This is a genomic window from Desulfovibrio aminophilus DSM 12254 (assembly GCF_000422565.1).
Classification (GTDB): Bacteria; Desulfobacterota; Desulfovibrionia; order Desulfovibrionales; family Desulfovibrionaceae; genus Aminidesulfovibrio; species Aminidesulfovibrio aminophilus.
Window position 1 is genome coordinate 1 of the sequence record NZ_AUMA01000011.1, and the last position, 57,339, is coordinate 57,339.

Consider the following 57,339-nt stretch of genomic DNA (forward strand, 5'->3'; position numbering starts at 1 on the left):
CAGCTTACCGGTACTAATAGATCGTGAGGCTTACCCAAATCCTCTCTCCCCTATGAAACTAATATAGTTTCGGGCTTTGATGAACCGGATCGGCGCGCTGAACCGCACCACCCCGGGAGAAGCCCAACCATATTTGTCTTGGTGGCCTTGGAGGAGGGGACACACCCGATCCCTTTCCGAACTCGGCAGTTAAGCCCTCCATCGCCAATGATACTGCGATTTTAATCGTGGGAAAGTAGGTCGCCGCCAGGACAATTTCTTCAAAAAAGGCCCCTCAAAATGAGGGGCCTTTTCACGTTTGCAGCGAACGCGTCCGATCCACCGTCTGCCGGATCAAAGTCTGCGTCGAGCCTTCCCGGTTTGCATCCTTGCGGTGTTGTCCTATAACCGAGTCATGACACGGTTCCGTCTTCCGCTCTCGGCTCTGCTGCTCTGGGTGCTTCTGCTGCGCCCGGGCATTCTCTTCGCCTTTCATTTCGACTCCCTGCCCATCGATTGCACGGGCAACGAGCTCTGCATCATTCAGAACTATTTCGACCGCGACCCCGGTTCCTTCGCCCGTGACCATGCGTGCGGCTTTCTCACCTATGACGGCCACGAGGGCACGGACTTCCGGGTCTCGCGGGCGGACATGGAACGGGGCGTACCGGTGCTCGCTGTGGCAGACGGCATGGTGCGCGCCGTGCGCGGCGGCCAGTCGGACGGTGAGATGTCGCGGCGCGGCAAGGGAGCCCTGCGCGGCCGCGAGGCGGGCAACGCCGTGGCCGTGACCCACGGCGACGGCTTCGAGACTCAATACAGCCATTTGCGGCAGGGCAGTGTCCGGGTGAAGACCGGCGAACGCGTGCGCGCGGGGCAAGTTCTCGGGTTGGTGGGGCAGTCGGGCATGGCCGACTTTCCGCATGTCGAGTTGCTGGTTCGTCGCGGCCGGACGGCGTTTTGTCCCTTCGTGGGCCCCGAGGTCGGACCGGGGTGCGCGGTCAAGGGAACTCCGCTCTGGAGCGAGGAGCGGCTGGCTGTCGCTCCGCTGGCTTACCGTCCCACGGGATTGCTGCGCGCGGGCTTTGTGGTCAAGCCCCCCGGTTCTGTCAACCATTTTCTGGACAACTCGCTGCTCCCGGCGCGAGGGGGCGATCCGGACGCCCTGCTCTTCTGCGTGGCCGTGTTCGGCACCCGCACGGGCGACAAGATATCGCTCCGGCTGCTGGGCCCGGACGGCGTGGTCTTGGCGCGCGACGCCCTGGATTTCGAACGCACCCAGGCCCAGAGCATGTTCTATGTGGGCCGCAAACGAAACAACCGCTGGCCCGCAGGAACCTATCGTGGAGAATTCCTGCTCCAGCGTCCCGGCGATCTCGGCGAGGGCGGCACTCTGCGTTTGTCCCGCGACATCGTCCTGCCGTGAAGCGGCGATGATCCTCTGGTCGACTTTCTTTCCCCCGAGCTGACCCCGGCCGCGCGCCTGGACATGCCGACGACTTTCTGGCTGTAAACGGGATCAGGCCGGTGGCGGCGCCATCTTCCTGCGGATGAATACCTTGATGCCCTCCATGGAGAGGAAGACCACGGCGCTGAAGACCAGGATCATATCCAGGTCCGCCAGGGTCGGCAGCGTAATGCCGAAGGCCTCGCGCACTGCTGGAATTTGGATGAGCGCCACGACAATGGCGATCTCCCAGCCGATGGCCAGGAACAGCCACTTGTGCGGCGGGGCCGCGAAGAAGCTGTGGCGCATGGAGCGGAAATTCAGGGCGATGACCAGTTCCACGATGGCGAAGAGGAAGAACATCTCCGTGCGGGCGTGGGTGATGTCCCGCAGGTCATGGAAGAAGAGGAAGAGGAAGAAGGGGATTTCGATGCACAGGGCCAGGACCACGAAGGCCTTCACGTCCCAGGAGAAGACGCTTTCCTGGGGATCGCGCGGCGGCCGCGACATGAGGTCCGGGTCCGGCGGAGCCACACCCAGGGCCAGGGCGGGCAGCCCATCCGTTGCCAGGTTGATGTAGAGGATGGCCGCCGGGAGCAGCGGCAGATGGTCCGGCCCCAGAACCAGGACCGCGCCGCCGATGACCGCCACTTCGGTGATGTTGCAGCGCAGAAGGTAGGTCAGGTATTTTTTGATGTTGTCGTAGATCCAGCGGCCCAGTTCGATGGCCGTGACGATGGAGGCGAAATTGTCGTCGACGAGCACCATGTCGGCGGCCTCCTTGGCCACTTCGGTGCCAGAGACGCCCATGGCCACGCCGATGTCCGCGTGCTTCAGGGCCGGGGCGTCGTTGACCCCGTCGCCGGTCATGGCCACCACTTGGCCCTTGGCCTTCCAAGCCTTGACGATCTTGAGCTTGTCCAAGGGCGCGACGCGGGCGTAGACCGAAATGTCTTCGACCACGGCGGCCAGCTCCTCAGCGTTCATGCGCTCCAGCTCGTCGCCGTCCAGGACGCGGTCGCCCTCGTTGAAGATGCCCACCTCGCGGGCCACGGCCACGGCGGTGAGCCTGTGGTCGCCGGTGATCATCACCGGCCGTATCCCGACCCGGCGGCAGACGGCCACGGCATCAATCGCTTCGGGGCGCGGCGGGTCCATCATGCCCGCCAGTCCCAGAAACACCATGTCTTGCTCGATGTCGTCCACGGAGCAGGCTTTATTGTCCGAGGTTTCCCGATAGGCCAGGCCCAGCACACGCAGGGCCGAGAGGGCCATGTCTTCTCCGGCCTTGATGTACGAGGCCCGCAACTCCTCGGTCAGGAGTTCGTTCCGGCCGCCGCGCAGCACGTGGGTGCAGCGCGCGAGCACCACCTCGGGAGCGCCCTTCATGAAGGCCGCGCGGCCGCCGTCGGGCAGGTCGTGCAGCGTGGTCATGCGCTTGCGTTCGGAACTGAACGGGAGTTCCTCCACGCGGGGATGGTCCATGCGGGTCCGGGCCTTGGGCAGACCGGCCTTGACCGCCGCCACCACCAGGGCGGCCTCGGTGGGGTCGCCCGTGATGCCCCATTGACCTTCGCACTCCTCCAGGTCCGCGTCGTTGCAGAGCAGGCCGCCGAGCAGAAGCAGGCGCAGCGCCTCGGAGCCCTCGGCTCCCCGGATTTCGCCTTCGGGGGCATAGCCCGCTCCGGTCAACTCCACCGGGCCGTCGGGAGTGTGCAGGCGGCGCACGGTCATCTCGCCCCGGGTCAGGGTGCCGGTCTTGTCCGAGCAGATGACCGTCGTGCAGCCCAGGGTCTCCACGGCGGGCATCCTGCGCACCAGGGCGTTCCGCCTGGCCATCTGGCGCATGCCGATGGCCAGGGCCCCGGTGACGATGGCGGGCAGGGCCTCGGGAACGGCGGCCACGGCCAGGGAAATGGCGAACATGGCCACGGTGATGATGAACTTGAGATCCAGCGAGCCGTGCAGCGCCTCGCGGACGATGCTCACCCCGGCCACCAGGGCGCAGATGGTCAGGGCGATGACGCCGAGCCACGTGCCGATCTCCTGGGTGCGTTTTTCCAGGGGCGTTTTTTCGGTGGGCGCGGCCGAGACTTCCCGAGCGATGGCGCCGAAGGCCGTGCCCATGCCCGTCTCCACCACCAGGGCGCGGGCCCGTCCATAGGTCACGCTGGTCCCGGCCAGGACCATGTTCCGGCGGTCGGCGGTGCGGGTGGCCTCGGGTAGGGGGGCGGGATTCTTGCCCACGGGCGCGGACTCGCCGGTGAGCGCGGCCTCGTCGCAGCGCAGGGCGTGAGCCTCCAGCACGCGGGAGTCTGCGGGAACGCGGTCCCCGGCTTCCAGGAGCAGGATGTCGCCGGGCACGAGATCGCGGGTGGCGACCTCCTGCTCGCGGTCGTCGCGCAGCACGGTGACGCTTGGCGAGAGCATTTCCCCGAGCGTCTCCAGAGCTTTTTCCGCCCGGTATTCCTGGATGAATCCGAGCAGGGCGCAGAAGACCACGATGATGCCGATGACGGCCGAGTCGGCCACCTCGCCCACCAGGGCCGAGAGGATGATGGCCACGATGAGGATGATGCTGAGGGTGTTCGTGAACTGGCCGAGGAACAGGGCCAGGGGGGAGGCGCGTTTCGCGCGTGTCAGTTCGTTGGGGCCGGAAGCGGCCAGGCGTTCGGCCGCCTCCCGGGCCGAAAGCCCGCGCGTCGCGTCCACGGAGAGCATGCCGAGGGCGGCCTCCGCGTCGAGGGAGTGCCAGGGGGGCCGGGACATGAAACCAGCCTACCCGGGAGAGGGGAAGGCGTCCAGGGGAGTTCCGCCGCCGTCTCGGCTTGTCGGGGCGGACGCGTGTCGCCCTGGGCGACGGGAGATCAGGGCAGGGATGGCTCCGGCTGTCCGCCCGCGGCCAGGATTTCGGCCCGCTGTTTGAGGGCCTGGTTCATGGCCCGGTAGGCGCCCATGACCTCGGACTGGAGCATGCGGATGAAGACAGGCACGAGCATGCCGCCGAAGGTCTCGCCGTGCACGAAGCGGGTCTTGTTGGGGCTCAGCGGTTCGACGATGAAGAAGTGTTCGATGTCCATGAGCAGCGGCACGAGCAGGCTGCCGATCCAGCGCAATTCATAGTCCGGCTCCACCTGCACCAGGGTGGCCGTGGCCTTCATGCCGATGCCCGCGGGCGTGGTGAAGGAGAGCCGGAGCTTGCCGCCGACGCGGAGATCGCCATGGGCCTCGCGGATGAAGGGGTTCCATTCCGGGAACATGGGGAAGTCCGTGAGCACCCGCCAGACCAGGCTCGGCGCGGCGTGGATTTCGTTTTCGGTGATGAGCGCGCGGGGCATGCCCCCCTCCTTGTTCCGTTTCAGGCCACCAGGGTCAGGCTCTGGTTCGCGAGTCCGCGCAGAACCCCGGCCGAGACGCTGCCCAGAAGGAAACGCCGCAGGCCGCCCTGGCCCCTGCGGCCCATGATGATCTTGCCGACCCCTTCCCGCTGCGCCAGATTGAGAATGTCCCGGGCGACCCCGTTGGACCTCCGGGCCAGGAGCAAGGGCACGTCCTCGTCCAGCCCCGCCAATCCCTTGGCCTCGCTCCACCGTTTCGCGGCATCGCCGGAGCCGTTCTCCAGGATGTGCGCGAAGGTCAGACGATAATCCGGATTGCCGTAGTAGGCGTGGACCACGTAGCGAAGGACGAGCAGCGAGGTGGGGGAAAAATCGAAGGGCACCAGGATGCGATCCTGGGCCGGGTGCGGGCCGATGAGTCCGCTGATGCCGTCATGGGCCAGGAGCACCCGTTCGGTCCAGGCGGCTCCGGGGCCATGGCAGAGAAGGACCACTCCGAAGCCTCCGGCCTCGGCCTCGTCCAGGATGAGGTTTTCCGGTCCGCCGCGCAGGGTGCGGTCCTCGAAGCGCAACCGTCCGGGATCGAATCCGAGGCGACGCCAGGTTTCGCGGGCCCACCCTCGGAAGGAGTCCCGGGCCAGGGCGAAGGCCACGTCGCCGCCCGCCGGGTGGAGGAAGAGCAGCGTGGCCGTGAGGTCGTCCCTGGCGGGAATGCGTTCGCGCCAGTATGTCCGCAGCAGGTCCAGATCCTCTGCGGAGGTCACGGCCACCAGGGTCTTGAAGGCGTTGCGGTTGAGGAAGGAATACTCCAGGTCCACGCGCTTCTGTTGCTGCTCGGGGCGGCGCACGCAGTTGAGCCCCTTGTCCAGGACGATGCGCTTGAGACATTCGAAGCAGTCGATGCAGGCGTTCACGCGCCCGCCCTCGCGGGCCTTGCGCGGCCAGTCTCCGTCGGCCAGCAGGGGACGGCCCAGGCCGATGAGGTCGGCCTCGCCCGCGGCCAGGATGCGTTCGGCGAGGGATGGGGTGAGGATTTTTCCGGCCGCGATCACGGGGGGCTTGACCCGGACCTTGAGCGCCGCGGCGTCCTCGCGAAGGTAGCCGGGCCGCGCCGTGCGCCGCCGCACCTCGGGATGGAAGATGGAGTTGTAAGTTCCGGCTGAAACCGAGAAGTAGGACGCGCCCTCCTTCTCCAACATGGCGGCGAATTCCAGGGCTTCCGGCAGGTCCACCCCGTCCGGGGTCCATTCGCGGGTGAGCAGGCGGAAGCCCACGGGGAAATCCGGGGGCACGGCGGCCCGCACCGCCCGGAAGACTTCCAGGGGAAAGGCCGCCCGCCGGGCCAGGGGCAGGACGCCGCCGTGGGCCGGGCGGTTGGTGTAGGCCGAGAGGAACTGGGTCAGGAGATAGCCGGTCGCCCCGTGCAGCTCGACCATCTCGAATCCGGCGGCCACGGCCCGGGCGGCGGCCCCGGCGAAGGCCCGGACCACGGCGGCGCGCTGCTCCCGCGTCATGCCCGACTGCCAGGAGGCGGCTTTGCGCATGACCATCCAGGTCAGGCCGAAACGCTCCTCCAGGGGGAAACTCTCCATGAATGCCTTCAGCGAGGCCACGTCGAAGGCCAGGTGTGAGGCGTCCATGGGCGCGGGCATGAGCGGCAGTTCGATGCGGGCGAAGCGCCCGGCGTGGTTCAACTGGGCGCAGGCCACGGCTCCGGCGTCGCGGATGATCTTGGCCAGGCGGGTCATGCCGGGCAGAAACTCATCACGGTCCAGGCGCAGGTTGTTGGGCGCGGTGACGCCGTCTCGGGCCACGGCCACGTTGCCCACCACCACCAGCCCGACGCCGCTTCCGGCCAGACGCCAATAGTGCTCCAGGAGCAGGGGGCTGACATGGCCGTCGGGATAGGCGTATCCCGTGAACAGGGGCAGCGCCACGAGGCGGTTCTTGAGCCGCAGCCCGGCGAGCGTGAAGGGCTGGAAGAGGAGCGCCGCGCCGCCGGAAGAGGTGTCCGAAACCGTTTCGGTCATCCGCCTCACCCTTGCAAGGGTTTTGAATCCGTGAGGAACCCTAGCAGGCGGCGGCCGAGTGGTCCAGGCCCCGGGCGCCCCGACGATTGCCTCCGGAGCGGCATCGATGTTAGGAAGCGCGGGAGGATAATCATTGCCCGGCCGTCCCGGTTCGGCCAGAATCGCGGAGAGCGCACGGGAGCCCTATGAGAACCGAGAGACTGCCCACCCATTTCGCCCCGGCGGAGCGCGCCGATCGGGAGACGATCCGCAAGCAGGCGCGCGCCTTCATGGACACGCATTGCGACGCGCTCATGCACGCCGTGCCGATCATGCTCCTGGTGATCAACGGCCAGAGGCAGGCCATCTTCGCCAACGCCACCTGCCTGAATCTGTTCCGCCTCCAACTGGAGGACGCCTTGGGGCTGCGCCCCGGCGACTTGTTCGGCTGCGTCCATTCCCGGGAGACCGAAGGCGGATGCGGCACCACGGAATACTGCACCAACTGCGGCGCGGTGCGGGCCATGCTTTCCGGTCTGGCCGGGACGCGGGCCCACCAGCAATGCCGTATGCTGCGTCAGAGCGAGGGCCGCACCGAGGCCCTGGAACTGGACGTCACCGTGGACCCCTACGAGCTGTGCGGAGAGCAGTTCGCGGTGCTTTCCATAAAGGATGTGAGCGACGAGGCCCGGCGGCGGGTGTTGGAACGTCTGTTCTTCCACGACGTGCTCAACGTGGTGGGCGGGGTGCGCGGTCTGGCCGAGGTTCTGCGCGGCGAGGCCCCGGAGAATCTGAGTCGGATTTCCGGCATCCTTTTCGATTCCCTGGACTATCTGGCCGACGAGATCTTGAGCCAGAAGGATCTCATTGCCGCCGAGAACAACGAGTTGCGGTCCCGTCCGGCGGATTTGCGCGCCCTGGAGTTTCTCCTGGAGACGGGTGACGCCTTCGCCAAGGGGCCCGCCGCCAGGGGCGTGACCGTGGCCGTGGCTCCGGAGGCCAGGAATTTCGCTCTGCGTGCTGATCCCGTGCTTCTGCGGCGGGTCATCGGCAACATGATCAAGAACGCCATGGAGGCGTCCCGGCCGGGACAGACCGTGCTCCTGGGGTGTCGGGCCGAGGGCGGCGAGGGCGCCTTCTGGGTGCATAACGAGGCCGTCATGCCCCGCGAGGTGCGCCTGCAGATCTTCAACCGCTCCTTCTCCACCAAGGGTCGGGGGCGGGGCCTGGGCACCTACAGCATCCTGCTCATCACGGAACGCTATCTTCGCGGTCGGGTGGAGTTCTCCTCCCGGGAAGGCGAGGGGACCGTGTTCCGCGTCGTCTTGCCGCTGGCCTGACCCTGTCCGGCCGCACACACCAACACGGAGGACACATGTTCGATCCCAAGGAATGCATTCTCTACAGCGGCGGCGCCGGCGGCGCCGAGGCCGAGTTCGGGGCCCAGGCCGAGCGCTACGGCCTGCAGGAGGTCCATTTCAGCTTCGAGGGCCACCAGCCCGCCCGGGCGCGCGGCCTGCGCGTGCTCACCAGCGAGGAGCTGGCGCTCAAGGACGTGAGTCTGGGCTACGTCTCCAAGCTCATGAACCGCACCTTCAGCAGCGCGCCCAAGTTCCGCGCCGTGCTGCAGAGCATCTGCTGGCAGGTGAGCAGCGGCCACGAGGTCTTCGTGGTCGGCTCCATCCTGCCCGACGGGACGGTCAAGGGCGGCACGGGCTGGGGCGCGGAGTACTCCAAAATCTGCAACAAGCCCCTGTACGTCTTCGACCAGGAGCGCAAGAACTGGTTCCAGTGGGTCGAAACGGAGTGGCGGGCCGCGGTGGACCCGATCATCGGCCACCACCACTTCACCGGCACGGGCACGCGCTTCTTGACGGGCGAGGGCCGCGAGGCCATCGTCGGGCTGTTCGCCCGCAGCTTCAGCCGCTAGCGGATCGTCGAATCCGCGACGGCGACCGAAAAGCCGCGAAAAGGCCCTGGAGATCGACACCTCCAGGGCCTTGTCGCATCGGAAATCAGTCTTCGAGCCCGCGCAGCCGCAGACCGTGGAGCAGGCCGAAGCAGCCCGCCAACATCATGTCCCCGCCGGGGGCCGGGAAGCTGACGCCGTAGGGAGTGAGCAGGTCGCGCCGGGGGCCCAGGACGAAGGTGGGCGTGAAGTCTCCGGCCGAGCGCGGCGGGTCCAGCCGCAGGCAGCCGTGGCCGCCGGAGCCGAAGACCTCGGCCGAATCCAGGACTCCCGCGCGGAAGCGTTCCAGGTGGTCCCAGAGGACCGGGGCCTCGATCATGCCGGTGTGGTGCTCGTAGACGCCGAGAATGCGGTCTTGATGGATCAGGAAGGCCACGGTGTGGCCGTTGCCCACGTTGACCACCAGCACGCCGCGCTCCTCGGACAGGGCCCGGAGGCCGTCGTCGAACAGGGCTCCGAGCACGGCGGCCGCGCCGGTGTCGGCCACCGGCCCGCCGCCCATGCTCGTCTGGAGGTCGGCCAGGCGGGTCATCTCCGGCGGCGGGACATCGAAGATCAGGGCCTCGGGCCGTCCCTCGGATTCGAGCAGGATGCGCTCCCAGAGCCGGAAGCGCCCCCGGCGGTTGCTTCCCGGGCCGCCGGGATGGAAGCCGTGGTCCTGGGCCGCGGCCGTGATCCGTTCCGGCCAGGGCAGCCCGGCGGCGTCCAGCAGCCGATGCCAGAAGTCCGGGTCGAAGTCCGTGAGGAGCAGGGGCTCGTGGTCCGGGGGGCATTCCTCGCTGAGGACCACGCCCATGCCCTCGATGCGGGTCAGGTCGTCGCCCAGGGAATGGGCCGCGTTGCGCGTGGCGGCCGCCTTCAGGCCGCGCTTGAGGTGCTCGCGCAGGGCGCCGCCGAAGCCGCCGCCCATGTTCCGGCCGTGGAGCCAGACGTGGCGGCCCGCCTCGGACAGGGCCCGCAGGCGCGCGGCCACGGCCCGGGCCGGAGTCGGAAGCACGAACTTGGGGCAGTTCTCCAGCCGCAGTCCGGGCTGGTGATAGAAGACGTCCTGGGTGCCGCTGCCGATGTCGAGAATGAGCGTGCCGGGCAAGATGGCCTCCGCGTGGTCAGTCCTGGGCGATTTCCTTCCAGAGCATCTCCATGATGTCCTTCTTGATGGCCGTGAAGCGCGGCGAAACCGTGACCGTGTGGTCGCGGGGACGCTCGATGTCCACCGGAAGCTCGGCCAGGATGCGCCCCGGGCGGCGGGACATGATGAAGATGCGGTCGGCCAGGAGAATGGCCTCGTCGATGTCGTGGGTGATGAACAGGATCGTGGTCTTGTGCTTCTGCCAGACCTTGAGCAGCAGATCCTGGAGCAGGAGCCGGGTCTGGGCGTCCAGGGCCCCGAAGGGTTCGTCCATGAGCAGCATTTCCGGCCGGTTGGCCAGCACTCGGGCGATGGCCACGCGTTGCTTCATGCCGCCGGAGAGCTGTCCGGGCAGGGCGTTTTCGAATTCCGCCAGGCCCACCAGGTCGAGATAACGGCGCGCGCGCTCCAGGCGTTCGGCCGGGGGCATGCCCTTCATGCGCAGGCCGAACTCCACGTTCTTGCGCACCGAGAGCCAGGGAAACAGGGTGTAGGACTGGAAGACCATGCCCCGGTCCGCGCCCGGGCCGGTGATCTCCCGGCCGTTGAGCACGGCGCGTCCCGTTCCGGCGCGTTCCAGCCCGGCCACGATGTTCAGCAGGGTGGACTTGCCGCAGCCGCTGGGTCCGACCACCACCGCCAGTTCGCCCGGGGCCACGCTCAGGCTCACGTTCTCCAGGGCGACCACCTCCTCGCCGCCCAGGCGGAAGCGTTTGCCGATGCCGAAGAGTTCCAGGGTCATCGGCCGCCCGCCTTTTCGCTCCAGGGCACCGCCAGCCGGGTGAGCCGCTTGAAGGCGAAGTCCGTGGCCAGGCCCAGCAGGCCGATGGCCATGAGCCCGGCGAAGATCCGGTCGATGGCCAGGAAGCGCTGGGATTTGAGGATCATGTAGCCCAGGCCGGAGTTGGCGGCCACCAGTTCGGCCACCACGAGGTAGGTCCAGGCCCAGCCCACGGTGATGCGCAGGTCGTCCATGATTCCGGGCAGGGCTCCGGGCAGGAGCACCAGGGCGTAGGTCTGGGTCCGGCTCGCGCCCAAGGTGGCGGCGGCGCGGCAGAGATCCCGGGGCACGGCGGCCACGGAGTCGGCCACCATGAGCACGAGTTGGAAGAAGGTGCCCAGGAAGATGACCGCGAACTTCTGGCCGTCGCCGATGCCGAAGTAGAGCAGCGTCAGCGGCACCAGGGCCACCACCGGGAGGTAGCGGGCGAACTCCATGAGCGGGCCCAGGACCAGCCCGGCCCTGCGCGAGGTGGCCACCAGGACGCCCAGGGGAATGGACACGGCGGCGGCCAGGGCCCAGCCGACCATGACCCGGTAGGTGCTGTCCCAGGCGTACTGCCAGAGGATGCCTTCGCGCTGCATTTCCACGAAGGCCCAGAGCACCGCGTGGGGTTTGGGCAGGAAGAGATCCTTGACCGCCCCGGAGTAGGCTGCGGCGCACCAGATTCCCAGCAGGACCCCGAAGGTTCCCGCCACGATGCCGGTGCGGCCGGCCAGCCGCCCCAGGGCCGGGGCGCTTCGGCTCATGCTACCTGGCGGCCTCGGTCACGGCCTTGTCCGAGATGAGCCCGTCCACGTCCAGGGTCTTGGAGATGATGCCCTTGGCCTGCCAGAAGGCTCCGGCGCGGGCCGCCACCTCGAAGATGTTTCCCGGCTTCTTGCGGTCGAAGAAGTCCACGTTTTCGGTCTTGCCGAAGAAGCGCACACCTTTGGCCATGTCGGCCATCTCCTCGGTCTTGAGGCCCATGGCCTTGGCCATGAGGGCGTTGCCCGCGTCCGGGTTGGCCTTGTACCAGGCCACGGCCTCGTACCAGGACTTGGCCAGGGCCACATCGGCGCCGGGGTTCTTTTCGACCGCCTCCTTGCGCAGCGCGAGCACGTCCACGATGGTCCGGGGGAAGTCCTTGCTGGTCACCAGCACGTGGCCGCCCTTGCGCTCCGAGGATTTGGAAAGCCAGGGCTCCCAGGTCACGGCCGCGTCCAACTGCTCGGCCACGAAGGCCGCGCCCGCGTCGCTGGCGGCCATCTCCTGGATGGTCAGGGCGTTCTCGGCCACCCCCGCCTTTTTCAGTGCGGTGAGGAAGAAGAAATAGGAGGTGGTGGATTTGTCCAGGCCAACGGTCTTGCCCTTGAGGTCTGCCAGGGTCTTGATCGCGCCGGAAGACACGATGCCGTCGCCGCCCGCGGATTCGTCCATGGCGCAGACCACCATTTCGGGTGTGCCCTTGGCGAAGTGGATGACCTCGCGGTCGAGCACGTTCCCCACGCCGTCGATGGAGCCCGAGGCCATGGCCGCGGCGTACTGCGACTCGTCCTCGATGACGGTCAGCTCCACGTCCAGTCCGTTTTTCTGGAAGAATCCCTGCTCCTTGGCGATGTACAGGGGGCCGTATCCCACCCAGGTGGCGTGGGCGATCTTCAGGGTCGCGCCCGCCAGGGCGGGAGCGACCGCCAGACAGACAAGGGCCAGGACGATCAGGGCTTGCGCCGCGCGTTTCATGAGAACCTCCCGGATTGACGAGAAATGGTTTGCCGGATGGATGTAGCGGGAAAGGGCGTTCCAGGCAAGGGCCGCGCTCAATGCAGGCGGCTGCCCGGGGGCGCGTCGCGCTCCGGCTCCACGAGGACCACCCGGCCCTGGGCGTCCTTCACGCCGAGAACGAGCACCTCGCTCATGAAGTCCGCCACCTGGCGGGGCGGGAAGTTGACCACGGCCAGCACGAGCCTGCCCGCCAGATCCTCGGATCGGTAGATATCCGTGATCTGGGCGCTGGACTTCTTCACGCCCAATTCCGGGCCGAAGTCGATCCACAGCCGGTAGGCGGGCCGACGGGCCCCGGGGAACTCCTCGGCGCGCAGAATCAAACCCACGCGCACATCCACCTTGAGAAAGTCGCCGAACGCGATCTGCTCCATGACCTGTCCCTGTTCACGGATTTCTATAACGGCAGAGGGCCCGGCGCAACCCGGACCTTGGCCTTGACCGGGGCGGGGCCTTGCAGCACAACACGAAACATGCGCCTGCTGCTCGTTCCGCTCGCTCTCGTGCTCCTCGTGGTGGGACTGAGCTATACCCTGTTCCTGCTGGCGAACCTGCGCTCCGGCCATCTGGCGAGGATGCGCCGGAAGCCGGGCGGCGCGGCCCTGCCCATCGCGCGCGGCCTGCTCGCCGCCCTGGCCGAGCAGGTTCTGCTCATCGGCACCTATCCCCTGGGATGGCTGCCCCAGCGGGAGCGACGCGCGGGGGGGCCGTTGGTGCTCCTGGTCCACGGCCTGTACCACAACCGCGCGGCCTGGCTTCTTTTTCGCCGCCGCCTGACCCGGGCCGGGTACGCCGACGTCCGGTTCTTTTCCTACAATTCCTTCACCCGGGATTTCGAGGGGCTGCGCCGTGAGCTGAGCGAGCGCATCCTGGACCTCGCCGCCGAGGGCGACGCGCCCGTGGCCCTGATCGGCCACAGCCTGGGCGGTCTGCTCCTGCGGGCGGCGGTCTGCGACGAGCGCCTGCGCGGCCGGGCGGCCTGTCTGTTGACCCTGGGAGCGCCGCACCGGGGCAGCGCCCTGGCCCGACTGGCGATGAGCGGCCTGGGGCGGAGCCTGCGGCCCGATACACCGCTCATGCGTGGACTGGCCGTGCTCCGCGAACCTTCCGATCTGCCTCGCCTGGCCCTGGTGTCGCCGGTGGACAATATGGTCCTGCCCGCCGAAAATCTGCTCCCGCCTGTGGGCTGGGACGTGCGGGAAGTGGCTCCCATGAGCCACGTGGCCATGCTCTACCATCCCGAACCGGCCCGTCTGGCCGTCGAATTCCTGGAACAAAATCTGCCGCGCTAGGCGGCCGCTAGAGTTCGACCATGGAGCCCAGCTCCACGGTGCGCGAGGGTGGGATGCCGAAGAAGGTGGTCGGACGCCCGGCGTTGCGGGAGATGAAGGCGAACAGGCGTTTGCGCCATTCGCGCATGTGGGCCGGGCCCGAGGGCAGGATGGTCTCCCGGCCGAGGAAGAAGGTGGTGGCGGCCGGGTCGGCCGAGACGCCCCGTTCCCTGGCCAGCCGCAGGATGTCCGGCACATGCGGGGTTTCCATGAATCCGTATCGGGCGATGATTCGATAGAACCCGTGGTCCAGGGATGTTATTTCGACGCGTTCGGACTCCGGCACCGTGGGATCGTTGGCCGAGCGCACGGTCAGCAGGAGCACGGTCTCGTGCAGAACCTTGTTGTGCTTGAAGTGGTGCAGCAGGGTCACGGGCGTGCCCTGGTCGCTGAGGGTCATGAACACGGCCGTTCCCGGCACGCGGTGAGGCTTGAAGGTGCCCACGTCGCCGATGAAGATGTCGATGGGCAGGCGGCTGGTCCTGGACTTGGCCGCCAGTTCCGCGCGGCCGCGCTTCCAGGTGCTCATGAGCAGGCTGATGCAGAGGGCGATGGTCAGGGTGATCCAGCCGCCGTCGGCCAGCTTGAGCAGGTTGGTGCCCAGGAAGGAAACGTCGAAGAGCAGAAACAGGGCCACCAGCAGCGCGGCCTTGTAGGGCTTCCAGCGCCAGCGTCCGGTGGACACGAGAAAGTAGGCGATGGAGGTGATGGTCATGGTGGCCGTGACCGCGATGCCGTAGGCCCCGGCCAGGCGGGAAGACTCCTGGAAGGAGAGCACCAGGCCCAGGCAGCCGAGCATGATCGCGTAGTTGACCATGGGAATGTATATCTGGCCGCGCTCCTGGCCCGAGGTGTGCACGATGCGCATGCGCGGGCAGTAGCCCAGCTGGATGGCCTGCTGGGTCAGGGAGAAGGCCCCGGAGATCATGGCCTGGGAGGCGATGATCGTGGCGACGGTCGCCAGCGCCACCAGGGGGTAGAGCAGGGCCGTCGGAGCCATGAGGAAGAAGGGATTCGACGCGGCCGAGGGCGAGGCCAGAAGCAGCGCCCCCTGGCCGAAGTAGTTCAGCAGGAGCGCGGGCAGAACTAGGCCGTTCCAGGACAGGCGGATGGCCCTGCGGCCGAAGTGGCCCATGTCCGCGTAAAGCGCCTCGCAGCCGGTGATGCAGAGCACCACCGAGCCGAGGACCACCATGCCGTGCAGGCCGTTGGCCCGGAAGAAATGCGCCGCGTGCAGGGGGTTGATCGCCTCCACGATGCGCGGGGTTTGAACGATGTGCAGCAGCCCGAGCCCCCCGAGGGTCAGAAACCAGAGGATCATGACCGGGCCGAACAGGCTGCCGATGCGGCCGGTGCCGTGCTTCTGGATCAGGAACAGGCCCAGGAGAATGACGCAGGTGATGGGCAGGACGGCGGGCTCCAGGGCCGTTGTGGCCACGGAGAGGCCCTCCACGGCCGAGAGCACGGACACGGCCGGGGTGATGATGCCCTCGCCGTAAAGCAGGGCCGAGCCGAACACCGCCGCCAGCACGATGGCCGCGCGGATCTTGGGCCCCAGATCGTCGCCCGGCGTGCCGCGCGCCGGGAGCAGGGCCAGGAGGGCGAAGATGCCGCCCTCGCCGTGGTTGTCGGCGCGCAGGATGAAGGTCACGTATTTCACCCCCACCACGATGAGCAGGGACCAGAAGATGAGCGAGACCACGCCCAGAACGTTGGCCTCGTTGAGCGCGATCGCGTGCAGGCCGTGGAAGCATTCGCGCACGGCATACAGGGGGCTCGTGCCGATGTCGCCGAAGACCACGCCCAGGGCGCCCAGCGCCAGGGCGCTCATCCGTGAGCTTCGTCGGTCATCCATGGGTTTTGAAGGTCGTGGGCCAGGGCACGGTCTTGTTTTGCCCGGGGCTTTTCAAGGTGGTCTGACAGGGTGAGAGGATCTGTTGGGCCAGACGGGACAGGAATCGGGATTCCTGGATGGTCAGACCTTTGAACTGCACCCCGGCCAGGGACCGTCCCTCGCGTCCGGCGTCGGGCGCGGTCCAGCGGATGGTGGCCGTGAGCGGCATGCGCCCGCCGTCCGGGAAGGTCAATTCGAAATTCAGGGGCTTGCCCTTGGCGGCCTCTCCACTCAGGGCGAGCAGGGCCCCACCGCCCGAGACGTCCAGGAGTTCGGCCTCCTCGCGTCCGGCCACGATCACGCCCAGGCCGTCCTCCGGGGTCACCCGGGCCCGGGCTTGCATGCGGATGGCCGTCGGCCTCCAGCCCTCGTCCGGCGGCGGGGTCAGGCCTAGGGCTGCCATGGGGCGGCCCTTGCCGCCGGACGGATAGGAGGGGAAGAAGCGCAGCACCCGGGCGTTGTAGCCTAGGGGCAGGGAGCAGGTGGATTCCCCCGGGGGCGCGGGGGGGAACACGGCCACTTCGAGCACCGCGCCCAGCAGGGATTTTGAGACCGCCGGATCGGGCTGGCCGACCACGAGCATGCCCGGCCGCCGCTCGAGGACGGCGGTGCGGCGGGCGTCCACGCGGTCGCGCATGGGATCCGCGGAGACGATCAGGAAGACCCGGTCGCCGGGGCGCAGGGCCGAGGGCGCGGTATCGCTGCCGGCGTTCATGATGCTCAGGGTTTGGCCGGGACGACGCCCTGGGCCTTGGCCGCGTTGGCCGGAACCTTGGCGGTCGTGTCGGGCGCGTTGGCCGGCACGTTGGCCGGCAGGGCCGACTTTGGGGCCGGGGTTTGGGGAATGCGCACTTCCGGCGGCGGAGGCGGTCCGGCCGGGCCTGTTCCGGCGGCCTTGTCGTCGCGGTAGAGCAGAATGCTGATGCGGCGGTTGCGCGGGTCGTCGGGGTTGCCCTTGATCAGCGGTTGGCTGGCGGCGTAGCCCGCCACGCGCACGAGCCGGTCCGAGGAGACGCCGAAATGCTCCAGGAGCAGGCGGGCCGAGGAGGCCCGGGCCGTGGACAGCTCCCAGTTGGTGTAGCGGGAGTCGGCATAGCCCGCCGAGTCGGTGTGTCCCTCGACGGCGAATTTGTTGGACAGGCCCTTGATGTGCTCGGCCACGGCTTCCAGGGCCCGCTGGCCTTCGGGGGTGAAGGAGAAGCTGCCCTTCTCGAAGATGGGGTGGCCGTCCTTGTGCAGGATCTGGATGCGCACACCGCCCTCGAAGGTGTCCACCAGCACCTGGTCCTTGATGTCCGACAGGCGCTCCTCGATTTCCTTGCGCAGGCCGCTGGCCATCTCCTCCTGGGCGCGCTCCACGTCCGAAACCGCAACCTGTGGCAGGGGCTTGTTGTCGGCCCCGCGTTCGATCCGCATCGGGATGGGCTGGCCGGCCTCCTCCATGAACATGGGACGCTTGCCGCCCTTGTCGAACAGGCTGAATTCCTTGAAATACCCCTCCAGCTGGACCTTTTTCTCCTGGGGGGTCGCGTTGACGAGCCACATGAGCAGAAAGAAGGCCATCATGGCGGTCACGAAGTCGGCGTAGGCCACCTTCCAGCTGCCGCCGTGGGCGCCGCCTTCGACCTTGTTGATCTTCTTGATGATGATGGTCTTGTTTTCAGGCATGGATCAGATGTCCTTGGCCGCCGTCACCGGCCGGGCCGGGATCGCGGCGTCGGGGATCAGCCCTGCTTGCGGGCCTGCTTGAGAATCTCCTCCACTTCTTCGAAGGAGGGGCGTTCTCCGCTGGGGATGGCCCGACGCGCGGCTTCCAGGGCCATGGGCGGGGGCCAGCCCAGGGCGAAGGCGATCATGGCCGCGCGGACCACGCGCAGCATGGCGTCCTTGGTCTTGGCCTTGTTCTCCATGTTGGCCGCCAGCGGGCCGAGGAAGCCGTAGCAGGCCAGGATGCCCAGGAAGGTGCCCACCAGGGCCGCGCCGATGCTGTGGCCCAGCACCTCGGGCGGTTCGCTGATCTTGCCCATGGTCAGGACGATGCCGAGCACGGCGGCCACGATGCCGAGACCCGGCAGGGAGTCGGCGGTGCGGTTCAGGTAGTGGGGCGGGTGCATGGCGTGGGCGTGGTGGGACTCGAGGTCGATGTCCATGAGCGCTTCCAACTCGTGCGGCTCCATGCCGGCGGCCATGAACGTCTTGAAGTTGTCGCAGATGAAGTCCCGCACCTCGTGGTTCTTGAGCACGCTCGGGAAACGGGAGAAGATGGTGCTCTTGTCCGGGGCGTTGACGTGGGATTCGATGGCGATGACACCCTCCCGTCGGGCCATGCCCAGGAGGTCGTAGAGGACCATGAGAATCTCGACGTAGTCCTTCTTCTCCGGATCCTTGCCCGTGAGGACGCCCACCAGGTTCTTGAAGATGTCGATGACGACCTTGAGCGGGGCCGAGATGAGCAGGGATCCGAGCGCCGCGCCGCCGATGATGACCACTTCGGCGGGCTGGAAGAGCACGCTCAGGTTGCCGTGTTCCATGAGATAGCCGCCGATGACGGCTCCCAGAACCACGACCATTCCGATGATGGCGAACATTCCGTATCCTTAGAATGGCGAACCGGCGTTCTTGCCGGTGGACGCTCCCGCCGGGTGAACCGGCGGCCCCCCCGGCCGCCGCATATCCCAGCACAACGTATGATCCTAAGGTCACGGAGCGGGAAAGGCAACAGCTAAAGAAAGAAGCAGCGAAGCCTTCCCGCCCGGAAATGCCCGCTTGGCGGGATCGAGCGGTCAACGCCCCAGGACTTCGAGAATTTTCGCCTTGAGGGCCTCGGGCTGAAAGGGCTTGGTGATGAAGGCGGTCACGCCCGATTTCTCCGCAAGATTGCGTTGGGAGGCCTCGGATTCGGTGGTGACCATGATCACGGGCACGTTCTCGCACCCCTCGGTGGCGCGCAGGCGTTCCACCAGTTCCATGCCGTCCATGACCGGCATGTTCATGTCCGTGACGACCACCTCCACGACCTCCCCGGACTCGATGATGTCGTAGGCTTCCTGGCCGTTGGCCGCGGTGAGCGGCTCGAAGCCCAGGTCGGTGAGGATGGCCCGGTGCAGGGCCAGCATGGAGCGGGAGTCGTCGGCGGCCAGGGCCTTGCGCGTCCCGGACTCGGCCCGGGGCAGGCGGTCCAGGTCGTCCTCGGCGCGTTCGCCGCCGATCTCCTCAAGCTTTTCGCGGAAAGCGGCGATGATCTCGGCATCCCGCGACTCGGCCAGGGCGTCCATCAGGGCGGCCGCCGCACCCTCGAACTCGTAGAGCGCGTCGAAGAGGCGCAGGGCCTTGGAGGCGATCAGGGCTTTGGCCAGCCGGTCGCTCTGCTCGTCGGCCTTGGTCAGGAGGGCGGTGAGGGCCTTGATCATGCCCGGGCTCACATGCCGCTCCAGGCCCATGACCACGGCCATGAGGATCAGGTCGTCTTTCTCGTTCACGCCGTCCATGAGGCAGATCAGGCCCTTCATGGTTCCGATGCGACCCAGGGCCTCGTACACGGCGTACTTGACGTTGGGGTCCGAGGCCAGGCCCCGGTCCATGGCGCTCACCAGGATGTCCGCGCCCTTCCTGTGGCCGATGAAGCCCAGGAGGTTCGCGGAGAGGATCTTCTCGTCCGTGTCGCCGGACTCCAGGCGCGCGCCAAGGAGAGGGACCACCGGCTCGCCGATCCGAACCAGGGTGTCGGTGATGATCCTGCGCACCGTGGGGTTCTTGTGGTGCAGCCGCTCCACCAGGAAGGTCAGAGTTTCCGGTGTGCCGAAGGCGGCCAGGGCCTCCACGGCCTTCCAGGTGGTCACCTCGCAACGCTCGAAGGCCTCATCGGTTTCGTTGCCCTGGACGATCGCCATGAGCGCGGGGATGGAGGGCGCGTCGCCCATGGCCCCGAGCATTTCGATGCACAGGGCCGAGGTGAACGCGTCCGCCGCGGTGAGGTGCTTGCGGAACAGGGGCAGGGAAACCGGGTCGCGGAGCCGCGACAGGGCGGTGAGGATTTCCAGAATCTGATCGGGATCGGTTTCGGCCTCGCCCAGGGAGGTGAGCACCGGCGCGGCCGAGGTGAAGCCGTATTCGCCGATGACGCGGATGCACAGGGTCCGGTATCCGACGTGGCCGGAGGCCAGGCCTTCCACGGCCTTGGCCTCGTGCTGGGAGAGCACGGCGTTGAGGGCGTTGACCACCATGTAGTCGATGGAGGTGTCGCCCAGGGGCCGCCTGAGCAGATCCAGAAGACCGGGCAGGGCGGTGATGTCCTTGCTGCCCGTGATCTCGTTCAGCAGGGTGATCTGGTCCAGAAAATCCATGTCGCGGAAGCTGTCAAGCATGCCCATGTCTCACTCCGCCAGGGTGTTCCGGCGCGGCCTCGGGGGGGCCAGGCCTACTCGAAACAGAATTCGATGGTGAAGTCGCCGTGCTCGGTCTGGAAGGGAATGGCCATGATCGGGGTCTTGGCCATGTGCGAGATGGTGTGCCCGTCGCCCATGATCACCGAAGGCGTGGAGCCCTGGAAGACCATGCCCTTCTCGGCCAGCCCGGCGCGGGCCTGGCCCGAGACCATGTTGGTGATCTCGCCCACCGCGTCCCGCACGTCGTTCATGATGTCGCTGATGTCGTCCCCGAGCATGCCCTTGACGATGGCCACGGCGCAGGGACGGGAAAAGGAGATGGACACGCTGCCGTTCTTTTCGCCGGTAAGGCCCACGAGGCCGGTGACGTCGCCTTGGGCCACCGTGTTTTTCTTCACGAAGGGCTTGCCCGCCACGGGCGTGATGAAGGCCATGGTCGAGATGACGTTGATGGCGGCCTTGATGAAGGGTTTGGCCAGTTCGACATCCATGCGCGTGCTCCTCTCGGTCCGTGGGGCGGGGGGATCCGCCTTTTGGCCCACGATATGCCGTGGTTGTATGTCCGCCCGGGCTTTCGGGTCAAGCCCGGGGCCGAGAATATAACATCCCCGCCGTCGAGCCGCGTTCTGCGCCGTTGCGTCAGGCCCGAGCCGGGGCTATGAAGGTCGGACCATGACGCGACGCACGCGCGAGACCTCCGAGCGGACCCTGGCCGCCGCCCTGCCCGCGCTGCTCTGCGTGAGCACCCTCTATCTGCTCAGCTTTCTCGCCCGAACCATCCTGGCCCCGCTGCTGCCCGCCGTGCGGGCCGAACTGGGCCTGGGGCACGCGGCCTCCGGGGAACTTTACCTTCTGTTGGGGAGCGGGATCGCGCTGGGGCTTCTTTCAAACAGCTTGGCGGCCAGCCTCCTGGACCATCGCCGCGCGGCGGTCCTTTCCGCCGTGTCCACGGGCGCGGCCCTGCTCTGGGCGGCCGCCTCCGGCGGCATGGAGTCCTTCCGTTGCGCGCTGTTCGCCGTGGGCCTGGGCGCGGGCCTCTACCTGCCCTCGGGCGTGGCCATCGTGACCGCAACCGTTCGGGCGCCGGACTGGGGCAAGGCCCTGGCCCTGCATGAGCTGGCTCCGAATCTGAGCTTCGCCCTGGCTCCGCTCTTGGCCGAGGCCATGCTCCACTGGCTTTCCTGGCGCGTGGGCTTGGCCGTGCTGGGCGTTCTGGAAATCTTGGCGGGTCTGTTCTTCCTGGCCGGGCGTCTGGGCGTGGGACTGCGCGGCAGCGCTCCGAGGCCCGGGGTGCTGCGCGGGCTCATGCGCGAACCGGCCTTTTGGGCCGTGGTCTGCGCCTTCGGCCTGGCCGTGTCGGCCAGCTTCGGCACCTACTCCATGTCCACGCTGTACATGGTGGACCGGGGCATTCCGCGCCCGCAGGCCAACGGGTTCCTGAGTCTGGCGCGGCTGGCGGCCCTGTTCGCGGCCCTGGGCGCGGGCTGGGTCACGGATCGGCTGGGCCCCACGGCCACCCTGCGGGCCTACTTTCTGGGCATGGGCGCGGCCCTGGCCTCCCTGGGGCTGGCCCCCACGGCGGTCCTGCCGTGGCTTCTCGTGTGCGAGGCGGTCTGCTCGGTGTTCTTCTTCCCGGCCTGCGTGGCCGCCCTGTCGCGGGCTTTTCCCGGCGAACTGCGCAGCCTGACCCTCTCCCTGGCCGTGCCCCTGGGCCTGGCCCTGGGCCTGGGCGGCGTGCCCGTGGCGCTGGGCGCGTTCGGGGACGCCGGGGTTTTCGGGCTGGGGTTCGTCCTGCTGGGCGGGCTCGTATGCTGTGGTCTGCTTCTGCCCCGCCGTCTGCGGCCGCGCCTTGCCCGGTCTGACGAAAGGGGATAGTCCAAGTCACGAATCGGAGACGACGATGGGGATGTTCCAAAGTGTCCTGGGCCTGTTCGCCCTGGTGCTTCTCTGCTGGCTGGTGAGCGAAAATCGCAAGGCCGCGCGTCTGCGGCCCGTAATCACCGGTCTGGGGCTCCAGTTCGCCGTGGCCCTGGTGCTGTTCAAGCTCCCGGCCTGTCGGCAGGCCTTCCTCTGGCTGAATCGGGCGGTGGCGGCAGTGGAGGAGGCCACCCGCAGCGGCACGAGTTTCGTCTTCGGCTATCTGGGCGGCGGGCCGCTGCCCTTCACCGAAAGCTACCCCGGCTCGGCCTTCGTGCTCGCCTTCCAGGCCATTCCCCTGGTCCTGGTGGTCAGCGCCCTGTCCTCGCTGCTTTTTTACTGGCGCGTTCTGCCCCTGGTGGTGCGCGGCTTCTCCTGGGTGCTGGAGAAGTCGATGCGCATCGGCGGAGCCCTGGGGCTGTCCGTGGCGGCCAACGTCTTCGTGGGCATGGTCGAGGCCCCTTTGATCATCAAGCCCTATCTCGGCCGCATGACCCGCAGCGAGCTGTTCACCTGCATGACCAGCGGCATGGCGACCATCGCCGGCACGGTCTTCATCCTCTACGCCGGCATCCTGCGCCAGACCATTCCCGACGCCCTGGGGCATCTCCTGGCGGCCTCGGTGATCAGCGCCCCGGCCGCCATCCTCGTCTCCCAGCTCATGATCCCGGAAACCGAGGACATCTCCCTGGGCAGGGTCGATCCTCCGCGCACGGCCATGAGCAGCATGGACGCCGTGGCCCAGGGCACGGCCGACGGCATCGGGCTGTACCTCAACATTCTGGCGATGCTCGTGGTGCTCATCGCCTTGGTGGCTCTGGGCAATTCCCTGCTGGGCCTGCTGCCGGACGTGGGCGGCGCGCCGCTTTCGCTCCAGCGCCTGGCGGGCTGGATTCTCGCGCCGCTGGCCTGGCTCCTGGGCGTGCCCTGGGCCGAGGCCCATACGGCCGGAACGCTCCTTGGCGTGAAGGTGGTGCTCAACGAGCTGCTGGCCTTCGTCGATTTGGCCGCGCTGCCTCCCGGGGCGCTGTCGGAGAGAAGCCGGCTCATACTGACCTACGCCATGTGCGGCTTCGCCAATTTCGGCAGTCTGGGCATCATGATCGGCGGCATGCGCGCCCTGGTTCCGGAGCGCGCCCGCGAGGTCGCCGAATTGGGGCCGCGGACCATCCTCTCGGGATTTCTGGCTTCCTGCATGACCGGCGCCGTGGTCGGCGTCATTCTTTGAGGAGCGGTTGCGAATGAACTACGTGATTCATCCCATCGTCATGGGCAGCAAGGTGTTCGACAAGGGCATGATGACCTATCAGCACGGCTACGGAACGCCCTACGTCATCCCCATCTACTGCTGGTACCTGGAGGGCGGGGAGAAAAAGATCCTCGTGGACACGGGCGAGATGCGGCCCATCCGCTCCGAGGACCGGGAGAAGGCTCTCGGCGGGCGCATCCACACCTTCGAGGAGGGTTTGGCCCTCTACGGCCTCAAGCCCGAGGACATCGACATCGTCATCCACACCCACCTGCACAACGACCACTGTGAGAACGACAGCCTCTGCGTGAACGCCGTGATTTACGTGCACGAGGCCGAGCTGGCCGCCGTGCATGACCCGCACCCGCTCGATTTCCGCTACCTGGAAGACTACATTGAGGAGGTCGAGGAACGCGGCCAGATCGTGCCCGTGAGCGGGGACATGGAAATCGTTCCCGGCGTGCGCGTGATCCACACCCCGGCGCACACGGACGGCGGGCTCACCGTGCTCGTGGACACGGCCAAGGGCGTGGCCGCCATCACCGGCTTCTGCGTCATCATGGAAAACCTGGAACCGCCTCGCGAGGTCCGGGGCATGGAGATGGAGGTCATCCCGCCGGGAACCTGCACGAATCCCAAGGCGGCCTACGACATCCTGCTCAAGGTCAAGGGCCTGGCGGACATCCTTCTGCCCTTGCACGAGCCGCGCTTCGCCTCCACACCGTCAATCCCGGAGTAGGGCCGTGGCCGAAATCCTGGCGGGCATCGCGCCGATTTTCGCCCTCATCCTGGCGGGCTACGGACTCAAACGTGTCGGTTTCCCTGGCGAGGGGTTCTGGCCGGACCTGGAGCGGCTGACCTACTACGTGCTTTTTCCGGCCCTGCTGGTGGACAGCCTGTCGAGCAAGGAGACGGCTGGGCTGCCCGTGGCCCTGCCCGCCCTGGCCCTGATTCTGGCAGTCTGCGCCACGGCCCTGCTGCTCCTGCTTCTGCGGACCCGCCTCGGGCTCTCCGGCCCGACCTTCACCTCGGTCCTGCAGGGCAGCATCCGGCCCAACACCTACGTGGGCCTCTCCCTGGCCTCGGTCCTGCTCGGGGTCCAGGGACTGGCCCGCTCCGCCGTGGCCATGGTGGTCCTGGTGCCGCTGGTGAACACCCTGGCCGTGGCCGCGCTCAACCGCTACGGCGAGGGCCGACCCCGGACCGGCCTGATCGGGGTGCTCCGGGAGCTGGCCAGGAACCCGCTGATCCTGGCCTGTCTGGCCGGGCTTCTGCTCAACTCCCTGGGCCAGCGTCTGCCCTTCGGGCTCTCCGACATCGCGGCCATCCTCGGCCGGGGGGCCCTGCCCCTGGCGCTGCTGGCCGTGGGCGCGGGCCTGCGTTTTCAGCAGACCCAAGGAGCCCCGCTGATCCTGGCCTGTCTCTTTCACCTGGTGGTGCAGCCGCTGTTCGCCGCGGCGGCCTGCTCGGCCCTGGGCGTGGACCCGGAATCCCGGCTGGTGGTGATCATCTTCACCGCCGTTCCGGCCTCGGTATCGTCCTACATCCTGGCACGTCAGATGGGCGGGGACGCGGACCTCATGGCCTCGGTGATCACGCTCGAAACGGCCGTCTCGGCGCTGACCCTGCCCCTGGCCGTGGCTTGGCTGGGGTGATTCCGGCCTTGCCTTTCCGGTCCACATCCGGCACAAGGCCAGGCATTGAACGAAATCCTCCAAGGAGCACGACATGGCAGAAGACTTCCGCAAGCTGTTGAAGGAAGCCAACCGCAGCGATGACTGGGGGCGCTACTTCGAGGACATCGTGGTGCAGGGCTTCCTGGTCCTCTCGGCCCAGGCCAGCAGTGTGCACGCCAGCATCCCCGAGGAGACCCTGGACGACCCGGACGCCTATGAGGCCTGGCAGGTGTCCCTGAGCCAGAACGGCAAGCGCACCCTGACCCAGAAAGGCTACGGCGCGTGGGATGAGCTGTCCCGCAAGCCCTGGGCCGAGCACTTCACGCCGCACGAGATCGACGGCATCATGGAGGCGGAGTTCGTGCCCACGGCCGTGGTCCAGCAGATCTACGAGGACCTGCTGGCCTGGAAGAAGGAGCCCTGGACCGGGGACTAGCCGAAGATCAGGGTCAGGACCACGACCACCGGCAGGGCGGGCAGGAGGTTGGAGAGCTTCACGCGCTTGATGTCCAGGAGCGTGAAGCCGATGCCCAGGATGAGCACCCCGCCCGTGGCCGTGAGCTGGGCGATGAGCAGGGGCGAGAAATACTGCTGGAAGACCCCGGCGAAGAGGGTCAGCCCGCCCTGGTAGAGCAGCACGGGCAGGAAGGAGAAGAGCACGCCCGCCCCGTAGGTCGAGGCCAGGGCCACGGAAGCGAAGCCGTCCAGGATGGACTTGGTGTAGAGCACCGTGGCGTCGCCCCGGATGCCTTCGTCGAAGGAACCGATGATGGCCATGGCTCCGATGCAGAAGATGAGCGAGGACGTGATCAGGCCGTCGGTGAAGGCCGCGTTCTTGGACCGCACCACGGCCTTCAGCTTGCCCGCCAGGATCTCGAAGAGCCCTTCCAGGTTGAGCAGTTCGCCGAGGATCCCGCCCAGGAGTACGCTGAAGATCAGGATGAGGATGTTTTCCACCTTGAGGGCCATCTGGATGCCGATGAGCAGGACGCAGAGGCCCAGACCCTGGAAGACGATGGCCCGCACGCGTTCGGGAAAGCGGTTGTGCAGGAGCATGCCGATGACGCTGCCGAGGATGATGGCCAGGGCGTTGACCAGGGAACCCAGGGGGAGCATGGATTTTCCTTGTGTTGCGGTGCCGACGCGGCGGGGATAGCAGGTCCGGCCCGCGCTGGCAAGCGGACCCGGGTTCGCCCATTGACACGTTGGGCCGAGCTCCCCTATGAAGAAGTCCCTCCGTGCCGGGATGGCGGAATTGGTAGACGCAGCGGACTCAAAATCCGCCGGTGGCGACACCTTGGGGGTTCGACTCCCCCTCCCGGTACCAGAGAAAACCGTTGGATGACAAAGGCTCCCGGCCGACAAGCCGGGAGCCTTTCTTGTTTCACGTGCATTGAATGGAGCGGGGAGTAACGCGGCCTTCGTCGCGTCGTCAGCGTGCGGCCTGGGGCGCGGGGGCCTGAGGGGCGGAGGGAGTCGCGGTTCCGGGCTCGGGCTCGGGCGTCCAGCCGCCGCCCAGGGTCTTGTACAGGGTCAGCAGGTTGGTCATCCGCGCCAGACGCAGGTCGACGAGGTCCTGCTGGGCCAGATAGAGGGTGCGCTGGGCGTCGAGCACGGGCAGGAAGCTGTCCACGCCGCCCCGGAAGCGCATCTCCGAGAGGTTCAGGCTCGCCTGGGCGGCCTCCACGACCTTCTTCTGGGACAGCAGGCGCTCGTCCAGCGTGGCGCGCTGGGACAGGGCGTCGGCCACTTCGCGGAAAGCGGTCTGGATGCTCTTCTCGTATTGGGCCACGGCGATGTCGCGGTTGACCTTGGAGACTTCCAGGGTGGCGATGTTGCGGCCCGTGTCGAAGAGCGGCAGAACGAGGCTCGGGGCGAAGAGCCAGGCCTGGGAGCCCGAGTCGAAGAGGCCGTTCAACTGGTGGCTGGCCGTGCCGAAGCTGCCGGTGAGCGAGATGCGCGGGAAGAAGTTGGCCCGCGCCGCGCCGATGTCCGCGTTGGCCGCCTTCAGTTCGTGTTCGGCAGCCAGGATGTCCGGGCGGCGTGCGATGAGGTCCGAGGGCAGGCCCGCCGGGATGTCGCGCGGCTCGGCCACCTGGTCCAGGTTGGCCGCCGGGGGCAGGGTCGAGGGCAGAGGCTGCCCCAGGGCCAGGCGCAGGGCGTTTTCGGCCAGGGCCACCCGGCTCACCGAGGCGGAGGCCTGGACCCGGGCGGACTCCAGGCCGGTTTCGGCCTGGCGCAGATCGAGTTCCGTGGCCGCGCCGAAATCGAAGAGCTTGCGGGTCAGGTCATAGGTCTGGCGGCGGTTCTCCACCGTCTCCCGGTTCAGGCGCAGGCGTTCGCGTTCGGCCACCAGGGCCGCGTAGTCTCCGGCGATCTCGGCCACGAGGCTGATGTGCGCGCTCTTGCGGGCCTCCTCGGTGGCCAGGTATTTCTCCAGAGCCTCGTCGCTGAGGCTCTTGACCCGGCCGAAGAGGTCCAGCTCGAAGGCGCTCACACCCAGGCCGACGCTGTACTGCCGCGAGGTGGTGGCCCGGCCGGAGGAGGAGAGGTCGGCGGGGAAGCGTTGCTGGGCGCTGCCCGCCTCGGCGTTCAGCGTGGGCAGGCGGTCGGCCCGCTGGATGCGGTACTGGGCCTGGGCCTTTTGGATGTTCAGGGCGGCCACGCGCAGGTCGCGGTTGTTGGCCAGCCCGATCTGCACCAGGGTCCGGGTGTCAGAATCCTGGAGGAACTCGCGCCAGTCCAGGTCGGCGGCGGCCGTCGAGCCCTGCGTCAGGGTCGCGCCTTGAGCGGCCGCTCCCTCGGGCCAGGCGGCCTCCACGGGCGCCGCCGGGCGTTCATAGTCCGGGGCCATGGTCATGCAGCCGCCCAGCAGGGCGGTCAGCGCGGCCAGAATCAGGATGCGTGCGCGCATATCAGTGTCCTCCCTCCTGAGCGGCCGGCTTGTCTCCGGCCTGCGAGGGTTTGCTTGCGTGATCGTGCTTCTTCTTGCCCGGGAAGGAGCGGAAGACCAGGACGAAGAAGACGGGCACGAAGAAGATGGCCAGCACCGTGGCCGAGATCATGCCGCCCATGACGCCGGTGCCGATGGCGTTCTGGCTGCCCGAGCCCGCCCCGCGCGAGAGGGCCAACGGCAGGACGCCCAGGATGAAGGCCAGGGAGGTCATGAGGATGGGCCGCAGCCGCAGCCGCGCGGCCTCCAGGGTCGCCTCGAAGAGTGATCGTCCCCCTTCGTGGAGGGCCTTGGCGAACTCCACGATGAGGATGGCGTTCTTGGCCGAGAGGCCGATGGTCGTCAGCAGGCCCACCTGGAAGTAGACGTCGTTGGCCAGCCCGCGGAGGTTGGCCGCCAGCAGCGCGCCGATGACGCCCAGGGGCACCACGAGCATGACCGCGAAGGGCACGGACCAGCTCTCGTAGAGCGCGGCCAGGCAGAGGAAGACCACCAGGAGCGAGATGGCGTAGAGCATGGGGGCCTGGGCCCCGGCCAGGCGTTCCTGATAGGAGAGTCCGGTCCATTCGTAGCCGATGCCCTCGGGCAGCTTGGAGGCGATCTCCTCCACCGCGGCCATGGCCTCGCCCGAGCTTTTGCCTGGGGCGGGCATGCCGAGGATCTCCACGGCGGGTCTGCCGTTGTATCGTTCCAGACGCGGCGATCCGTAGCTCCAGTGACCCGTGGCGAAGGTCGAGAAGGGCACCATCTCGCCCAGGGTGTTGCGCACGTACCAGCGGTCCAGGTCGCCGGGCAGCATGCGGAAGGGCGCGTCGGCCTGGATGTAGACCTTCTTGACCCGCCCCTTGTCGATGAAGTCGTTGACGTAGGCGCTGCCCCAGGCCGAGGAGAGGGTCTCGTTGATGGTCGCCAGGGAGAGGTTCAGGGCCTTGGCCTTCTGCTGGTCGATGTCCACGTTGTATTCCGGCACGTCGTCCAGGCCATTGGGGCGCACGGCCATGAGCCGGGGATCCTTGGCCGCCATGCCGAGGAACATGTTGCGGGCTTCCATGAGCTTGGCGTGGCCCAGGCCCGCGCGGTCCTGCAGCTCGAAGTCGAAACCGCTGGCGTTGCCGAGTTCCATGACCGCCGGAGGCGTGAAGGCGAAGACCATGGCGTCGCGGATGGAGGCGAAGATGCCCATGGCTCGACCGGCCAGGGCCTCGGCGCGCAGATCCGGGCGGTCGCGCAGGTTCCAGTCCTTGAGCTTGACGAAGGCCATGGCGTTGTTCTGGCCGTTGCCCGCGAAGCTGAAGCCCGCCACCGAGAACACCGATTCGACGGCTTCGGCCTCGTCGTCCAGGAAGTGGTCCTCCACCGTGCGCAGGACCGCCAGGGTGCGCGGCTGGGTGGCTCCGGCGGGCAACTGGACCTGGGTGAAGATGAAGCCCTGGTCCTCGTCCGGGAGGAAGGCCGTGGGCATGCGCACGAAGAACAGGACCATGGCCCCCACGATGGCGGCATAGATGACCATGTAGCGCCAGCCGCGCCGGATCATCCGGTTCACCGCGCTTTCGTAGCCGCGCGTGCAGGCGTTGAATCCCCGGTTGAACCAGCCGAAGAAGCCGCGCTGGGGGACGGAATGGTCCATGGTCACGGGTTTGAGCATGGTGGCGCAGAGCGCCGGGGTCAGCACCAGGGCCACGATCACCGAGAGGACCATGGCCGAGACGATGGTGATGGAGAACTGGCGGTAGATGACGCCGGTGGAGCCGCCGAAGAAGGCCATGGGGATGAACACGGCCGAGAGCACCAGGGCGATGCCCACCAGGGCGCCGGTGATCTGGCCCATGGACTTGCGTGTGGCCTGGCGCGGCGGCAGGCCCTCCTCGGCCATGACGCGCTCCACGTTCTCGACCACCACGATGGCGTCGTCCACCAGCAGGCCGATGGCCAGGACCACGCCGAACATGGTCAGGGTGTTGATGGAGAAGCCGCAGACCGCCAGCACGCCGAAGGTGCCCAAAAGCACCACGGGCACGGCGATGGTCGGGATGAGCGTGGCCCGGAAGTTCTGCAGGAAGAGAAACATGACCAGGAAGACCAGGCCGATGGCCTCGGCCAGGGTCTTGAGCACCTCCTCCACGGAGATGCGCACGAAGGGGGTGGTGTCGTACGGGTCCACCACCTTCAGGCCGTGGGGGAAGTACTTGGCCATTTCCTGGACGCGTTCGTGAACGTTCTTGGCGGTTTCCAGGGCGTTGGCCCCGGTGGCCAGCTTGATGGCCAGGGCGGTGGCCGGTTTGCGGTTGTAGAAGCCCAGAACTTCGTAACTCTCCGTACCCAGTTCCACGCGGGCCACGTCGGAGAGGTTCACGGTGGAACCGTCGGGGTTCACCTTGAGAAGGATGTTCTCGAATTGGTCCACGGTCTGGAGCCGGGACTGGGCGTTGATGGTCACGTTGAGCTGCTGGCCGGGGACGGCCGGGGCGCCGCCGAACTGCCCGGCCGAGACCTGGGCGTTCTGGGCCCGGATGGCCTCGGCCACGTCCGCCGGGTTCAGGGCGAAGTTGTTCAGCCGGTTCGGATCGAGCCAGACGCGCATGGCGTACTGCGATCCGAACAGGGTCACGTCGCCCACGCCGTCCACGCGGCTGATGTCGTCCTGGACGTAGGTGGCCACATAGTCGGCGATGTCGAAGTTGGTCATGCCGCCGTCCTCGGAAATGAAGCCGAGGAGCAGCAGGAAGTTGGAGACCGCCTTGGTGACCCGGATGCCCTGGCGCTGGACCTCTTCCGGCAGCAGGGGCGTGGCCAGTTGGAGCTTGTTCTGGACCTGGACCTGGGCGATGTCCGGGTTGGTGTTGGCGTCGAAGGTCAGGGTGATGGTCACGTTGCCCGCGGAGTCGCTGGTGGACGACATGTAGCGCAGGTCGTCCAGACCCTGCATCTTCTGCTCGATGACCTGGGTGACCGTGTCTTCCAGGGTCTTGGCCGAGGCTCCGGGGTAGGTGGCGTCGATGGCGATGGCCGTGGGCGCGATGGGCGGATACTGGGAGATGGGCAGCTCGACGATGGCCAGCACGCCCGAGAGCATGATCAGGATGGCGATGACCCAGGCGAAGACCGGGCGGTCGATGAAGAAACGAGCCATGATGGTCGCACCGATCCTACTGCTTGTCCGCCGGGGCTGCCGAGGCGGGGGTGGCTGCGGGAGCGGGGGTGGAGGCCGTGGGGGCGGGCTGGGCCTTCATGCCGGGGCGCACCTTCTGGAGGCCGTCCACGATGAGCCGGTCGCCGGCGTTCAGGCCGGAGCGCACCAGCCACTTGTCGCCCATGGCGCGGTCCACTTGGACGATCCGCTGCTCCACGGTGCCGTCGGGAGCCAGGACCAGGGCCGTGGCCTCGCCCTTGAAGTTGCGGGTCACGCCCTGCTGCGGGGCCAGGATGGCCTGCTCGCTCACGCCTTCCTCCAGGACGGCGCGCACGAACATTCCGGGCAGCAGTTCGGCGGAGGGGTTGGGAAACACGGCGCGCAGGGTGATGGCCCCGGTGCTCTGATCCACCGTGACATCGGAGAATTCCAGACGCCCCTCGCGGGAGTAGGGGGTGCCGTCCTCCAGAAGGAGTTTGACCACGGCCTGATTCTCGCCCGCGCTGCGGAGACGTCCCTCGGCCAGATCGCGCTTGAGACGCAGCAGTTCCGCGCTGGACTGGGTCACGTCCACGTAGATCGGGTCGAGCTGCTGGACCGTGGACAGGGCCGTGCCCTGACTGGCCGTGACCAGCGCGCCCGGGGTCACGGCGGAACGGCCGATGCGTCCGGAAATGGGCGAGGTGACCCGGGTGTAGCCGAGATTGATTCTGGCCGTGGCCAGCGCGGCCTTGTCCACTTCCACGAGGGCCTCGGCCTGCTTGGCGAGGGCCACGGCGTCGTCATAGTCCTGACGACTCACGGCGTTGACCGTGACCAGCTGGGTGTAGCGTTCGGCCCGGAGCTTGGCCGGGATCGCGTTGGCCTCGGAGCGGGCCAGGGCGGCCTTGGCGCTGTCGAAGGCGGCCTGGTAGGTGGCGGGATCGATTTGGTACAGGATGTCTCCGGCCTTGACGTCCGCGCCTTCCGTGAACAGGCGCTTCTGAATGATGCCGCCCACCTGGGGCCGGACCTCGGCGATGAGATAAGGGGAAGTGCGGCCGGCCAGGGTGGTGGTCAGGGAGACGGCCTGGGGCGTCAACTCCATGATGCCCACCTGGGGGAGCTGCGCCTGACCCTTGGAGGCGCCCTCCTGGGCCAGGGCCGGAAGCGGGCCCCAGAGAATCGCCGCGGCGATTAGCGCCGCGGCTCCGAACCGAATGCTTGTCTTCATGATGCGCATGGTCCACCTGAATGGTTGCGTTAAGTTCCTCAAAAGCCGACCCTGGTCCGCACGGAAAGCGTTCCAGGACAAAGGCGATGCATCGATACACCGAAAAAACACCGGAGGGGAAGGAAAATCGGCTGGCCCTCCCGGAATCCGCAGCCGCGTGGGCATCTCACGCTCCCGTCTCCGTCTTGCGTTCAAGCCACACCGAGTGATGGACCAGCCCGTATTCCCGCAGCAGCGTGGCGAGATGTTGGCCGATCCTGCTGCGGCCGGCCGGTCCTGCTCCTTCCCAGAACAGGAGGGCGTTCACGTCCGTGGGCAGCGTCGCCTCGACGCAGACGCGGCAGGCCGTGAGTCCGGGCTCCCGGACCGCCTCCAGGGTCTGTTCCAGGAAATAGGACAGGTCGTCCCGTTTCTCGGCGTCGAAGACGCGCAGGGTCACGGCCTCGACCCAGCATGCGGTGCGCTGCGTTTGTTTCACGCGGCCTATCATGCCATAACCGTGCCAGCGATGGAATGCTTTGGGTTTTCTGGCGACATCTGGGGGCATCAGAAGGAGAAAATTACCCTATGGGGTATTATTTTTACCCCTAGAGGTAATCTTGCTTGAATTTACCATATGGGGTAATCAGGCCTGGACCGGTAGCCCGGGAGGAGGAGCATGCGCATCGACGCCAACGAGTTTTTCCGCCAGGCCGCGGTGCGGATCTGCGGCAGTCTGGACGTGGAAACGGCCATGCGCGACTGCCTGGAATACATCAAGGACTTCATCCCGGCCCAGGTCATGGACATGCGCATCTTCGTGCCCGGGGCCGACGTGCTCAAGCCCGTGGCCTCGGTGGCCGTGGACGGTTTCGGCGACCATGGCGGGCTCATCCCCGTGACTTCCCAGGGCAAGGAGACTCCCCTCTCGCTTTGGGAAAACATGGAAGAGGTGGTCATGGTCAACCGGCCCGCCGAATTGCCCAACGTGCGCGAATCGTTGCGGCTCATGGGCCAGGATGGTCAGTATGACTTCTCCATCCTGATTCTCCGGCTTGATCTCCAGGGGCGGCGCATCGGAGACCTGGGCATCCGGGTCCGTGGCACGGACCGCTATCTTCCGGAGCATGTGGAGCTGTTGCGCCTGTTGCGCGAACCGTTCGCCATCGCCATGGCCAACGCTCTCAAGCACCAGGAGGTGGTTCGCCTCAAGGACCTCCTGGACGACGACAACCGCTTTCTGCGCACCGAGATGCGCGAGCTGGCGGGCGCGGACATCGTGGGCTCGGATTTCGGGTTGCGCGAGGTCATGGCCCAGGTCCGCCAGGTGGCGCCCCTGGAGTCGCCGGTGCTGCTCCTGGGCGAAACCGGCGTGGGCAAGGAGGTTCTGGCCAACGCCATCCATGAGTTCTCGCCTCGGCGCAACGGCCCGCTCATCAAGGTCAATTGCGGAGCCATTCCGGACTCGCTCATCGACAGCGAGCTCTTCGGTCACGAGAAGGGGGCCTTCACCGGCGCGGCCGCGCGCAAACGCGGCCGGTTCGAGCGGGCCGACGGCGGGACCATCTTCCTGGACGAGATCGGCGAACTGCCGCCCCAGGCGCAGATCCGGCTTCTGCACGTGTGCCAGCGCCACGAGATCGAACGCGTGGGCGGCAGCGAGCCCGTGCCCGTGAACATCCGCATCGTCGCGGCCACCCACCGCGACCTGAAACGCATGGTCGCCTCGGGGGCCTTCCGTGAAGACCTCTGGTTCCGGCTGAACATCTTTCCCGTGTCCATCCCGCCCTTGCGCGAGCGCAAGGAGGACATTCCGGCCTTGGTGCATCACTTCATGGAGAGCAAAGCCCGCGAACTGAAGATGCGTGAGCGCCCCGTCCTGCCGCCGGGAGCCTTGGAGCGTCTTGCCGGCTACAGCTGGCCGGGCAACGTGCGCGAACTGGAGAATACGGTGGAGCGGGCCATGATCCGCAGCCGCGACGGGGTGCTCGTGTTCGAGACTCCTCGGCCCGAGGACGCGGTTGCCGGGGCGGACCCGGATATGCCGGACGAGGGCCGCTTTCTTTCCCTGGACGAGGCCGACGCCCGGCATATCCGCAAGGCCATGGCCCTCTCCAGGGGAAGAGTCAACGGACGGGGCGGCGCGGCGGAACTCCTGGGACTGCACCCGAACACCCTGCGCAAGCGCATGAGCCGCCTGGGCATTCCCTTCGGCCGCAAGGCCGCGCCGTTCAAAGCCTGAGCCGCTGGTCAATCCTCGCGGCCGCGGAATCCTTCGGCGGCCATGCCGAGACGGCGCAGGATCTTCTGGAGGGAGACCCGTTCCAGGCCGGAGAGGCGCGCGGCCTGGGAGACGTTGCCGCCGGTCTCCTCCAGGAGCCGCTGCATGTAGGAGCGGGTGAAGTCGTCCACCAGCCGATGCTTGGCGTCCTTGTAGATTTCCAGCCGAGAGATGGCCGGGGTCGGGCCGCCGCCCGGGGTGTCCAGGAGCCGGACCTGGGCCTGGGTGATCATCGGGCCGGGACAGAAGACCACCAGTCGACGCACGAAGTTCAACAGCTCCCGCACGTTGCCTGGCCAGGGGCGGCAGCGCAGGTATTCCAGGGCGTCATCGGCCAGTTCCTTGTCGCCGGAGTCCAGCTCCCCGCATGTTTCCCGGAGGTAGTGCCGGACGAGGATCGGGATGTCGTCCGGCCGTTCGCGCAGGGAGGGCACGCGCACCGTGAGCACGTTCAGGCGGTAGAAGAGATCCTCGCGGAAGGCTCCCGAGGCCACCCGGGACTCCAGATTCTGGTTGGTGGAGGCAAGGATGCGCACGTCCACCTTGACGTTCTCGCTGCCGCCCACGGGCCGCACCGCGCCCTCTTCCAGGGCCCGCAGAAGCTTGGGCTGCAGGTGCGGGGGCAGATCCCCGATTTCGTCCAGGAGCAGGCTGCCGCCGTCGGCGGTCTGGAACAGACCACGCCGGGGCTGGTCCGCGCCGGTGAAGGCTCCCTTGACGTGTCCGAAGAGTTCGCTCTCCAGAATCTGATCCGGGATGGCCGTGCAGTTCAGGCTCACCAGCCGCCGCGATCCCCGACGGCTCAATGCGTGGATGGTTCGGGCCACCAGTTCCTTGCCCACCCCGGATTCGCCCAGGATGAGCACGGTGTAGTCCGTTGCCGCCACGGCCTCGATCCGTGTCCGCAGGTCGCGGATGGCCGGGCTCTCGCCGATGAACCGGGCGCAGGAACCGCAGGTGACCACGGCCGCCCGCAGGCGGCGATTTTCCGCCAACAGGGCCGAGCGTTCCAGCCCTTTGCTCACGGCCCTGTAGAGGCCGTCCTGGTCGATGGGCTTGGTCAGAAAGTCATAGGCTCCGGCCTTGAGCGCGGCCACGGCCGTTTCAATGGTGCCGAAGCCTGTGAGCAGAATCACGGACAGGAGGGGGTGACGGGCCAAGGCCTGGTCCAGCAGCGCGGCGCCGTCCATGCCGGGCATGCGCAGGTCGGTGAGCAGCAGGCCGCAACGGTTCTCACGCAGCGCCGCCAGGGCCGACGGGCCGTCATGGCGGACCAGCACGGGGTTGTTCGGAAAGCCCTTGGTGATGAGTCTGGCCACGCCGTTGGCGAAGTCGACCTCGTCGTCGACCACGAGGATGACGTCATTCTCGATCGTCTGTTGCATGCGAGTCCTTTTGCTCCTCCGCGCCCGCCACGCGCAGGTGAATGGTCAGCACGGCGCCGTCGCGGCTCTCGGCGTCCACGCGTCCGCCCATGTCGCGGACCAGGCCGTAGACCACGGCCAGACCGAGGCCCGTGCCCTTGCCCACCTCCTTTGTGCTGAAGAAGGGGTCGAAGATCCGTTGCAGGTTTTCCTCGGGAATGCCGGGGCCGTTGTCGCGCATAACGAGCCGCACCTCTCCGCGTTCCGGCAGATGGCGGGCGGAGATGGTGATGTTCCCGGGCCGTCGGAGGCCCGATTCCTCCAGGGCGTCCAGGGCGTTGATCATCACGTTGGTCAGCACCTGTTCCACGGCGTCGGTGTTCCCGCGCACGAGCGGCAGATCCGCCGGCAAGTCGGTGACGATATCCACGTCCAAGGCCGCCGCCCGCACCTGGAAGACGCGGGCGATGAAGCGCACCGCCTCGATCAGGTCCAGGGCGCGCAGGGCGGCCGGTTTGGGGCGGGCGAAGCGCATCAGATCCTGAAGCACCTTGCGGGCCTGGAGGGTGTGCCGGATGATGATGCTCAGATCGTCGGCGTTCTCGTTCTTGCCGTCGTTCCAGAGCAGTCGGGCGTAGCAGAGGATCACGCCCAGGGGATTGTTGATCTCGTGGGCCAACCCGGCGGCCATCTTGCCCACGGCCAGGGCCTTCTCTCCCTGCTGCAGACGGGCCAGCATGGCCTTTTCCCGGGTGTCGTCGCGGGCGTAGACGATGCTGCGTCCCCGCTGTTCCAGGGCGTGCAAGGGATAGGCGTAGAGCGTCAGGGATCGGCCGTCCGCCAGGAGGGTCTCCTCGCGGAAGGGGTCGCCGCCTTCGAAGCGGGCCTCGCGGGAAAGCGCGGGCAGGCCCAGGATTCTGGCCGGGTCGCCGCTGTCAGCCAGCCCGTCCAGCAGGCGGTGGGCCGAAGTGTTGGCGTGGATCACCTCTCCGTCCTGGTCCAGGAGGAAGAGGGGGTCGGCGATGCCCTCGAAGATGGACTCCAGGAGAGTCTTCTGGCTCACGAGGTTTTCCAAGGCTTCCAGGTTCTCCAGGGCGATGCCCAACTGGCTGCTCACGGCCGTGAGCACTTCCCGCTCCTGAAGGGGGAGGTCGCGGGGCGCGTTCCAGCCCAGGATGAGAGCGCCGCGGATGGAATCGGCGGCCCGCACCGGCACCTCCGCGCGGGATTCCCGGAACACTCCCTCGCCCCCCAGCAGGGTTCGCTGGTCTTCTGGTGAGAGAATCAGCGGGGCGGCGTCAGGCGGCCAGACGTAGCGGTTCAGGTTGGCGAAGCAGAGGAATGTCACGACCCTGGCTTCGAAGCGGGTGGCCATGGCTTCCATGGCCTGCTCCAGCAATCGCCTGCGCCCCTGGCCTTCGGTGAAGAGGTCGAGCATGTCCACGAAGAGGCGCACGTCGGCCTGGCGGGCGTTGGCCTCCTCGAGCAGTTTGTGCGTACGCTCCTGGACTTTGATCTCCAGGTTGGCGGCGTAGTCGGCCAGCTGGGCGCGGGCATCGCGCAGGTGATCCGCGAAGCGCTCCACGTTGGCGACCATGACGTCGATTTCGTCGCCGAAGCGCGGCCGACGGCCCAGGGTCTTGTCGGCCTCCTCGGGAAAACGGCTGCGCAGGATGGAGGCCAGCCGGCCGATGTTCTGGACCACGATGCGATCGAAGAAGAAATGGTTCAGGCCGAGGATGAGCAGCGTGCCGCAGGCGAAGACCAGGACGAAGATGATCGTCACCCGGCGGATGGAGGCGGCTTCGCGGTCCACCGGCATGGTGACCATGTCCAGGCCGCCGATTTCGCCGACGGTGCGGCCGAAACCGTTGACGTTGCCGTAGCGCGCCAGGAGCACCGCCGGAGCGTCTTTCGGGTCGCCGTGGCAGAGCATGCAGGACTCTTCGAAGACCGCCGGCTTGGCGGCCACGTAATATTCCTCGCCGTTGATCTTGCGGAATTGGCCCAGGGACTCGAGCGCGGGGTGGTCGCGGAAGAATTGGATGTATTCCCGCTCGAGCACCGAGGGTGTGAACTGAGGGTTGCGGGGGTTGAAGGCCACGCGGCGGTAAGTGAACTGGTCGTGGGCCGTGTTCAGGTCGGACATGACCGTGCGGGTGACGAAGGAGGTGGACATGGCCTCGATGACGAAGGAGTCCGGCGTCAGATTGTCATACATGGTCGGCCGCAGGGTGTCGCGCACGTAGGTCTGCACCGCCAGGACGTTGGAGAAGATGAGCCGGGTCTTGTCCTGGACCTCGGTTTCCATGATGGCGCGCAGGTAGGAGTTGAGCGACAGGCTGAAGATCAGGCCGATTCCCAGGAGAATGGCGCATTGCCGGAAGATGAGCTTGGCCTGGAGGCGGGAGTGTTTCATGATTGCCTGTCCGGTTCTCGCCTGGTCCTGGGCCGTCGCCCGTCGTCGCCCGCGTGGAGGTTCCCGGTTTCAGGCATAGTCGCCCGTCGAAGAGAGTGTCAAGGCACGCCGGAGGCCTCGGGTCGGGGCGAGTGAACCTCGAGGCCTTCCGGCGCGGCCGGGTCAGCGCGCGGCGGGCGGCCGCCCGGAGAAGACTTCAGCCTCCCAGGCCTCCACGTAATACAGGCTGGTGCCGGGATTCTTGGCCCAGGCGCAGTCGCCGTGGAAACTCCGCTCCACGGGCCAGGCGCTTTTCCGGGACAGGGCCTCGTCCAGGCTGCCGGCCTCGACGATCTCCTCGGATGTCGCCGAGAGCTTGCCCTGGGGGCCCCAGATGTAGCGGACCTTGTACTGGTTCACGATTGCCCTCCGTGGGAAAAGGCGGGGCGGACGGTTTCGTCCGCCCCGCGCGGTCGTGCGATCAGACGCCGTGGGCGCCGGGAATGAAGCTGCTCACGAAGTAGAGCACCACCAGGAGCACGACGCCCAGGCCGAAGCCCCAGGCGCAGAGGCGCTTCTCCACGTTGCTCAGGGGCTCGTATTCCATCTTCTGGATTTCCTCTTGAAACTTGAGATCCTTCATCTGTTCCATTGTATCTTCTCCTTCAATGATCAGGCCGTGGCGAGCGGGGGCAGCATGCCGTGGAAGAACAACCAAGAGATGAACAGGCCCACCCAGATGATGAACCCGAACAGACAGACCACGTACACGGTGGTCAGCTTGCCGATGCCCTCCTCCATGAGTTTCTTGAAGTTGGAGACCACGCCGATGGTGAAGAAGGTCAGCACGAAGAAGACCCGGCGCAGGGAGCCCAGGGCGCCGACCATGGTCTTGCCCATGCCCATACCTTCGGCGGAATAGGTGCAGACGATGAGCAGCAGAAGGAAGGTCAGGATGTAACCGAGAACGAAGCGGGGGAAGCGCTGCCAGACTTCACCGAAGTTCATGCGCTGGCCTTCCTTGCATTCGATTTTGGCGCACCAGAGCCAGGCCAGCACGAAGGACCACAGACCGATGAACACGTCGATGAAGACCTTCACCGTGGTGGTGACCATGACCACCCAGCCTTCCTGATACTTCAGGCCGTCCACGCTCAGGGCCTTGGCCCGGATGAGCGCGTCGGCGATGGCGCCGCTGGCCACCGCGCCGCCGTCGGACTTGACGGCCAGGCCCATCCAGCCGCCGGCCACCATGGGTTCGCCGTGCAGGAACCAAGCCGCCACGAAGGGCAGGATGAGCATCTCCACGCAGGTGAACACGACCACCAGCGAGGAGACCATGATCGGCACCACGGGCCGAGCGCGGATGGCGCCGCCGGTGGCGATGGCCGCGGACACCCCGCAGATGGAGATGCCCGAGGCCAGGGGCGCGGCCCATTCTCGGCTGAACTTGAAGTACTTGCGCGAGACGTAATAGACCACGGTCCAGTAGATGAGGTAGGCCTCGACGATGGCGCACAGGCCCCGGAAGATGATCGAGGAGGCCAGGCCCATGGCGTCGGCGGCCTTCACGCCCAGTTCCGCGCCCATGATGACGATGGCGATCTTGACGAACATCTCGGGACGGCAGGCTTCCTTGAGCGTCTCGGAGAGGCCGGGCATGAAGTTGCCGACGAAGATGCCCGCCAGCAGGGCCAGAATGAATCCGGCCTCGCCGGTGAGCCCCAGGGACCAGGGGATGCCGGCCTTGGCCAGCTTGTCCGGGGTGACGGCGATGTAGGCGTAGTGGCCCGCCGCGAAACAGAGGTAGCTGACGAAGAAGACGATGGTGAAGCCCTTGATGAACTTGCCCACGTCGCCCCGCAGCAGCTTGACGGCCCAGGCGAGAATCCCCGTGATGGCCACGTAGGTGATGAGCAGCGACGCGATGCCCGGTAGGCTCTTGTAGGCCCCCGTCGACGCCGAGAGCATCTTGTCCAGGCTGAGCCAGGTGTTGGACTTGACTGCCCAACCCAGCAAGTCCACACCCAGAACGTTGAAGCCCGCAAGGACGAAGATGAGCGACCCGACGAGCAGGGCCATCTTATCTTCCGTGAACCCAACCTTACCCCTCATACTCCCAACTCCTTATATGTTGGTTGTCCCGCGCCGGACACATGTCCGGGCGGGGTGCAACCTTACGCGCCATGTCGGATCCGGGACGCCGACGCTTTCGCGTCGGCTCGAACGGCCCCGGTTGGTTGTGTAGTTCTCTCCGTGTTGCGGCGGCGGGCCCATGCGGCACGATTGATGATCACCGGCCCAATCCGCTCAAGTTAGTCCTTCTCAAGGGCGTTGGTTATGAAACGTTCCGATTCGATCACTTGTTCGACGTCCGTGTAGTAATAGCGGCTGGGGTCGATGCCGTTGGCGTCGAGATAGATCGACATCCTGTTCAGGATGCCGCAGGAGCGGGTCACCAGCGGCAACAGCAGGTAGGTGAAGATCAACATCGACCCGAGGGCCAGGGTGAAATTGCGAAGCCGCAACGGCCAACTCTGCGTGAGCATGGAAATCCTTCCTTGTTCTCGCCGGGGGGAGATTCTCCCCCCGGCTTTTTCGACTCTCAGTGCGATCAGATCTTCGCGGTGACTTCAGGGAACACGTGGTAGAACATGACGTAGGCCATGGCGATGGTCAGGATCAGGTTGAAGGTTTGGCCGCAGACGTACAGGATGAGCGGCTTGCCGCCCTTGAAGTACTTGGCCAGCTCACGGAAGTTGGTGGCCAGACCGATGGCCGCGAAGGACAGGGCGAAGAACCAGCCGCGCAGGAGGCGGGTTCCGCCGCGCACCACGCCCTGGTCGATCATGGAGTAGCCCAGGTCCTTGCCCAGGCCGCCGTCCAGCAGGGAGAAGAGGATCGAGGCCGCCAGGAAGCCCAGCACGAACTTGGGAAAGCGGTTCCAGATTTCGATCGCGCCGACCTTGCGGCCCGCCTCGCACTCCACCTTGAGACACCAGTACATGGCCACGCAGAAGGCGGTGACGCCGATCAGGACGTTCTGGATCATCTTGATGGTCGCGGCCACGTACATGGCCTTCTCGCCCAAGAACGCGCCGGCCGCGGCCACCGCGCCGGTGGAGTCGATGGTGCCGCCCATCCAGGCGCCGCCCAGGATCTCCGGGATGCCCACGGCCTTGATGAAGGCCGGCATGGCGATCATCATGATGGCGGTGAACACCAGGGACAGGCCCACCGAGAGGGTCAGCTCCTCCTTCTTGGCCCGGCAGGCGGCCGCCGTGGCGATGGCGGCGGAGGTGCCGCAGACCGACATGTCGGCGGAGATGACGATGTTCAGGGTCTTGGAGGGCATCTTCAGCACCTTCTGGCCGAAGATGTACGTGCAGACGAGCACGATGGGGGTCACGACCCAGGCCACGAAAATGCCGGGCAGGCCGATGGCCACGATCTTGTTGAAGAGCACTTCCGCGCCGAGCAGCACCAGGCCGCTCTTGATGAAGAATTCCACCTGGCAGGCGGGGAGAACCCACTTGGGCGTGCCGATGGTGTTGGCGATGATCATGCCCAGGATGACGCCCCAGGCTTCCGCGCCGATGCCGTATTGCTTGCTGATGGACTGGTGTCCGAGCATGTAGGCCACGGTGGCGACGAGGAAGACGATGACGAAGCCGACGGCGAAGTCCTTGAAGCTCGAGCCCATGAGGGTGATGCCCGCGCCGAAGAGGATGATCAGGACCGCGCACAGGCCGATGAGCGTGGGAATGTAGTTGTACGGCTTGTTTTCCGTCTTCTTCTTCGCATCGCCCGCCTTCCTGTGCTCCATCCGCCAGGCCGTGATCTTGGCCGAGGCTTCATCGTTCAGGGCCTGGTTCTGGAACGCCGCCTGGACTGCGGCGTTCTCCGCCGCCTGCGCCAGGGCCAGGGCGGCCGATGCGTTGGCCTTGGCCGCCTCATAGGCGGGCATAGCCTTTTCATTCTTGGCCTTGGCCATCTCTTCGTTCTGGACGAAGGCGTCCAAGGGGTTGCTCTTCCAGGAGCCTGGGGTCTTGGTCCAATGGGAGACGAACTTGCCGAAGGCCGAACTCGAGGCCTTCAACTTGTTCTTGTCGTCCTGCGCCTTGAACCAGGCGATGGTCTTGAAGGGCGCTCGTTCGGCCTCGGCGCTCTGGATTTGGTTGGCGGCTTCGATCTTGGGGATGAACTCCGCCTTCGGGCCGAAGCCGAAATAGGCGACGAGGCAGGTGACGATGACCGCGAAGCCCAGCCAGATCGCGAGATAATCTTCCTTCTTCCAGAGATCGGACCAACTGCTCTTGCCATGGTCGATGACGACATTGGAATTTGGTTCCATTTCCTAACTCCTTCACATGCGTTCGATACGTTTCCTTCCCGCGGATTCCTCGTTGCCTCTTTCCAACATCGCGCTGCGAGTTGTTCGCGTGCGCGTCTCGTTCGTCCGCGCGACCGGTTTGGAGCTTCCGGCTCATGACAGGCGGACTCGTGGACGGTGCCTTTCGTTCAGCAACAAGCAGGCCACAACGGCAGAGAGAAAATGACAATTATTTCAGCGCGGAAAGATTTCGGACTGACGGAGGGGTGCATCTTTTTCGGATGCACCTGCTTCCTTCAGTTGGCAGGGGGGGAGAGTTGAAAGGCGAGGAGAGCGCGCCGCGCGGGGCGCCTGAGTCAGGAAAGGCGTTCCTTGAAATCCGGGTAGCCGAAGCTTCTGACGAGGTGCGGCTTGGCCTCGCCCGGCTCCAGGAGCAGGATGGCGGGCAGGTCCACGCCGTTGAAGGTGTTCGTCTTGACCATGGAGTAGATGGCCATGTCCGTGAACACGAGCCGGTCGCCCACGGCCAGGGGCCGGTCGAAGGAGTAGTCCCCGGCCACGTCCCCGGCCAGGCAGGAGACTCCGCCCAGACGGTAGGTGAAGGGCTTCTCGCCGGGCAGTCCCGAACCCACGATGTGCGGCCGGTAGGGCATCTCCAGGACGTCCGGCATGTGGCAGGGCACGGCCGTGTCCAGGATGGCCTGGGGTGTTCCGCGCTCCACCACGTCCAGCACCTCGGCCACCAGGAAGCCCGCGTCCAGGGCCGCGGCTTCGCCCGGTTCCAGGTAGACCCGCAGCCCGTGGCGCTCCTGGAAGTCGCGGATGAGGCGGGTCAGCAGGCCGAGGTCGTAGCCCGGCCGGGTGATGTGGTGGCCGCCGCCGAAGTTCACGTAGGACAGGCCGGGCAGGAAGCGGGCGAAGCGCTCCTCGAAGGCCGCCAGGATGCGCTCCAGGGCGTCGGCCCCGTGCTGGCAGAGGGCGTGGAAGTGCAGGCCCTCGACTCCCTCGGGCAGGCTGTCGCCCAGTTCTTCGCGCAGGATGCCCAGACGCGAGCCCGGGGCGCAGGGGTCGTAGATCGGGGTGTGGCCCTCGGAGCGGCCGGGATGCACCCGCAAGGCCAGGCCCACGCGGCGCGGCGCGGTCTCGATCACCGGACGCAGCCGCTCCAATTGGCCCAGGGAGTTGAAGACCACATGGTCCGCATGGCGGACGATCTCGGCCAGACTGGCGGGGGAGTAAGCGGCGGCGAAGGCGTGCACCTCGCCGCCGAACTCCTCGCGGCCCAGGCGGGCCTCGTTGGGCGAGCTGGCGCAGACCCCGTCCAGGGCCCAGCGCAGGTGGCCGAAGGCGCTCCACATGGCGAAGGCCTTCAGGGCCAACAGGATGCGGCAGCCCGTGGCCGCGCGCACCCGTTCCAGGATGGCCGCGTTGGCCCGCAGCCGGGCGGCGTCCACCAGGAAGCAGGGGCTCGGCACGGCCCGGGGGTCGAATCCCGGAGCGTCGCTCACAGCCAGGTTTCGACCCAGGGCAGGCCGCGCTTGCCCAGTTCGGCCAGGAACGGATCGGGGTCGAACTGCTCCATGTTCCAGACGCCCGGCTTGCGCCAGACTCCCTGGACCATCATGGCCGCGCCGACCATGGCCGGGACGCCCGTGGTGTAGGATATGGCCTGGGAGTTGGTCTCCCTGTAAGCCTCCTCGTGGTCGCAGATCTGGTAGATGTAGTAACTCTTCTGTCCGCCGTCATTGGCCTCGCCCCGGATGACGCAGCCGATGCAGGTGCGGCCCTTGGTCAGCGGGCCCAGGGAGCCGGGGTCCGGGAGCACGGCCTTGAGGAACTGCAGGGGCACGATCTGCTGTCCCCGGTAATCCACGGGGTCGATGCGGGTCATGCCCACGTTCTCCAGCACCTGGAGGTGCTTGAGATAGTTCTCCGAGAAGGTCATCCAGAAGCGCGCCCGCTTGATCTCGGGGAAGTGCCGGACCAGGGACTCCAGCTCTTCGTGGTACATGAGCAGGCACTTCTTTTTCCCGATGCCCTCGGGGAAGTCGTAGGTCCAGGAGAAGGACAGGGGGTCGGTCTCCACCCACTCGCCGTGTTCATAGTAGCGGCCCCGGGCCGTGACCTCGCGGATGTTGATCTCGGGGTTGAAGTTGGTGGCGAAGTGCTGACCGTGGTCGCCCGCGTTGCAGTCGATGATGTCCAGGGTGTCCATGCGCCGGAAGTGGTGCTTCCTGGCGTAGGCCGTGAACACGTTGGTCACGCCCGGGTCGAAGCCCGAGCCGAGCAGGGCCATGATCCCGGCCTTCTCGAAGCGCTCCTGGTAGGCCCACTGCCACTTGTACTCGAACTTGGCAACGTCCGGCGGCTCGTAGTTGGCGGTGTCCAGGTAGTCCACCCCGGTCTCCAGGCAGGCGTCCATGATGTGCAGGTCCTGGTAGGGCAGGGCCACGTTGAGCACGAGCTTGGGCTGGAAGTCTTTGATGAGCGCCACCAGTTCGGGGACGTCGTCGGCGTCCACCCCTGCGGTGTGGATGGGCCGGGGCAGCTCCCGGGCGATGGCGTCGCACTTGGATTTCGTGCGCGAGGCCAGCAGGATGTCGGAGAAGATCTCCGGGGCCTGGGCGCACTTGTGCGCCACCACGCGGCCCACGCCGCCCGCTCCGATGATGAGCACCTTCGACATGATGTCCACCTCCTTGGCGCGAAGCGCCGATGCGGGGACCCTCCCCGCATTTCTGGAAAAGCCGGGAACCGGCCCGGTTCAGCGTTCGTAGTAGGTGTAGCCGCGCAGCCCGTCCTCGAAGGCGCACATGATCTCGCGGCGTTCGCGGGCGGTGATGCGACCCTCGCGCACCCCGCGTTCGGCGGTCTCTCGGAAGCGTGTGAGCAGGCGCTTGGGGTTGAACTCCACGTAGGAGAGCACGTCGGCCACGGTGTCGCCCTCGGCCTCGCGTACGAAGTCGAAGGCCCCGTCCTCGTGGACCCGGATGGAGACCACGTTGGTGTCGCCGAGGAGGTTGTGCAGGTCGCCCAGGGTTTCCTGGTAGGCCCCGACGAGGAACACGCCGAGGTAGTACTCCTCGCTGTCCTTCAACTCATGCACCGGCAGGGCCTTGGCCACGCCGTGAGGGTCGATGAAGCGGTCTATCTTGCCGTCGCAGTCGCAGGTGATGTCGGCCAGGATGGCCCGGCGCGTGGGCATCTCCTCCAGACGATGCACCGGCATGATCGGGAAGACGTGGCCGATGGCCCAGGAGTCCGGCACGGACTGGAACACGCTCATGTTGGCATAATAGATGTCGGAGATGGCCTCGTCCAGGTCGTCCAGTTCCGGCGGCATCTGCTTGAACTGCTTGAGGAGCACGGCGGCCCGGTTGACCATGTGCCAGAAGATGGTCTCGGCCAGGGCTCGCTGGCGCAGGCTCACGTGGCCGTGGCGGAAGAGCCCGCGGATTTCGTCGCGGTAGTAAACCGCGTCGTTGAGGCTCTCCTGCACGTTGCGCACGCTCATGGATTTGGCCGCGTCGTAGAGGTTCTCGATGAGCGTCGGGGTGCCCTCGGGCAGGGCCTTGGGCAGGGGCTGGGCTTCGAAGCGCGCGGAGTCCAGGATGTTGAAGAGCAGCACCGAGTAGTAGGCCACCAGGGCGCGGCCGGACTCGGTGATGATCACCGGATGCTCCACGCCCTTCTCATCCAGCGTCTGCATGACCGCCTCGACCACGTCGGCGCAGTACTCGTCCAGGGTGTAGTTGCGGGAGTTGATGAAGTTGGTGTGCGAGCCGTCGTAGTCCACGGCCAGACCGCCGCCGAGGTCCAGGTAGCCCATGGCCGCGCCCTCGTCCACCAGGCCGGAGTAGACCCGGCTGGCCTCGATGACCGCCGCGCGGATGTCCCGGATGTTCGGGATCTGGGAGCCCAGGTGATAGTGGAGCAGGCGCAGGCAGTGGAGCATTCCCTCGGACCGCAGGCGGTCCACCACCTGGACGAGTTGGGCCGTGTCCAGGCCGAAGATGGAGCGGTCGCCGCCGGAGTCGGTCCAATGGCCGCCGGCCTTGGCCGCCAGCTTCATGCGCGCGCCGAGCATGGGCTCCACGCCCAGGGCCCGGGAGCGCTCCAGGATGAGTTCCAGCTCCGAGGGCATCTCCAGGACGAAGAAGATGTTGAAGCCCATCTTGCGGGCGTGCAGGCCCAGGTCGATGAACTCTTCGTCCTTGTAGCCGTTGCAGACGAGGCAGGCCTCGGGGTCGCGGAGCATGCCCAGGGCCGCGATGAGTTCGGCCTTGGAGCCCGCCTCCAGGCCGTGGTGGTGGCGACCGCCGTGGCGGGTGATCTCCTCGATGACCTGCTCCTGCTGGTTCACCTTGATGGGGAACACGCCCCGGAACACGTTGCGGTAGGAGAGCCGTTCCATGGCCGCGCGGAAGGCCTCGTGCAGGTGGGAGATCTGGGAGTCCAGGATGTTCTCCACGCGCAGGAGCACGGGCATGTCCAGGCCGCGTTCGCGCAGGCCCTTGATGACGCGGGGGATGGAGACGCGGACCTTCTTGTTGTCCAGGGACGGGGTGATGACGACGTGCCCCTCGCGGGAGACGTCGAAATAGCCCGCGCTCCAGTTGCGGATGTTGTAGAGCTCGGCGGATTTTTCCGCGTTCCAGCGCTCCAGGGTGTCCTTTTTGACCATCGTTCCTCCGTGCCGGACAGGCCCCAAAGAATGATACACGGGAAAACCGGGTTGCACACGCCGGGGACATGCGGATAGGGTTTCCTTCTCCTTTTGTAAAGGAAAAAAATGGGCATGTATGCAAATTTTTCGCGACGCATCGGACCAGGGAGGAGGATCGCCAAGCGGAGATGGATTCAAATCTTCTTCAAGGCGTGATGGTTATGAAATACTGTACACTCTGGCAAGGAAAAAAAGTGTCTTGGATGGTGAGAAAGCATTGCATTTTATTTCTTTATAAAAAGTTGCATGAAAAAGAACGTTTGCATCATAGCATTATATTGTCCAAAATATAAATGTAAAATGATGATTGATTGTAAGTATAAATGATATTCTATGAAAGATGACAATGATTTTACTTGGTTTGAAATGCAATTTTGTTGAAAAATCTATCGAATAGAAAAGAGAGTATTGCTCTTTGTATTCATATATAATCAATTGTTTCTCCCTGTTCTGCATGGGCTTCAATGGCGAGCAAGAACAGTCGGAAAGGTGTCGACGCGGTGCTGCGTTATGGCTGGACGTAGCGGACGGTCCGGCGGGAACGCGGTGATCGTCCGGAATCGCGAATTGCTTTTCCCTGGGCCTGCGGATAGGAAGAATGCGTTCGCCGCCATCCACGCAAAGGAATTCCATGCCCGAACTTCCGCGCCGTTATCGTGACGCCCAGGATGCCGTGGGCCTCCGTCCCTCCCCGCGGACGGACTGGGCCTGGCTGCTTCTGTTGACCGTGCTCACCTACGCCTTCGCCTGCGCCGTCCGGCTGGCCGACGCTCCAGCTTGGCGGCACCCGAGCCTGATCGTGGGCGGCGAGTACATCGCGGCCACTCACGACGCCTACGCCTGGCTGGCCGGGGCCCTGGGCGTGGGGGATTTCACCGGTTACGCCTTCACCGGCCTGACCCGTTTTCTTCTCCGGATCACGGGGGCCGAGCCGGGCAATTTGGCCTTCTGGGGTCCGGCCTTCCTGGGCGCGCTGGCGGCCCCGGTGACGCTTTTCTGGGGCTGGCTCCTGGGCGGCCGCACTGCGGGTCTGACCGCCGGGCTCCTGGGAGCGATCCTGCCGGGATTCTTCGTGCGCACCCGCCTGGGCTACTGGGACACCGACCTGTTCACGCTCTTCGGGCCCCTGTTGGCGGCCCTGTTCCTGGCCTGCCTCGTGGGCCTGCGCACCGGCCGCTTCGGCGACCCTGCGGAGCGCTCCCGGCCCGTGTCGCCCCTCTGGGCCCTGGCCGCCGGCGTCGTCGCTCGGCTGGCCGCCCTGCCGCACTCCGACATCTTCCGCCTGGACATCCTGGCCTTCGCCCTGGCCGCGCCGCTCCTGCTCGTCTTCGCCCGGGGCGGGGAACGCCGCCAGGGCCTGCGCGACCTGACCGTGTTCGGGCTGGCCGCCTTCGCGGGGTGGCGCCAGGGCGACCCGTCATGGCAGTATGCCGTGGGCCTGGGCGCGGCCGCGTTCCTGGCCTTCGCGGAACGCCTGCCGTCGCCCGCCGCCCGGCGTCTGGCGGAGAACGCCTGGACCTGGGGAGCCGGCCTCCTGCTTCTGGGCCTGGGCATCCATATCCTGGACCCGGCCTGGACGCTTCTGGAAAAGGCCGGGGTCTATCTGCAGCCCGTGGCCGAGAACGCCCGCACCGCCGCCGGCGGGCCGCTCTGGCCGGGCATCACCCAGAGCATCCGCGAGGCCCGGGTCGTGCCCCTGGACGACCTGCTGACCCGTCTGAGCGGGTCGCTGTGGGCCTCCTGCCTGGGGCTTCTCGGGTTCGCGGTGGTGCTCGCGCTGCGGCCCGAGGCGGTGCTGCTCCTGCCCATGCTGGGCCTCGGCCTGTCGAGCATCTGGCTCGGCAACCGCTTCGGCATGTTCGCCGGTCCGGCCGTGATGCTCGGCCTGGGCGTGAGTCTGGACTTTCTTCTGCGCCGCGTTCTGCGCGGCCGACGCCTGGAGGCCTTCCTGGCCCTGGTGGGGCAGGGCCTGCTGGCGGCGGTCCTGGCCCTGCCGCTGGGCGACATGTACCGGGGCCTGCCCGCCACGCCCGTCCTGGACCGGGTGCATGCCGAGACCCTTCAGGATCTCGGCCTCATGGCTCCGCCGGACGCCCGGATTTGGACCTGGTGGGATTTCGGCTACGCCACGCAGTATTTCGCCCGTCGGATGACCCCCACGGACGGCGGCCGCCACGCGGGCCGGGACATCTTTCCCCTGGCCCTGGCCCTGACCACGCCCGACGCCCGCCAGGCCGCGGCCATGATCCGCTTCGCCGCCTCGCACGGCTTCGACCCGGCCTCGGAGTGGGACCGCCTGCCCGCCGCCGAGGTCCAGGCCGGGATCCAGGGGCTGGACCGCATCGCTCCCGGCCCGTGGGCCGGGCCGCGCCAGTACCTGGTCGTCACCTGGGAGAACCTCGAACTGGCCGGGTGGATCACCTTCTACGGCTGCTGGGACGTGACCCGGGGCCAGGGTCAGGGAATGCGGGCCAAGCGCCTGGCGGAGAACTTCCGCCTGGACCGCGACAACGGCACCCTGAATCCGGAGAACGCCTCCTTCCCCATCGCCCTGGGCGGCCTGGACGTCCTGTCCGCGGACGGTTCGGAGCGCAAGGACTACGGCCGTGAGAAGGCCCCGCGCCTGCTCATCAACCCGGACCGCCGGGACGCCTTCCTGGTGGATGCGGCGCTGGCCCGAAGCATGCTCGTGCGCCTGCTTCTGGACGACCCGGCGACCCCGGACCTGGCCGCCTCCTTCCATCTGGTCCTGGACGCCTTCCCCCACATGCGGGTCTACGAGGTCCGCTGACCGGCCGCCGCTTGCTTTGCCCGGGGTTTTCCGTAGAAGAACGGTCATGCCGGTCCCGTCGCCCGCCGCGGAAGCGCGGCGTCATTTCGCCCTGGCGGCCCTGGCGGGCTGCAACCTTCTGGCCGGGTTCCTCTGGCAGGCGGTGATCTACGCCCGCCTGGGGCCCGGGGCCTCCACCGACGCCCTGGTGGCGGCCGCCGTCGCGCCGCAGGCCTTCACGGGCATGGTCGGGGTGGCCCTGACCAGCGTGCTCATCCCGCTCTTCGCGGGCGAGGAGCGCTCCGGCCAGAACGCCGACGGCCGCCGCTGCCACCTTCAGATCGGACTTCTCGGCCTCGCGGCGGCCCTGGCGCTCTGCCTGGCGGCTCCCTGGTGGACCGGGCTGCTCTTTCCCGGCTTCGACGCCGAAACGGCCCGGCTCTGCGCCGGTCTGGCCCGCGTCCAGGCCCTCTGTGTCCCGTTCCAACTGGCCACCGCGATCCTCTCGGCCTTGCTCTACGCCCGCGACCGGTATGTTTTGGTGGAGGCCGCGGCCCTGGCCGCCACCGCGCCGGGATTGGCGCTCCTGTATCATTTCCTCCCGGATCGCGGCGTTGAGGTCGCCGCCTGGCTCGGCGTGGGGCGCGCGGCCGTGGTCTGGGCGGTGCTCCTGCCAACCCTGGGCCGGACCGACGGACGGCCTCCCCGTGTCGGGCTGGCCGCGTTGCTCTGGCGCCGGGGGCGGCCGATCCTGGCCAACACCGCCTACGCCAAGGCCGACGTGTTCGTGGACCGCTCCCTGCTGTCCATGAGCGCCGGGGGCCATCTGTCGCTCTACGACCTGGCCCAGCAGATGGCGGGCACGGGCGCGAACCTCCTGGGCAAAGTCTGGGGGGCCACGGCCGTGGCCGGTCTGGCGGCCCGGGCCAAGGCGGGCGACGCGGCCGGGTTCCTGCGCCTCTACCGGCGGCGGCTGGCGCTGCTGCTGTTTCTTTCCGGCCTCGCCTATCTTCTGCTGCTGGCCGTGGGCGAACCGCTGCTCGGCCTGCTGGCCGGGCGTGGCCGTCTCACCGGCGCGGACATGCATACGCTCTGGACCTTCCTGGTCTTGCTGGGCGGGGTGCTCGTCTTCGGTTGCGCCGGAGTGGTCACGGCCGGAGCCTTCTTCGCCCTGGGCGACACGCGCACCCCAAGCCTCGCGGCCGCGGCCGCCTTCACCCTGTTCATGGTCGGCAAGATCGTCCTGTTTCCCGTGTTCGGCGTCGCCGGGGTCTGTGTGGCGGCCAGCGCCTGTTCCCTGGCCTGCGCCCTGGCCCAGCACCTGCTTTTCCGGCGGCTCCTGCGCAAGGGACTCGTCTTCGGGACCGGGGGGGCGGCGTGAGGATATGCTGCGTCATTCATTCCCTGGCCCGGGGGGGAGGAGCCGAGAAGATCATGGCCTGGCTTGCCGGGGGACTGGCCGGGCGGGGCCACGAGGTCACGCTCCTGACCCTGGCCGCCCCCGGGGAGACGCCCTGGTTCCACCCGCAACCGCCGGTGCGCCATGTGTCCCTGGGGCTTGCCTCCGAGTCCCCGAATCCCCTGGCCGCGATCGTCGCCACCCTCCGGCGGGTCCGGGGCCTGCGCGCGGCCATTCTGGCCCAAGCCCCGGACGTGGTCCTGTCCTTCATGGACCGGGTCAATGTCTTGGTCCTTCTGGCCGTGGCCGGGCGCGCGCCGGTGGTCGTGGTCGAACGAGTGCATCCCGGTGGTCATCAGATCGGCCGGGTCTGGTCCGCGTTGCGTCGCCTGACCTATCCCCGGTCCTCGGCCGTGGCGGTGCAGACCCCGGCGGCGCGGGACTGGTTTCCGCCCGCGTTGCGCGACCGCTGCCGGGTCATCGCCAACCCCGTTTTCGTCCCCGCCACCGGCGGCGCGGTCAGGACACCCGGTAGACCTCTTGTCGCAAGCATCGGCAGATTGGAGTGCCAGAAGGGCTTCGACGTGCTGCTGCGGGCCTTCGCCCTGTCGGCCCAGGAACGGCCGGGGTGGCGGCTGGCGATCTATGGCGAAGGCTCCGAGCGGGCGTCCCTGGAGCGGTTGCGCGACGATCTCGGCCTGTCGGGCCGGGTCTTTTTTCCTGGATTCACGGACGCGCCCCAGGCAGTGTTGCGCGAGGCGGACGTCTTCGTCCTGCCCTCGCGCTACGAGGGTTTTTCCAACGCCCTGGCCGAGGCCATGGCCCAAGGGCTGGCCGTGCTGGCCACGGAGACCGCCGGATGCGCCGAGATCGTCCGGCACGGCCGGGACGGCCTGCTGGTTCCGCCCGGGGACGAGCGGGCCCTGGCCCGGGAGCTGGCCCGGCTCATGGACGACGGCGCGTTGCGGGCGCGGCTGGCCGCGAACGCCCCGGAGGTTTTGGAACGTTTCGCCCCGGAGGGCATCCTCGACCAATGGGAACAGCTCCTGTCCGCCGCGCGCGGGCAGGAATGAGGAGAGGCGATGAGCGGCGGGAATGACCTGCGTTTCGGTTTCGGCGCGAACTGGCGCGCCTTCCTCTCCGTGCTGGACGAGGACCGCATGGCCATCGCGCGGGAGTCCATCCGGGAGCTGACCGGCCTGGACCAGCTCGCGGGCCGGACTTTCCTGGATGTGGGCTGCGGCAGCGGCCTGTTCTCCCTGGCCGCCCGGCAGATGGGCGCGCGCGTGCTTTCCTTCGACTACGACCCCCAGTCCGTGGAGTGCGCCCGGGAGCTGCGCAAGCGCTTCTTCCCGGACGACCCGGACTGGGACATCCGTCAGGGTTCGGCCCTGGACGCGGACTTCCTGGGCGGCCTGGGAACCTTCGATCTGGTCTACTCCTGGGGCGTACTGCACCATACCGGGGACATGTGGCGGGCCCTGGCCCAGATGCCGCCGTTGCTCACGGAGCGGGGCCTGCTCGTCGTCTCCCTGTACAACGAATGCGGTTTGCGCAGCCGTTTCTGGCGAGGGGTCAAGCGGTTCTACTGTCGGTCGCCCAAGCCCGTGCGCTGGGCCCTGCTCCTGGGCATGGTGGGCGTCTGCGAAGGACAATCCGCCTTCCTGCGCCTGGCGCGCGGCCAGAACCCGCTGCCGTTCAAATTGTGGCGCGAGTATCGCCGCAACCGGGGCATGAGCAAGTGGCACGACTGGGTGGACTGGGTGGGCGGCTACCCCTTCGAGACGGCCCTGCCCGGCGAGGTGGTGGAGTTCTACCGCCGCCTGGGGCTGCGCCTGGAGCGCCTGAAGACCCCCGGCCCGGGCCACTGCTGCAACGAATACGTGTTCGTCCGCCGCGAGGGCGCATCGCCGTGTGCGGCATAGCCGGAGTCTGGAGTCCGGGCGGGGCGGACCCGGAAGCCCTGGCCCGTGAGATGGCCGGAACCCTGGCCCATCGCGGCCCGGACGGGGAGGGCGTCTGGGCCGAGCCGGACGCCGGCCTGGCCCTGGGGCATCGGCGGCTGGCCGTGTTGGAACTTTCGCCCCTGGGCGCGCAGCCCATGCTCTCGGCCGACGGCCGCTACGTCCTGGTCTTCAACGGCGAGATATACAACCACCTGGACCTGCGCCGGGAACTGGAAGCGTTGGGCCATCGCTTTCGGGGCGGCTCGGACACCGAGACCTTTCTGGCGGCCTGCGTCCAATGGGGTCCGAGCGCGGCCGTTGAGCGCTGCGCGGGCATGTTCGCCCTGGCCCTCTGGGACCGCCGGGAGCGGGCCCTGCGGCTGGTGCGCGACCGCCTGGGGGTCAAGCCGCTGTACTACGGCCGGGCCGGGAGCGATTTCGTCTTCGGCTCGGAACTCAAGGCCCTGACGGCCCACCCGGGGTTCGACCGGGGCGTGGATCGCGACGCCCTGACCCTGTTCTTCCGCCACGCCTACATCCCCGCCCCGCACACCATCCACCCGGACGCGCGCAAACTCCGGCCCGGAACCATCCTGACCCTGCGGAGCCCCTCGGACCCGGGCGTCGAGGAGGTCTACTGGGACGCGGAACGGGTCTGGCGGGAGGGCGCGGCCGCGCCCTTCGCGGGCGGCGAGGAGGAGGCCGCCGGGGCGTTGGAATCCCTGCTGTCCCGGGCCGTGGAGCAGCGCCTGCTCTCCGACGTGCCCCTGGGCGCGCTCCTCTCCGGGGGGGTCGACTCCTCCCTGGTGACGGCGCTCATGAGCAGGCGTGGCGGTCCGCCGCCCAAGACCTACACCATCGGTTTCCGCGAGGCGGGCTTCGACGAGGCCCCCCAGGCCCGGGCCGTCGCGGAGTATTTGGGGACCGAGCACACGGAGCTGTACGTGGGCCCGGCCGAACTGCTGGAGGCGGTCCCGGAGATTCCCCGGCACTGGGACGAGCCCTTCGGGGATTCCTCCCAGATTCCCACGCTCCTGGTCTGCCGTCTGGCCCGGCGGCACGTCACGGTCTGCCTGGGCGGCGACGGCGGGGACGAACTGTTCCTCGGCTACGAGCGCTACCGCCTCGGGATCGCGGCCTGGAACACGCTGCGCCGGATTCCGACCCCGTTGCGGGGCCTGCTGGCGGGGATCGGCGGGGTGGTCCCCTGGTCCTGGTACCGGGCCCTGGGCGTCTGGGGCGTGCGCGTCGGCTGGCGCATGGAGGCTCTGCGCTCCCCGGATCTGCCCGCCTTGTACCGCTATCTCTGCTCCCATTCCAAGATTCCGGCATCCCTCGTCCTCGGGGGCAAGGAACCGACCACGGCCTTCACTTCGACCGACCCCTCGGGCCTGGACCATTGGGCCTACATGAGCCTGGTGGACGTGAAGAGCTATCTGCCGGACGACATCCTGGTGAAGGTGGACCGCGCCGGAATGGCCTTCGGCCTGGAGCTGCGTTCGCCGTTCCTGGACCATCGGCTGGCCGAGTTCGCCGCGAGCCTGCCCACGGCGATGCGCGCGGGCAAACGGCTGCTGCGCCGGGTGCTGCACCGCCATGTGCCCTCGGCCCTGGTGGAGCGGCCCAAGATGGGCTTCGGCGCGCCCGTGGCCCGCTGGCTGCGCGGGGAGCTGCGGCCCTGGTGCGAGGATCTGCTTGATCCGGCCCGGCTGCGGCGGCAGGGATTCCTCGACGCCGGGGAGGTGGGGCGGATGTGGCGGGAGTTTTTGGGCGGCCGGGAATACTGGCAGGCCCACCTCTGGGACGCGCTCATGTTTCAGGCCTGGTTGGCGGCGCGGGGGGACTGACGTGGCGGCGCGGACCCTGCGGATATTCTTCCTCATCCGGGATTTGAACCTGGGCGGAGCCCAGCGCCAGCTCGTCCTTCTGTCCAACGGGTTGGCGGCCCGGGGACACGCGGTGACCGTGGCCGTGTTTTATGGCGGCGGAGAGCTGGAAGGCGATCTGCGCGGCGTGGAGTTTCTCGACCTGGGCAAGCGCGGGCGCTGGGATCTGGCGGGCTTTTTCCACCGCCTGGCGGCCGCGGCGCGGCGTTTCCGGCCGGACGTGCTCCACGGCTACCTGGGCACGGCCAATCTCCTGACTGTGGCGTTGCGGCCTCTGATTCCCGGAGTCCACGTGGTTTGGGGCCTGCGGGCCTCGGAACTGGAGCTGCGCCGCTACGGCCCGGCTTGGCGGCTGTCGGCCTTGTTGGAGACCCTGTGCTCGCCCCTGGCCGACCGGATCGTGGCCAACTCGCGGGCCGGGCTGGCGGCCGCAACGCGGCGAGGATTCCCCCGGGGACGACTGGCCCATGTGCCCAACGGCGTGGACGGCGCGGTTTTCGTCCCGGACCGCGAACGCGGCGCGGCCCTGCGCCGGGAGTGGACGGCGGGCGGCGCGCGGACCCTGGTGGGACTGGCGGGCCGTCTTGATCCCATGAAGGATCACGAAACCTTTCTGCGCGCGGCGGCCCTGGCCCGCCGCGAGCGGCCGGACCTGGGCTTCGTCTGCGTGGGCGGAGGCTGGGAGGGGCCGGGCGCGCGGCTGCGAGAGCTGGGCCGGGAACTGGGGCTGGAATCCGCGCTGGTCTGGGCCGGGCCGCGGGCTGACATGCCCGCGGTCTACAACGCCCTGGACCTGCTCTGCCTTTCTTCGGTGAGCGAGGGGTTCCCCAACGTGGTGGCCGAGGCCATGAGCTGCGGCCTGCCCTGCGTGGTCACGGACGTGGGCGACGCGGCCGGGATCGTCGGGGACGTGGGCGTCGTGACGCCGCCGCGCGACCCCAAGGCCCTGGCCGACGGCCTGCTGGCCCTTGTCGGACGCTTGGAGCGCGAGGACGGGGCGCTCCGAGAGCGGGTCCGGGCGCGGGTGCTGGAGCGCTTCGGGGTGGAGGCCCTGGTGGAGCGGACCGAGACCCTGCTCCTGGAACTCGCTACTCGCCGTCCTTGATCAGGCGCTGGGCCACATCCAGATCATAGAGCGCCAAAGGGTTGCGGTCCGCGCCGCGTTCCCGGAACATCTCGGCGGCGGCCTTGACGATCTCCAGGGAGAGCCAGCCGTGGCGCTCCCAGATCCCCGGATCCTCGCGGTTCCAGAGCCGGAATTCGATGCGCCCCATGCTGTCGCGCACGTACATGCGCGTGTCGTGGTTCTGGAGGCTCGGGTGGTAGTAAAGTCCTCTGTCGTCCTTCATGCGTGTCTCCGTGCGGCGGTCAGTGAGGGAGTCAACAGCTCCAGCGGGCGTCCGAACAGAAAATCCAGGATCGCGGGGTCCATGCCCGATTTTTCCGTCAGGAGCAAGCGGACCTCGCGGTCCCAGGCCAGCATGGCCGCCCGGCTTCGTCGGTCTTCGGGCGCGTCGCTCTCCAGGAGTCCGGCATAGCCGGACACCGGGCAGCGTCGCTCATGCTCCGCCACGAGTTCCAGCAGGGGGTGCCCGGCCGGCAGGATGTCGCGTCGGGTGAGCCGGTCACGGGCGTAGACCCGCTCGATTTCCCTGGTGTCGCGGCAGGAGAGGATTCGGCATTCCAGTGGCCGGGTCGTGTAGATGGCGCAGGCCGAGCCTTCGTCGGAGAAGAAGAGACAGGTCCAGGCGCCATCGCGGCCCTTGATCTTGACGATTTCCGTCTCCAGGGACGCGAGCCGCCCGCCGATCTGGTCCAGGGCGGGCTCACCGGCCCGCAAGGTGAGCAGATGCACGAGGTCCGGCCCGCCCGGCGCGCGCAGCAGGGGCAGATCGTCCGTGTGCAGGGCCGGGCCGCCCTTGCGGCAGCACTCCCCGCAACGGACGCAGGTGGTGGTGTTTCGTTCCGAACTCAACTTCTTCTTGAAATGGTGGCGAGTTTTGGGTAATAATTCACAAGCGCCCGCGCAGACTGGGCGACACCCCCCTGGTTACCCGCATGGCCGACGGATGGCAAGGGAGGTCCGGCAG

47 protein-coding genes, 1 tRNA gene and 1 rRNA gene are annotated in these 57,339 nt (G+C 67.4%); 18 read left to right on the forward strand and 31 right to left on the reverse strand.

What is annotated here, in order from left to right:
* Positions 1-137 precede the first annotated feature (137 nt).
* A 5S ribosomal RNA gene (gene rrf, locus H587_RS0108955) occupies positions 138-252 on the forward strand.
* 142 nt (positions 253-394) lie between these two features.
* Positions 395-1,405 (forward strand): M23 family metallopeptidase, encoded by a 1,011-nt coding sequence (locus H587_RS0108960; RefSeq protein ID WP_034608994.1) that lies wholly within the window; start codon positions 395-397, stop codon positions 1,403-1,405.
* Positions 1,406-1,498: 93 nt separating this feature from the next.
* Here the strand turns inward: H587_RS0108960 and H587_RS0108965 are convergent, their stop codons facing one another.
* From H587_RS0108965 to H587_RS19635, 3 genes are all read right to left on the reverse strand, one after another.
* Entirely contained in the window at positions 1,499-4,195 is a 2,697-nt protein-coding gene (locus tag H587_RS0108965; protein ID WP_027175989.1) for a cation-translocating P-type ATPase, read from the reverse strand.
* Positions 4,196-4,293: 98 nt separating this feature from the next.
* On the reverse strand, positions 4,294-4,764 hold the full coding sequence (locus H587_RS0108970) for an SRPBCC domain-containing protein (protein ID WP_027175990.1): 471 nt from the start codon (positions 4,762-4,764) through the stop codon (positions 4,294-4,296).
* A gap of 20 nt (positions 4,765-4,784) precedes the next feature.
* Positions 4,785-6,794, reverse strand: coding sequence for an oxidoreductase (locus H587_RS19635; RefSeq protein ID WP_051202601.1), 2,010 nt, complete (start codon positions 6,792-6,794; stop codon positions 4,785-4,787).
* A gap of 185 nt (positions 6,795-6,979) precedes the next feature.
* Between H587_RS19635 and H587_RS0108980 the strand changes: the two genes are divergently transcribed.
* Together H587_RS0108980 and H587_RS0108985 are read left to right on the forward strand one after the other, a co-directional pair.
* The gene (locus tag H587_RS0108980; RefSeq protein ID WP_027175991.1) at positions 6,980-8,113 is read left to right on the forward strand and encodes a sensor histidine kinase; all 1,134 of its coding nucleotides are present in this window, start codon (positions 6,980-6,982) and stop codon (positions 8,111-8,113) included.
* A 35-nt stretch (positions 8,114-8,148) separates the two neighbouring features.
* On the forward strand, positions 8,149-8,703 hold the full coding sequence (locus H587_RS0108985) for a hypothetical protein (RefSeq protein ID WP_027175992.1): 555 nt from the start codon (positions 8,149-8,151) through the stop codon (positions 8,701-8,703).
* A gap of 85 nt (positions 8,704-8,788) precedes the next feature.
* Here H587_RS0108985 and H587_RS0108990 read toward each other — a convergent pair whose 3' ends face one another.
* The 5 genes from H587_RS0108990 to H587_RS0109010 all read right to left on the reverse strand — a co-directional run bounded on the left by H587_RS0108990 (position 8,789) and on the right by H587_RS0109010 (position 12,790).
* Entirely contained in the window at positions 8,789-9,832 is a 1,044-nt protein-coding gene (locus tag H587_RS0108990) for a DUF1786 family protein (RefSeq protein WP_342662369.1), read from the reverse strand.
* Positions 9,833-9,848: 16 nt separating this feature from the next.
* Positions 9,849-10,613, reverse strand: a complete 765-nt coding sequence (locus H587_RS0108995) for an ABC transporter ATP-binding protein (RefSeq protein WP_027175994.1) — start codon at positions 10,611-10,613, stop codon at positions 9,849-9,851.
* A complete protein-coding gene (locus H587_RS0109000) occupies positions 10,610-11,401 on the reverse strand; it encodes an ABC transporter permease (protein WP_051202602.1) in 792 nt (263 codons plus the stop codon). Before H587_RS0109000 ends, H587_RS0108995 begins: the two co-directional genes overlap by 4 nt.
* A gap of 1 nt (position 11,402) precedes the next feature.
* Positions 11,403-12,374 (reverse strand): ABC transporter substrate-binding protein, encoded by a 972-nt coding sequence (locus tag H587_RS17925; protein ID WP_034608997.1) that lies wholly within the window; start codon positions 12,372-12,374, stop codon positions 11,403-11,405.
* A gap of 77 nt (positions 12,375-12,451) precedes the next feature.
* Positions 12,452-12,790 carry a tRNA-binding protein gene (locus H587_RS0109010; RefSeq protein ID WP_027175996.1) on the reverse strand — a complete coding sequence of 113 codons (339 nt, stop codon included), beginning with the start codon at positions 12,788-12,790 and terminating at the stop codon, positions 12,452-12,454.
* 99 nt (positions 12,791-12,889) lie between these two features.
* Here H587_RS0109010 and H587_RS17930 point away from each other — a divergent pair, with 99 nt between their 5' ends.
* On the forward strand, positions 12,890-13,708 hold the full coding sequence (locus H587_RS17930) for an alpha/beta fold hydrolase (RefSeq protein WP_034608999.1): 819 nt from the start codon (positions 12,890-12,892) through the stop codon (positions 13,706-13,708).
* A 7-nt stretch (positions 13,709-13,715) separates the two neighbouring features.
* On the opposite strand, the gene H587_RS0109020 is transcribed toward H587_RS17930, so the two are convergent.
* From H587_RS0109020 to H587_RS0109045, 6 genes are all read right to left on the reverse strand, one after another.
* Positions 13,716-15,578, reverse strand: coding sequence for a potassium transporter Kup (locus H587_RS0109020; RefSeq protein ID WP_245560853.1), 1,863 nt, complete (start codon positions 15,576-15,578; stop codon positions 13,716-13,718).
* Positions 15,579-15,594: 16 nt separating this feature from the next.
* Positions 15,595-16,356 (reverse strand): PilZ domain-containing protein, encoded by a 762-nt coding sequence (locus H587_RS21235; RefSeq protein WP_027175998.1) that lies wholly within the window; start codon positions 16,354-16,356, stop codon positions 15,595-15,597.
* Between the two features lie 5 nt (positions 16,357-16,361).
* Positions 16,362-17,309, reverse strand: coding sequence for a flagellar motor protein MotB (locus tag H587_RS17935; protein ID WP_051202603.1), 948 nt, complete (start codon positions 17,307-17,309; stop codon positions 16,362-16,364).
* Positions 17,310-17,365: 56 nt separating this feature from the next.
* On the reverse strand, positions 17,366-18,229 hold the full coding sequence (gene motA, locus H587_RS0109035) for a flagellar motor stator protein MotA (protein ID WP_027175999.1): 864 nt from the start codon (positions 18,227-18,229) through the stop codon (positions 17,366-17,368).
* A gap of 195 nt (positions 18,230-18,424) precedes the next feature.
* Positions 18,425-20,011, reverse strand: coding sequence for a HEAT repeat domain-containing protein (locus H587_RS0109040; RefSeq protein WP_027176000.1), 1,587 nt, complete (start codon positions 20,009-20,011; stop codon positions 18,425-18,427).
* A gap of 47 nt (positions 20,012-20,058) precedes the next feature.
* Positions 20,059-20,517 carry a chemotaxis protein CheX gene (locus tag H587_RS0109045; RefSeq protein ID WP_027176001.1) on the reverse strand — a complete coding sequence of 153 codons (459 nt, stop codon included), beginning with the start codon at positions 20,515-20,517 and terminating at the stop codon, positions 20,059-20,061.
* 181 nt (positions 20,518-20,698) lie between these two features.
* On the opposite strand from H587_RS0109045, the gene H587_RS17940 reads away from it, so the two are divergent.
* The 5 genes from H587_RS17940 (at position 20,699) to H587_RS0109070 (ending at position 25,304) form a co-directional block, all read left to right on the forward strand.
* Positions 20,699-21,901: an MFS transporter gene (locus H587_RS17940; RefSeq protein WP_051202604.1), complete on the forward strand. Its 1,203-nt coding sequence runs from the start codon at positions 20,699-20,701 to the stop codon at positions 21,899-21,901.
* A gap of 25 nt (positions 21,902-21,926) precedes the next feature.
* Entirely contained in the window at positions 21,927-23,171 is a 1,245-nt protein-coding gene (locus H587_RS0109055; protein ID WP_027176002.1) for a NupC/NupG family nucleoside CNT transporter, read from the forward strand.
* A gap of 13 nt (positions 23,172-23,184) precedes the next feature.
* The gene (locus H587_RS0109060) at positions 23,185-23,931 is read left to right on the forward strand and encodes an N-acyl homoserine lactonase family protein (protein WP_027176003.1); all 747 of its coding nucleotides are present in this window, start codon (positions 23,185-23,187) and stop codon (positions 23,929-23,931) included.
* Positions 23,932-23,935: 4 nt separating this feature from the next.
* Positions 23,936-24,847, forward strand: coding sequence for an AEC family transporter (locus tag H587_RS0109065; RefSeq protein ID WP_027176004.1), 912 nt, complete (start codon positions 23,936-23,938; stop codon positions 24,845-24,847).
* 73 nt (positions 24,848-24,920) lie between these two features.
* Positions 24,921-25,304 carry a hypothetical protein gene (locus tag H587_RS0109070; protein WP_027176005.1) on the forward strand — a complete coding sequence of 128 codons (384 nt, stop codon included), beginning with the start codon at positions 24,921-24,923 and terminating at the stop codon, positions 25,302-25,304.
* Here H587_RS0109070 and H587_RS0109075 read toward each other — a convergent pair.
* Positions 25,301-25,984, reverse strand: a complete 684-nt coding sequence (locus H587_RS0109075; RefSeq protein ID WP_027176006.1) for a DUF554 domain-containing protein — start codon at positions 25,982-25,984, stop codon at positions 25,301-25,303. The genes H587_RS0109070 and H587_RS0109075 overlap by 4 nt on opposite strands.
* A gap of 124 nt (positions 25,985-26,108) precedes the next feature.
* Here H587_RS0109075 and H587_RS0109080 point away from each other — a divergent pair.
* Positions 26,109-26,195: transfer RNA gene (locus H587_RS0109080), tRNA-Leu, on the forward strand.
* A gap of 105 nt (positions 26,196-26,300) precedes the next feature.
* On the opposite strand, the gene H587_RS0109085 is transcribed toward H587_RS0109080, so the two are convergent.
* The 4 genes from H587_RS0109085 to H587_RS0109100 all read right to left on the reverse strand — a co-directional run bounded on the left by H587_RS0109085 (position 26,301) and on the right by H587_RS0109100 (position 32,645).
* Entirely contained in the window at positions 26,301-27,782 is a 1,482-nt protein-coding gene (locus H587_RS0109085) for an efflux transporter outer membrane subunit (RefSeq protein ID WP_027176007.1), read from the reverse strand.
* A 1-nt stretch (position 27,783) separates the two neighbouring features.
* Positions 27,784-30,954: an efflux RND transporter permease subunit gene (locus H587_RS0109090; RefSeq protein WP_027176008.1), complete on the reverse strand. Its 3,171-nt coding sequence runs from the start codon at positions 30,952-30,954 to the stop codon at positions 27,784-27,786.
* A 16-nt stretch (positions 30,955-30,970) separates the two neighbouring features.
* Positions 30,971-32,167 carry an efflux RND transporter periplasmic adaptor subunit gene (locus tag H587_RS0109095; RefSeq protein WP_027176009.1) on the reverse strand — a complete coding sequence of 399 codons (1,197 nt, stop codon included), beginning with the start codon at positions 32,165-32,167 and terminating at the stop codon, positions 30,971-30,973.
* A gap of 166 nt (positions 32,168-32,333) precedes the next feature.
* Complete coding sequence (locus H587_RS0109100) at positions 32,334-32,645, reverse strand: hypothetical protein (protein WP_156904501.1); 312 nt, start codon at positions 32,643-32,645, stop codon at positions 32,334-32,336.
* 180 nt (positions 32,646-32,825) lie between these two features.
* On the opposite strand from H587_RS0109100, the gene H587_RS0109105 reads away from it, so the two are divergent.
* Positions 32,826-34,388: a sigma-54 interaction domain-containing protein gene (locus H587_RS0109105; RefSeq protein WP_027176011.1), complete on the forward strand. Its 1,563-nt coding sequence runs from the start codon at positions 32,826-32,828 to the stop codon at positions 34,386-34,388.
* An 8-nt stretch (positions 34,389-34,396) separates the two neighbouring features.
* Here H587_RS0109105 and H587_RS0109110 read toward each other — a convergent pair whose 3' ends face one another.
* From H587_RS0109110 to speA, 10 genes are all read right to left on the reverse strand, one after another.
* A complete protein-coding gene (locus H587_RS0109110; RefSeq protein ID WP_027176012.1) occupies positions 34,397-35,812 on the reverse strand; it encodes a sigma-54-dependent transcriptional regulator in 1,416 nt (471 codons plus the stop codon).
* The gene (locus H587_RS17945) at positions 35,790-38,210 is read right to left on the reverse strand and encodes a c-type heme family protein (RefSeq protein WP_051202606.1); all 2,421 of its coding nucleotides are present in this window, start codon (positions 38,208-38,210) and stop codon (positions 35,790-35,792) included. Before H587_RS17945 ends, H587_RS0109110 begins: the two co-directional genes overlap by 23 nt.
* A gap of 162 nt (positions 38,211-38,372) precedes the next feature.
* Positions 38,373-38,609 carry a hypothetical protein gene (locus tag H587_RS0109120; RefSeq protein WP_027176013.1) on the reverse strand — a complete coding sequence of 79 codons (237 nt, stop codon included), beginning with the start codon at positions 38,607-38,609 and terminating at the stop codon, positions 38,373-38,375.
* Positions 38,610-38,670: 61 nt separating this feature from the next.
* Positions 38,671-38,841, reverse strand: coding sequence for a hypothetical protein (locus H587_RS20835; RefSeq protein ID WP_169432764.1), 171 nt, complete (start codon positions 38,839-38,841; stop codon positions 38,671-38,673).
* A gap of 20 nt (positions 38,842-38,861) precedes the next feature.
* Positions 38,862-40,304 carry a putative sulfate exporter family transporter gene (locus H587_RS0109130; protein ID WP_027176014.1) on the reverse strand — a complete coding sequence of 481 codons (1,443 nt, stop codon included), beginning with the start codon at positions 40,302-40,304 and terminating at the stop codon, positions 38,862-38,864.
* Between the two features lie 200 nt (positions 40,305-40,504).
* Positions 40,505-40,738 carry a hypothetical protein gene (locus H587_RS0109135; protein WP_027176015.1) on the reverse strand — a complete coding sequence of 78 codons (234 nt, stop codon included), beginning with the start codon at positions 40,736-40,738 and terminating at the stop codon, positions 40,505-40,507.
* A 65-nt stretch (positions 40,739-40,803) separates the two neighbouring features.
* A complete protein-coding gene (locus tag H587_RS0109140) occupies positions 40,804-42,543 on the reverse strand; it encodes a YeiH family protein (RefSeq protein WP_027176016.1) in 1,740 nt (579 codons plus the stop codon).
* A gap of 335 nt (positions 42,544-42,878) precedes the next feature.
* Entirely contained in the window at positions 42,879-44,030 is a 1,152-nt protein-coding gene (gene nspC, locus H587_RS0109150; RefSeq protein ID WP_027176017.1) for a carboxynorspermidine decarboxylase, read from the reverse strand.
* Positions 44,027-45,208 (reverse strand): saccharopine dehydrogenase family protein, encoded by a 1,182-nt coding sequence (locus H587_RS0109155; protein ID WP_027176018.1) that lies wholly within the window; start codon positions 45,206-45,208, stop codon positions 44,027-44,029. The genes nspC and H587_RS0109155 overlap by 4 nt, the downstream gene beginning before the upstream one ends.
* A 78-nt stretch (positions 45,209-45,286) precedes the next feature.
* On the reverse strand, positions 45,287-47,206 hold the full coding sequence (gene speA, locus H587_RS0109160) for a biosynthetic arginine decarboxylase (RefSeq protein WP_027176019.1): 1,920 nt from the start codon (positions 47,204-47,206) through the stop codon (positions 45,287-45,289).
* A gap of 673 nt (positions 47,207-47,879) precedes the next feature.
* Here speA and H587_RS21240 point away from each other — a divergent pair.
* From H587_RS21240 to H587_RS0109190, 6 genes are read left to right on the forward strand one after another with little or no spacing between them, the layout of a single operon-like run.
* Entirely contained in the window at positions 47,880-50,039 is a 2,160-nt protein-coding gene (locus H587_RS21240) for an STT3 domain-containing protein (protein WP_027176020.1), read from the forward strand.
* A gap of 46 nt (positions 50,040-50,085) precedes the next feature.
* On the forward strand, positions 50,086-51,399 hold the full coding sequence (locus tag H587_RS0109170; protein WP_027176021.1) for a lipid II flippase MurJ: 1,314 nt from the start codon (positions 50,086-50,088) through the stop codon (positions 51,397-51,399).
* On the forward strand, positions 51,396-52,490 hold the full coding sequence (locus H587_RS17950) for a glycosyltransferase family 4 protein (protein ID WP_156904503.1): 1,095 nt from the start codon (positions 51,396-51,398) through the stop codon (positions 52,488-52,490). The genes H587_RS0109170 and H587_RS17950 overlap by 4 nt, the downstream gene beginning before the upstream one ends.
* A 9-nt stretch (positions 52,491-52,499) precedes the next feature.
* On the forward strand, positions 52,500-53,342 hold the full coding sequence (locus tag H587_RS0109180; protein ID WP_027176022.1) for a class I SAM-dependent methyltransferase: 843 nt from the start codon (positions 52,500-52,502) through the stop codon (positions 53,340-53,342).
* The gene (gene asnB, locus H587_RS0109185; protein WP_027176023.1) at positions 53,330-55,210 is read left to right on the forward strand and encodes an asparagine synthase (glutamine-hydrolyzing); all 1,881 of its coding nucleotides are present in this window, start codon (positions 53,330-53,332) and stop codon (positions 55,208-55,210) included. The genes H587_RS0109180 and asnB overlap by 13 nt, the downstream gene beginning before the upstream one ends.
* Position 55,211: 1 nt before the next feature.
* On the forward strand, positions 55,212-56,354 hold the full coding sequence (locus H587_RS0109190) for a glycosyltransferase (RefSeq protein ID WP_245560854.1): 1,143 nt from the start codon (positions 55,212-55,214) through the stop codon (positions 56,352-56,354).
* On the opposite strand, the gene H587_RS0109195 is transcribed toward H587_RS0109190, so the two are convergent.
* Together H587_RS0109195 and H587_RS0109200 are read right to left on the reverse strand one after the other, a co-directional pair.
* Positions 56,338-56,598, reverse strand: coding sequence for a hypothetical protein (locus H587_RS0109195; RefSeq protein WP_027176025.1), 261 nt, complete (start codon positions 56,596-56,598; stop codon positions 56,338-56,340). The two genes, H587_RS0109190 and H587_RS0109195, sit on opposite strands and share 17 nt — an antisense overlap.
* Complete coding sequence (locus H587_RS0109200; RefSeq protein ID WP_027176026.1) at positions 56,595-57,224, reverse strand: YkgJ family cysteine cluster protein; 630 nt, start codon at positions 57,222-57,224, stop codon at positions 56,595-56,597. The genes H587_RS0109195 and H587_RS0109200 overlap by 4 nt, the downstream gene beginning before the upstream one ends.
* Positions 57,225-57,339: the final 115 nt, after the last annotated feature.

Coding starts and splice junctions, on each gene's coding strand:
- H587_RS0108960 (WP_034608994.1), top strand. CDS start 395: ATGACACGGTTCCGTCTTCCGCTCTCGGCTCTGCTGCTCTGGGTGCTT.
- H587_RS0108965 (WP_027175989.1), bottom strand. CDS start 4,195: ATGTCCCGGCCCCCCTGGCACTCCCTCGACGCGGAGGCCGCCCTCGGC.
- H587_RS0108970 (WP_027175990.1), bottom strand. CDS start 4,764: ATGCCCCGCGCGCTCATCACCGAAAACGAAATCCACGCCGCGCCGAGC.
- H587_RS19635 (WP_051202601.1), bottom strand. CDS start 6,794: ATGACCGAAACGGTTTCGGACACCTCTTCCGGCGGCGCGGCGCTCCTC.
- H587_RS0108980 (WP_027175991.1), top strand. CDS start 6,980: ATGAGAACCGAGAGACTGCCCACCCATTTCGCCCCGGCGGAGCGCGCC.
- H587_RS0108985 (WP_027175992.1), top strand. CDS start 8,149: ATGTTCGATCCCAAGGAATGCATTCTCTACAGCGGCGGCGCCGGCGGC.
- H587_RS0108995 (WP_027175994.1), bottom strand. CDS start 10,613: ATGACCCTGGAACTCTTCGGCATCGGCAAACGCTTCCGCCTGGGCGGC.
- H587_RS0109000 (WP_051202602.1), bottom strand. CDS start 11,401: ATGAGCCGAAGCGCCCCGGCCCTGGGGCGGCTGGCCGGCCGCACCGGC.
- H587_RS17925 (WP_034608997.1), bottom strand. CDS start 12,374: ATGAAACGCGCGGCGCAAGCCCTGATCGTCCTGGCCCTTGTCTGTCTG.
- H587_RS0109010 (WP_027175996.1), bottom strand. CDS start 12,790: ATGGAGCAGATCGCGTTCGGCGACTTTCTCAAGGTGGATGTGCGCGTG.
- H587_RS17930 (WP_034608999.1), top strand. CDS start 12,890: ATGCGCCTGCTGCTCGTTCCGCTCGCTCTCGTGCTCCTCGTGGTGGGA.
- H587_RS0109020 (WP_245560853.1), bottom strand. CDS start 15,578: ATGAGCGCCCTGGCGCTGGGCGCCCTGGGCGTGGTCTTCGGCGACATC.
- H587_RS21235 (WP_027175998.1), bottom strand. CDS start 16,356: ATGAACGCCGGCAGCGATACCGCGCCCTCGGCCCTGCGCCCCGGCGAC.
- H587_RS17935 (WP_051202603.1), bottom strand. CDS start 17,309: ATGCCTGAAAACAAGACCATCATCATCAAGAAGATCAACAAGGTCGAA.
- motA (WP_027175999.1), bottom strand. CDS start 18,229: ATGTTCGCCATCATCGGAATGGTCGTGGTTCTGGGAGCCGTCATCGGC.
- H587_RS0109040 (WP_027176000.1), bottom strand. CDS start 20,011: ATGGGCATGCTTGACAGCTTCCGCGACATGGATTTTCTGGACCAGATC.
- H587_RS0109045 (WP_027176001.1), bottom strand. CDS start 20,517: ATGGATGTCGAACTGGCCAAACCCTTCATCAAGGCCGCCATCAACGTC.
- H587_RS17940 (WP_051202604.1), top strand. CDS start 20,699: ATGACGCGACGCACGCGCGAGACCTCCGAGCGGACCCTGGCCGCCGCC.
- H587_RS0109055 (WP_027176002.1), top strand. CDS start 21,927: ATGGGGATGTTCCAAAGTGTCCTGGGCCTGTTCGCCCTGGTGCTTCTC.
- H587_RS0109060 (WP_027176003.1), top strand. CDS start 23,185: ATGAACTACGTGATTCATCCCATCGTCATGGGCAGCAAGGTGTTCGAC.
- H587_RS0109070 (WP_027176005.1), top strand. CDS start 24,921: ATGGCAGAAGACTTCCGCAAGCTGTTGAAGGAAGCCAACCGCAGCGAT.
- H587_RS0109075 (WP_027176006.1), bottom strand. CDS start 25,984: ATGCTCCCCCTGGGTTCCCTGGTCAACGCCCTGGCCATCATCCTCGGC.
- H587_RS0109085 (WP_027176007.1), bottom strand. CDS start 27,782: ATGCGCGCACGCATCCTGATTCTGGCCGCGCTGACCGCCCTGCTGGGC.
- H587_RS0109090 (WP_027176008.1), bottom strand. CDS start 30,954: ATGGCTCGTTTCTTCATCGACCGCCCGGTCTTCGCCTGGGTCATCGCC.
- H587_RS0109095 (WP_027176009.1), bottom strand. CDS start 32,167: ATGAAGACAAGCATTCGGTTCGGAGCCGCGGCGCTAATCGCCGCGGCG.
- H587_RS0109105 (WP_027176011.1), top strand. CDS start 32,826: ATGCGCATCGACGCCAACGAGTTTTTCCGCCAGGCCGCGGTGCGGATC.
- H587_RS0109110 (WP_027176012.1), bottom strand. CDS start 35,812: ATGCAACAGACGATCGAGAATGACGTCATCCTCGTGGTCGACGACGAG.
- H587_RS17945 (WP_051202606.1), bottom strand. CDS start 38,210: ATGAAACACTCCCGCCTCCAGGCCAAGCTCATCTTCCGGCAATGCGCC.
- H587_RS20835 (WP_169432764.1), bottom strand. CDS start 38,841: ATGGAACAGATGAAGGATCTCAAGTTTCAAGAGGAAATCCAGAAGATG.
- H587_RS0109130 (WP_027176014.1), bottom strand. CDS start 40,304: ATGAGGGGTAAGGTTGGGTTCACGGAAGATAAGATGGCCCTGCTCGTC.
- H587_RS0109135 (WP_027176015.1), bottom strand. CDS start 40,738: ATGCTCACGCAGAGTTGGCCGTTGCGGCTTCGCAATTTCACCCTGGCC.
- H587_RS0109140 (WP_027176016.1), bottom strand. CDS start 42,543: ATGGAACCAAATTCCAATGTCGTCATCGACCATGGCAAGAGCAGTTGG.
- H587_RS0109155 (WP_027176018.1), bottom strand. CDS start 45,208: ATGTCGAAGGTGCTCATCATCGGAGCGGGCGGCGTGGGCCGCGTGGTG.
- speA (WP_027176019.1), bottom strand. CDS start 47,206: ATGGTCAAAAAGGACACCCTGGAGCGCTGGAACGCGGAAAAATCCGCC.
- H587_RS21240 (WP_027176020.1), top strand. CDS start 47,880: ATGCCCGAACTTCCGCGCCGTTATCGTGACGCCCAGGATGCCGTGGGC.
- H587_RS0109170 (WP_027176021.1), top strand. CDS start 50,086: ATGCCGGTCCCGTCGCCCGCCGCGGAAGCGCGGCGTCATTTCGCCCTG.
- H587_RS0109180 (WP_027176022.1), top strand. CDS start 52,500: ATGAGCGGCGGGAATGACCTGCGTTTCGGTTTCGGCGCGAACTGGCGC.
- H587_RS0109195 (WP_027176025.1), bottom strand. CDS start 56,598: ATGAAGGACGACAGAGGACTTTACTACCACCCGAGCCTCCAGAACCAC.